We start from the raw sequence: 57,671 nt of genomic DNA on the forward strand, positions 1-57,671 counted from the left end.
GCAGCGTTTCGCTGCCGAGCTCCAACTCCTGAACCGCCATCCGTACTGCTCATACATCCAATACAGTTTTGCAAAACTGTACCGCATTGTCTCTGGCAGAGCCAGTCCGTTCGACGGATACAGACGAAAAAGGAGAATGCTATGGACAAGACGGCAGACGGTTGGATGAGCGGTTTTCTCGGGGTGCTGATCTTCAGCGGATCATTGCCAGCGACCCGCGTCGCAGTGATGGACTTTGATCCGGTGTTTCTGACGGTCGCGCGCGCGGCGATCGCCGGCCTGCTCGGCCTCTTGCTGCTTCTCATCTTCCGCCAGCCGCGACCGGCGAAGGCCGATCTCGTTTCGCTGGCAATCGTCGCCTTCGGCGTCGTGCTTGGCTTTCCGCTGCTAACCGCGCTGGCCTTGCAGCACGTCACCTCGGCGCATCTGATCGTCTTCGTCGGACTTCTGCCATTGGCAACCGCGATCTTCGGCGTGCTTCGTGCCGGCGAGCGGCCGCGCCCAGCCTTCTGGCTCTTTTCCTCGCTCGGCAGCGCCGCGGTCGTCGGTTTCGCGCTGGTGCAGGGCTTTGCCGCATCGCCCGTCGGCGACCTCCTGATGCTCGGCGCCATCATTGTCTGCGGCCTCGGCTATGCCGAAGGCGCCAGCCTTTCGCGCAAGCTTGGCGGCTGGCAGGTGATCTGCTGGGCGCTGGTCCTGTCCTTGCCGATCATGCTGGCGCTGACGCTCTTCACGCTGCCGGCCTCCTTCGCAGCCGTCACCAACGGCGCCTGGGCGGGCCTTGCCTATGTCTCGCTCTTCAGCATGCTCGTCGGCTTTGTCTTCTGGTATCGCGGCCTTGCGCTCGGCGGCGTCGCCGGCGTCGGACAGTTGCAGTTGCTGCAGCCCTTCTTCGGCCTGGCACTCGCTGCAACACTTCTCGGCGAGCCGGTCAGCTGGAGCATGCTGGCCGCGACCGGCGCGATCGTGCTCTGCGTTGCCGGCGCCAAGAAATTCGCGAAATAGGCGGCTTTTCACGGGGCGGCGCAGCCCAAGCCCTTCAGAGGCGGTCGAGCTTCAACCGCGCGCCGAGCAGATCGAGAAACCGGCGGATCTTTGCAGATGGGGTCCGCCCTTCCAACCACAGCGCATGGATCGGCACCGGGGCCGGCTCGAAGTCTTCAAGCACGGTTTCGACCTTGCCGGCGTCGATCAGATGTTTGATCTGCCAGAGCGGCGAAAAGCCAAGGCCGAGGCCCTGCTCCACCGCCGCATAGATCGCATTCATCGAGTTGGTGCGAAACCCGCCGCTCACCTTGACGGCGCGAGCCCGCCCGTCGATGGTGAACATCCAGGCGCCGGGTCGCTCGTCGCCCGTGCGCGTGACGCAACGATGCGCAGAGAGTTCCTGCGGATGAGACGGCCGGCCGAAGCTCGCAAAATAGGCGGGCGAGCCGAAGACGACGCGGCGAAGCGCGCCCAGGCGCTTGCCGGTCAGGCCAGAATCCTGCAGATCGCCGATCCGCAAGACCAGATCGAGTCCGCTCGCCGCCAGATCGACGAAGGCATCGGAGAGGTCGAGATCGACCTCGACTTCCGGATATTTCGCCATGTACTCGGCGATCACAGGCATCAGGAACCGCGGCGCAAACAGATTGGGCGCCCCAAGGCGCAGCACGCCTGACGGCTCGGAGCGCCGCTGTGCGGCCTCCTCGCGCGCGTCGTGTATCTCCTCCACCGCAGGCTTGATGCGCAGATAGAAGCTCTCGCCCGCCTCGCTCGGCATCGAGCGGCGGGTCGTGCGATGCACCAGCTCGACACCGACATCGGCTTCGAGCATGGCGAGCGACCGGCTGACCGTCTGTAACGGTCTGCCCAGGCGTTTCGCTGCGGCCGTCAGGCTCCCCTGCTCGACGATGGCCAGAAAGGCCTCCAGATCTTCGATGCGGCTCATTCGATAATCCCGTTTTGCTGGAGAATAAATCACATTTTGCGTCGATTGTCCGCATTGTTGTGCAGCACTAGCTTGAGATCGTCACATCACGACGGCTCGAAAGGCAGACCCCATGAACCAGCGCTCCAACCCGATCCTTGTCGTCGGTGCCACCGGCCGCTTCGCCGGCCTTGTCCTTCCCGAACTGGCACGGCGCGGCGCCAGGGTCCGTGCCCTCATCCGCGACGAAGCGCAGGGCACGATTGCGAAATCGCTCGGTGCATCGGAGATCGCGATCGGCGATCTGCGCCAGCGCACCAGCCTTGACCGGGCACTTGAGGGCGCTGACGGCGTCTTCCACATCGGCCCGGCCTTTGCACCGGACGAGGCGGCGATGGGCGTATCGATGGTCGAAGCCGCCGTTCGCGCCGGCGTCCGGAAGTTCGTTTTCTCCTCGGTCATCCAGCCAACCCATGTGCGGCTGAAGAACCATGCAGCAAAGATCCCGGTGGAGGACGCGCTCTATTCCTCGCCGCTCGAATACACCATTTTGCATCCGGCAAACTTCATGCAGAACCTGCGGTCGGCCTGGGCGAGCGTGCTTGCCACCGGCAGCTTCGCCGAGCCGTTTCCGACAGCAACGCGCATCGCCCGTGTCGACTACCGTGATGTCGCTGAAGTCGCGGCCATTGCCCTCACGGAGGACCGGCTCGCCCATGCGACGCTGGAACTTAGCGCCGAGGGCCGGCACAACCGCGAGGAAATCGCCCGAATGATGAGCGCCGCGCTCGGTCGGCCGATCGTTGCGGCAACCATCGGCTTTCACGAATGGGCAAAACCGATCGCCGCGAAATACACCGACCACCAGCTGGAGCTGCTGTCCAAGGTTCACGCCCACTATGCCGAAGTCGGACTTGGCGGAAACAGCCTGACGCTGCGCGCCGCTCTTCAGCGCGAACCGCGCAATCTCGAGAGTTTCATTAGCGAGCTGGCGCAGGCCTAACGGTCGGCGGCCGCACCTATTCCCTTCACCCCCGGAGTTCACCTCATGTCAAAAAAGCTTCCGCATCGATACCAGGCCATCGTCATGCCGCTTGTTCTTTCCGTCCTGATGTCGGGCATCGTCTCCTTCGTCTCGACGGCCATCGGCAACGGCATCCATCCCGATATTCTCGCACTATGGATCAAGGCCTGGGCTTTCTCCTGGCTGGTCGCCTTTCCGAGCCTGCTCGTGGTCCATCCGTTCGTGCGCCGCATCGTGGCGGCGACCGTCGAACAGCCGCGCAGCAACTGACCGATCTCGCGCTATTCACCCCGAGCCGACCTTTCGGGCGCAACCGATATTTTTAGGATATCTAAAAACGATTGACAGGAAATCGGGCCGCGCCCTAGCTTGAGGAGAGACGAGAAGGGGACAGACAGTGACGACGGACCATGCCAGCGGCGCTTCGACCGGCGAGGCAGAAACGCCGCCGCTCGGCGATCGCCTGCGCCAACGGCGAAAGGCCCTGAAGATGACGCTTCAAGAGGTCGCCGACGAGGCCGGTTTTTCCGTCGGCTTCATCTCGCAGATCGAGCGCGGCATCACCGTCCCGTCGCTGACCTCGCTGATCGCTGTCTGCCGGACCTTGAAAGTCGAGGCCGGCAGCTTCCTCAATCCGCCGAAGGTGGCGACGCCGTTTACCCGGCGCGAACACCGTCCGGTCTATGGGCTCGGCGGAGAAAGCGGCAAGGCCGTCTCCTATGAGCGGCTCTCCGCCTCCTTTCCCGGCAACGTGCTCAGAAGCACTATTATCCACGAGCCGCCCGGCCATCGCAGCGAGCCAATGTCGCATGAGGGAGAGGAAATCTTCTTCATCCTGAAGGGAGCGTTGACGCTGGAGGTGGACGGCGAAGCGATGGTTCTCGAAGCGGGCGATTCCGCTCATTTCCCGTCGCTGCGCACCCATACGATGTGGAACCACACCAGTGAGCCGACCACGATCCTGCACACCTGCACCATGGACGTCTTCGGCGACGGAGCGCCCTCAGGAAGCCCCACCGACAGCCTCGCCGTGACCCGGGCAGAGAACCGGCTCGAGGGGATCGCCGAAGGCAAGTGACGGGCGCCACAGCCAGCGCCGTCACGAGTTCTTAGAACATATCGCCCCATCGCTGGCCTTACGGCAGGAGCACCAAGGCGCCTGTCGTCTGGCGTCCTTCGAGCCGGCGATGCGCCTCGGCTGCCTCGGCCAATGGCAGACTCGCGTGCACGCGGATATTGACCGCGCCGCGCGCGACAACGTCGAAGAGATCCTTGCTCATCGCCAGCACGTCCTCGCGCCGCGATAGATGCGCCGGTAACAGCGGCCAGGTGGCATAAAGCGATCCCTTCTGCGCCAGCGTCGTGATGTCGAAGGGCGGGATCGGGCCGGAAGCGGCGCCGAAACTGACGAAATGACCGAAGGGGCGCAGGCTGTCGAGCGAACCTTCGAACGTCGCCTTGCCGATGCTGTCGTAGACGACGTCGGCCCCCTCGCCTTCGGTGATTTCGCGCACGCGCGTTGCAAAGTTCTCCTTGCCGTAGTCGATCACGTAGTCCGCACCATTGGCCCGCGCCAATTCGGCCTTCTCCGGCGAACCGACGGTGCCAATGACCTTTGCGCCAAGATGTTTCGCCCATTGCGTCAGGATCAGGCCGACACCGCCCGCGGCCGCATGAACGAGGAGGGTGTGGCCGGCCCCGACCCGGAAGGTGCGACGCAACAGATATTGCGCCGTCAGCCCTTTCAGCATCATCGCCGCACCCGTCTCGAAGTCGATATCCTCAGGCAGATGCACGAGGACACGGGCCGGCACATTGTGTTCCTCGGCATAGGCTCCGAGCGCCTCGGCATAGGCAACGCGGTCACCCGGCTTGAAGCCCTCGACATCGGGCCCGACAGAGACCACCTCTCCGGCTCCCTCCTTACCTGGGATGAATGGAAGCTGCGGCGGCGGGTAGGCTCCGCTGCGCAAATAGATGTCGACGAAGTTGACGCCGATCGCCCGGTTGCGCACGCGCACTTCCCCCGGGCCGGGTTCGCCGAGTTCGAAATTTTCGTAGGCGAGCACATCGGGGCCGCCGTGCTGATGCACCCGGATAGCTTTCATGGATCTGGTCCTCCGGTTGAGTTGGCTGGTCCTGGCCGCCTCCAGGCGGCGGCCGATGCCGATCTGCCTGATGCTGCCTCGCCTTCCTCGCTGATCACATCTGACAGATAGCCATGCATGAGTTACCCGTGTAGACTGATATCAATGACAACAGAGTTCAAACTTCATGATATCTGATCAGATCGGCGTCGACCTCCTTCGCAGCTTCGTCGCGGTCTGCCGGCAGGGCAGCCTGAACCGCGTCGCCACCCAGACCGGCCGTACGCAATCGGCGCTGAGCATGCAGATGCGCCGGCTCGAAGATCTGCTCGGCCGACAACTCTTCACCCGCACCGGTCGCGGCGTCGTGCCGACACCCGAAGGCGAATTGTTCCTCGGATATGCCACGCGCATGCTGGCGCTCGGCGACGAAGCGGCGGCGCGGCTGCGGCAGGCTGACCTGAGCGGTGGCGTGCGGGTCGGGCTGGCCGAGGAAGTGGCAACGACGGCGCTGCCCGAAGCGCTCGGTCGACTGCGGCGCGGCTACCAGGAGATCCGGCTCGATGTGGTGGTCGAGCAATGCGTGGCGCTTGGAAAGACCTGGCCCGAAGGCGACCTCGATATCATGGTCGTGCCAACCTCCGTGGTCGCCGCCGACGCCCTCACCACCTGGAATGTGGAGCTGCAATGGGTCTGCGCGACGGACTACGCCTTCGACGAGACCCGACCGATCGACCTTGTTGCCTTCGCCGCACCCTGCCTCTGGCGCCGACGCATGATCGAGACCTTGGCCGACCAGGGCCGGGAACACCGGATCACTTTTACCAGCCAGAGCATCACGGCGCTGCAGGCCGCGATCGAGAACGGGCTCGGCATTGGTTTGCTTCCGCCGGAAGCGATACGCGCGGGCACGATGCGGGCGCTGCCCGCCTCGTCAGCCGTACCGAAGCCGTTTGCCGTCCAGTATGGGCTTTTTGCCAGGGATCGGCGATCGGCCGTCGTCGATTGCGCGATCAGCGTGCTGCTCGAAGGCTTGCCGATCGCTTCAAGGACCTAACGTCCTTCGCGGCTGAGCGCGGCGCTCACCCGCCCCAGGTTGTCTCCAGCACGCGGATCCAGTTGCCGTGGCAGATCTTTGCGAGCGCCGCATCGTCATAGCCGCGGGTGCGCAGCAGGTCGACGAGCAGCGGCAGATCGGCCGCGCTGCGCATCGCAGCAGGGATGGCCGTACCGTCGAAGTCAGAGCCGAGCGCCACATGATCGATACCGATACGCTCGACGATATAGTCGATGTGGTCGACAAGGAGCGAGAGCGGCGTATCCGTGTTCCTGGTCCCGTCCGCGCGCAGGAAAAGGACGCCGAAGTTGATGCCGGCCAAACCGCCGGTGTCCCTGATCGCGTCGAGCTGACGGTCCGTCAGGTTGCGGCTATGCGGGCAGAGCGCGTGCACGTTGGAATGGGAGGCGACGAGCGGCGCCTGCGACAGCGCGGCGATGTCCCAGAAGCCCTGCTCGTTCATGTGCGAGAGATCAAGCATGATCTTCAGCTCGTTGCAGGCGCGCACGAGATCCTTGCCGGCCTCGCTGAGGCCTGGACCGATATCGGGTGAAGAGGGAAAGCGGAAGGGAACGCCATAGGCAAAGAGGTTCGGCCGGCTCCAGACGGGGCCGAGCGTGCGCAGACCCGCGGCGTGAAGCACATAGAGCGCGTCGAGATCGGCGCCGACCGCCTCGATACCCTCGATGTGCAGCACCGAGGCAAAGGCACCCTTGTCCATGGCGGCGCGGATATCGGCAGCACTGCGGCAAATCTTCAGCCGGCCCTCCGACTGGCGTTCGATCCGCATCAGCAGGCTCGTCATGCCGAGCGTGGCTTCGAGTGCGCTTTGTTGATCGGGCGTTGCAAACTCGCCGCTGCCATCCTTGGCAAGGCCGGGCGAGGCGACGTAGACGGCGCAGAGGCCGCCGGCAAGGCCACCCGCCGCGGCCTTGTCGAGATCGATATGCCCGGTATCGACGCCATCGAGGAAGCGGCGCTCGGCAGCGCCGCCCGGCGAACGCCAGAGCCGCGACAGCACGTCGTTATGTCCGTCAAAGACCGGGATTTTCGCTTGCGTCGCCAATTCTGGATCGCCTTCTCAACCTGTTGTCCTCAAGTGCGACTCATGGATAGTCGCCGACGGACCATAGACATTGGGTGCGGGAACCGCACCCTTTTTCCCCGCCGGCCTAACGCAATGCAGGCGGACCGGGCAAATGCAAACCGTGCATAGGCCCTGCCGGAATCGGAATTGGCGGCACGAGGTTCTGTCGTGCTTAGTCGGAGATACGCGTGGGAAACCACTGCGACCAGAATTGATGGGGTGGACGCCCCTCGACGGCATCGAATGTGCCAGCATGGTGGATGTTAACCGCCACAACAGAGGAGACGTCCGAAATGAACGTTACCATGATTGGATTGGATTTGGCCAAGAATGTCTTTCAGGTGCACGGAGCGGATGCCGCTGGCGCGGTCATTTTCCGCAAGCAGTTGCGGCGGGACAAGCTGCTCGCCTTTTTTGCCGTGCAGCCGGCGTGCATTGTCGCGATGGAAGCTTGCTCCAGCGCGCATTATTGGGCACGTGAGATCGGTAAACTCGGCCACACGGTTCGCCTGATTGCCCCTGCCTATGTAAAGCCTTTTGTAAAGCGCCAGAAGAACGATGCCGCCGATGCCGAGGCGATCTGCGAGGCCGCGCAGCGCCCGACGATGCGCTTTGTAACTGTTAAGAGTGAAGAGCAACAGGCAAGCGCGGCCGTGTTTCGGGCGCGCGATTTGCTGGTGCGGCAACGTACCCAGACGATCAATGCCTTGCGGGGCCACCTGGCGGAATACGGACTGATTGTTGCCCAGGGCCCGACCCACGTCACCAGACTTGTTTTGCACGTGGAGGATTCCAGGAGCAGGTTGCCGGAGGCCGCACGCACGGCCCTCGCCATTCTGGTTGATACTCTGAAGTCGCTCGCCCAACGCATCCAGAAACTGGATGTCGAAATCGCTCGGCGTGCGCGAGAAGACGAAGACGCACGGCGGTTGGTAAGCGTTCCCGGTGTCGGTCCAATTACGGCGACGGCTTTGATCGCCCTTGCCCCAGAAGCTGCGGGCTTCAAGCGAGGCCGCGACTTTGCAGCCTGGCTGGGTTTAACACCATTGCAGCGCTCCACCGGCGGCAAGCAAAAGCTCGGCGAGACATCGAAGATGGGAGAGCGAACACTACGCCGCCTGCTCATCATCGGTGCAAGCGCCGTGGTGCTGCAGGCGCGCCGGCGCGGCACTCCAGAAGGTTCGTGGCTCGGGCGCATGCTTGCCCGCAAGCCACCCATGCTTGTGACAGTCGCTCTCGCCAACAAGATGGCCCGCATCGTATGGGCGCTTATGGCAAAGGGCGGCGTCTATAAAGCTCCAGCTGCGGCGGCATAACCGCCCGGCCAGAGGTCGTCGAGTTGCAGGAAGGTCAGCGGAAGGTATGGCGCAACAGTCGATGAGACGGGGTCGGGAAAACCAGTATTCTCCAGAGTGCTTCGAGCACGCCGAATTGATTTGGAACCCGATCCGCGAACTCCCATACGGGCCAGCGACGGATGAACGGTCGCGCGAAAGGCCGGACAGATGTCAGCACCCGACTACGCGCGTAATACCGCCCGAAACTCTCTTGCATTCACCGGGGCGTCCACAGATGGAGAATGGACATGACGAAGCCGGCATCGCTGGATTGGCAAGCCGCCGAAGCGGCTGCGAGACGACTGACCGCACAATGGGTGGCAGACGAACCGGGCGGCGCGGTCATCGGCTTCGATGCATCCGGACCGCGCTTCTCGCATGCGGCCGGCGTCGAGAGCCTCGCGACATCCGCGCCGTTCACACTCGATAGCGTCGTGCGCTATGCGTCCCTCACCAAGCACGTCTTCTCAGCGATGGTGCTTGCCCATGCCGACCTTATCGGTCTCGACGATCCGCTCGGCCAGCATCTTCCGGAACTGCGGGCGCCACTTGCGGACGTGACGGTCGGGCAGGCGCTCGACATGAGTGGCGGCCTGCCGGATACCCGCGAATGCCTGTCGTTGCTCGGCCTTTCCGTCTACACGGAGACCAAGGCCGGACCGCTGCTGGAGTACCTCTCGCGCCTGGAGCGGCTGAACTTTGACGCCGGCACCGAGGTCTCATACTCCAACACCGGCTATCGCCTCATCGAAGCGGCTTTGGAGCACAAGGGCTTCCGCTTCGACGATTTCGTCCAACGGGAAATCGCGGCCCCGCTTGGCATCGCGCTGAAGGCGCCGGATGTCTGGAACGATCCGGTGAGCGACCTCGTTCCCGGCTACTGGCACTCGGGCGAAACCTGGCAGCTTTCTGCCGCTGGCCTGCACATTTCCGCATCGGGCAGTCTCACCGGCAGCGCCGGGGCGCTTGCCACCTGGCTGCAGGCGCTGCTCGGTGGCGAAGGCCGCTTCGCCGGTCTTCTGCAGAAGTTGCAGGCGCCCCGATATCTCGCCGACGGGCGACCAACAGGATACGGGCTCGGCCTGCGCAACTCGTCGCTCGGCGGCCGCGAATTCGTTGGCCATGGCGGTTCACATCCCGGCTACAAGACCTATTTCCTCCTCGATCCCGAAACGCGCGCCGGCTTCGTCGTGGTCTCCAACCGCGAGGACACCAACGGTTACAAGATCGCGCTCGAAAGCATGGCAGCGCTCACCGGCATTCCTCTGCCGACCCCGGCAGCCGATCTCGGCGACGGTCTCTACGTGACGGAGGCCGGTCCGTGGTGGGTCGAGGTCAAGGGCAGCACCTGTACCTATCTCGATGCGGATGAGACGCTCTATGACGACGGCGACGGCTGGGCCTCGTCGCGCTCGGCCTCATCCCCTCTCCGGCTGCGCCGCGACGGCGCCGCCCTTGTCGGCGAGGTCGGCCATGCGGCACGGTGCTTGCTTCCAGCGGCGACGCATGAGCCGCTGCCAGCGTCGCTCTCCGGGGTCTGGCGCTCAGGCGAAGGCGCGGAAATCACGGTCGAGAACGGCGCGGTCCTGATGGGCGTCGGCCCCGTACGTCAGACCATGAAGCTCACTCCCCTTGGCAATGGTCGCTTCCTGTTCACGCTGAGCGATGGGCCCTGGGTCAAGCGCATCTGTCTGCATCTCCTCGGGCCCGATCACCTCGAACTGGTGACAAGCCGAGCCCGGATGATCGAATATCGCCGCCGCGCCTGATTTTTCTTGATGACGCGCGGGCGCTGCCACAAAAGAAGTCCGGTCGCCGGCGAATGACGGACCGGACTTCAGGAGTGCATGCCCGTGGAAATCAAATGGCTTGAGGACTTTCTGGCGCTCGCCAGCACGCTGAACTTCTCAAAGGCGGCGGACGAGCGCCATGTCACCCAATCCGCGTTCAGCCGCCGCATCCGGCAGTTGGAGGCCTGGCTCGGCGCCACGCTCGTCGACCGCGCGACCTATCCTTCACGCCTGACGGAGGCGGGGTCGAAATTCGTGCCGGTGGCGCAGGAGACTCTGAAACAGCTCTACCAGGCAAGGCGCAATCTGCAGCAGGAGGAAGGCTCCGACGCCCGCACCATCAAGCTGACAGCGCTGCACACGCTCTCCTTCACCTTCTTTCCCGCATGGATGACACGGGTCAACGCCCGGAGCGGGCCGCTCTTCTCCCGACTTCGCCCCGATTCCGGCAGCATGGAGGAAAACCTCAACTCGCTTGTCGACGGCGAATGCGACTTCCTGCTGACCTACGCCCATACCCAGGTCCCGCACCTGCTCGACCCGCAGGCCTTCGAACATCGCGTGCTCGGCCACGAACGCATCATCCCCGTTTCGGCGGCGAATGAAGCGGGGGAGCCCCTGCACCGGCTGGAAGGCGGCACGAAGCCGTTCCCGCATCTGAGCTACGAAAAATCGTCGTTCTTCGGCCAGCTTCTGGATGATCTGATCGGGCGCGAGCTGCCGCCGGCGCAAAGGGTGCACGAAGGCAGCATGTCGGTGGGGCTGAAAGCCATGGCCGAATCCGGCTGGGGCATCGCCTGGGTGCCCGAAAGCCTGATGACGGATGAGCTGGCGAACGGCTCGCTGGTCAGGGCCGCCGATCCGCGCTGGGACGTCAGTGTCGAGATCCGGCTCTATCGCGCCAAGGAAAACCGCCGCCCGATCGTCGGCCGCGTCTGGCAGAGCCTGGAAGCTGTCGCCTAAGCGACAGCCCTGGCCCGCACGGGCGAGCTAGATCGCCGTCTGTCGTGCGCGCTCCAGATAGAGCTCGCGCAGGCGCTTGACCACCGGGCCAGGCTCACCGCTACCGACGGCCTTGCCGTCGATGCGGGTGATCGGCGCAACGAAGTTCGAAGCGCTGGTGAGGCACGCTTCGCGGGCGTTGAGCGCCTCTTCGAGCGTGAAGGGGCGTTCTTCCAGCGTCATTCCCTGTTCGGCGGCGAGCGCGAGAGCGGCGAGCCGGGTGCAGCCGGGCAGCGTCTTGTGGCTGTTGCCGCGCGTGACGATGCGGTTGTCTGCGGTGACGAGATAGGCGGTGGAGGAAGCACCTTCCGTCACGAACCCGTCCTCGATCATCCACGCCTCATCGCAGCCTTCAGCCTTGGCGATGCGCTTGGCGATCACCTGCGGCAGCAGGCACACACTCTTGATGTCGCGGCGCGCCCAGCGCTGGTCGGGCACGGTCTTGACCGACAGCCCCTTGGTGGTGGCAGTCACCAGCGTCTTTGCCTGGGTGAAGAGCACCAGCGTCGGCTTGATATCCTCGGAGAACAGAAAGTTCCGGTCCTCGGCGCCCCGGGTGAGCTGCAGATAGACCATCCCTTCGACAAGGTCGTTCTCTTCGATCAGCCGCTTTTCGATCGTGACGATCTCGTCGGTCGATACAGGCAAAGGCACATCGATTTCACGCGCGCAGCGCTCCAGGCGCGCCATATGCGATGCGCTGTCGATCAGCTTGCCCTCAAGCACGGCGGTGACCTCGTAGATGCCATCACCGAAGAGGAAGCCGCGATCGAAGATCGAGAGACGCGCCTCGTTCTCGGGCAAAAACTCGCCGTTGAGATAGACGGTGCGGATGGACGGCTGGGACATGTAGGCTCCGTAAAAATTGGTTTGGCAGAGGCGCATGGACCGCAACACCGAACGCGATCCAGGGGCACAAATCAGTGTTCGCTGAGCGCGCGAAGCCGTTCGAGCGAGATCGCCTCGACCGTGCTCGGCTTGCCGTTCGCGGCATTGAAACCATGCGTCGTGCGGGCCATGGTCAGCGAATTGAGGATGGCCTCCTCCGTCGCCTCGATGGCCGCTTCGAAGAGCGGCGATATTAGGTCGTTTGGAAGATCGGGATAGTCGGCAATCGCGGCCCGGCGCGCCTTGGTGCGACGAACGGCGGCAGCCGTCGAGAAGGCGAGCGCATAATCGCCGGAACCATTGCTGAGCGCGGCGCCGGTGCGGGCCAGGCCGCCGAAGGCGCGTTCGGCCAGACGCTTGAGGTTGCGGGAAGAGAGCGGCGCATCGGTCGCGATCACGATGACGATCGAACCGTCGCGGTCGTGTGCCGCCGGCGCCTCGTAGGCACGACCGCAGACGGTGAGCCGGCCGCCATAATTGGATTGGACGAGCACGCCGAGCGTAAAGACCTCGCCTGCCGCCTTCACAAGTCGCGAGCTCGTACCGATGCCGCCCTTCAGCCCGAAGGCCACCGTGCCGGTTCCGGCACCGACAGCCCCCTCCTCGACGGCACCGGTCTCCGCGGCGGCAAGGGCAGCGCCGATCTCGTCGATCGTCGGGCGACCGGCGCGGATGTCGTTGAGGCGGGAGTCGTTGGTCTCGCCGACGACCGCGTTCAGCGACACGACCTTCTCGTTGCCCGGCTGCGCCAGCGTCCAGCGATTGACGGCCTCGATGGCGCGTCCCGTCGCCAGCGTGTTGGTGAGAACGACGGGCGTTTCCAGCTCGCCGAGCTCCTCTACCTGGGTGGAGCCCGCAAACTTGCCGAAGCCGTTGAGCACGGCGAAGCCGGCCGGCACCTTGTCCTGAAACAGGTTGCCGTCATGAGGCAGTATGGCGGTCGCGCCGGTGCGGATGCAGTCGGCCTCGACAACGGTGGCATGGCCGACCGCGACACCCATCACATCAGTGATCGCATTGAGCGGTCCGGGTTCGTAAGCACCCGGGTGGAAACCGATGTCGCGAAGCCGTAAACGCTTGATATTTGTCATTTTTCGCCGTTTTCCTCACCCATCACCGCGGTCGCGAAGCAGTCATTTCGTCGCAGGCGACCCTACCTGTATCGGCGGCAAAACGGCATCGCAAAAATGGAATAGTTTCATGAGAAGCCTGCAACGCCGCCCTTCGCGGTCGGTCGTGGAGCTATGAGCCGAATGAGACTTTTCCGCATGGGCCCATGGGTCAGCGCGGCGACTGATAGTCGAGTGAAATAAAGCAGTTGCAACCATAAGAAACAGTTCATAAGTTCGCCTCGCCTTTGGCAAGGGAGCCTCCCATCCATGACGAAGCCGCTTGATGCAACCTCAGGCAGGTCTCAGCAGACGACGCCCGAAATGGCGACACGGCCGAGCCTCGGCATCTGGGCTTGCTCCGCGCTCGTCGTCGGCAACATCATCGGCTCCGGCTTCTATCTCTCTCCCGCCGCACTCGCGCCCTACGGCGCCGCAGCCCTCGTCGGCTGGGTCTGCATGGCGGTTGCCGCCATGTGCCTCGGCTTTGTGTTTGCGCGGCTCGCAGGCGTCAGGCCCGCGACCGGCGGCCCCTACGCCTACAGTCGCATGGCTTTCGGTCCGTTTGCCGGCTTTCTGGTCGCCTGGGCCTACTGGATCTCGATCTGGGCGTCGCTGCCGGCGATCGCCATGGCCTTCACCGGTTATCTCGGCGTGTTCTTCCCGAACCTTCAGCATATGCCGGGCGGCTTCACGGCGGTTTCGCTCGCCGCCATGTGGCTGGTTGCCGCCATCAACATGTTCGGCGTCAGGAGCGCCGGGCGTTTCCAGATCGTGACCGTCGGATTGAAACTCCTTCCCTTCATCGCGATTGCGCTTCTCGGCCTCTTCTGGATCGAGCCGCAGAACCTGACACCCATCAACCCGAGCGGGCTGTCCATGCTCGGTCTGATCTCCGCGACCGCACCGTTGACGATGTTCGCCTTTCTCGGCATCGAGTCTGCCACCGTTCCGGCCGGCGATGTCGATGATCCGAAACGCACGATCCCGCGGGCGACCGTGCTCGGCACGCTCTGCTGCGGCCTCATCTTCATCCTAGGCACGCTCGTGGTCATGGGCACGGTCCCGCGCGAAACGCTTGCGCGTTCCGCCGCTCCCTTCTCCGATGCGGCCTTCATGATGTGGGGCTGGTGGGGGAGCACGCTGGTTGCGGCCGCCGTCGTTCTTTCGTCGATCGGCGCGCTCAACGGCTGGACGCTGCTGATGGCTCAGGTGCCGATGGCAGCGGCCCGCGATGGGCTGTTCCCTCCAGTTTTCGGGCGCCTTTCCAGCCGTGGCGTGCCGCAGTGGGGTATCGTCCTGTCGATGCTACTTGCTTCGGCCCTTCTCGTTCTGCAGACCTCGGGCGTGTCGGGACTGATGGCCGTCTATAGGTTCGCCGTCGACCTTTCGACCACCGCAGCCATGGTGCCTTACGTCTTCTGCAGCCTCGTCGAGGGCGCGCTGTTCCTGGCACTCACACGTCCGCGCGACGAGGAATGGGGCGGCTTCCGCCTTGGCCCCTACAAGCCTTATGCCCTGGTCGCCTTCATCTTTTCGCTTTGGACGGTCTACGGCAGCGGACCTCAGGCGGGCCTCTGGTGCCTCCTGCTGCTGCTCGTGGCACTGCCCGTCTACCTGTCAGTCGAAAGGAAGGAGCCGTCCACTGGCTGACGTCAAAAAGAATACCCCCACCTGCACCTAGCACCGAACTAGAGAGAGGATTGGATATGAGCATGTTAAACAGGGGTCACCGCCGTCTCGGCATGAAAGCACTCGTTCTTGACGACGAGATCAGCGAGGAAAGTGCGGCCGGCCGCGCCGTGCGGTCGCTGATCGCGGAACTTGAACGCCGCCAGATCGAAGTGGTCACCGCGGAAAGCGCCGATGACGGCATAGCGGTCATCCGTTCCGACCCCGCGCTCCAGTGCGTCCTTGTCGACTGGGACCTCGGCCCCGACGGCCACGAGCAGTCCATCGAAGTCGTCGAGGCGCTGCGCAGGCGCAACGGCACCGTACCGCTGCTGCTGCTTGCCGATCGCAGCGTCGCCTCCACCGTTCCGGCCGAGATCATGGCCAAGGTCGACGACTTCGTCTGGATGCTCGAAGACACGATGGACTTTGTCGGCGGGCGCATCCAGGCGGCGATCGAGCGCTATCGCTCAACCGTGCTGCCGCCGATGTTCAAGGCGCTCGCGCAGTTTTCGCAGGTGCACGAATATTCCTGGCACACGCCCGGTCATACCGGTGGCACCGGCTTTCTCAAGTCCCCGCCCGGCCGCGCCTTCTTCGAGTTCTTCGGCGAGCCGCTGCTGCGCTCGGACCTCTCGATCTCGGTCGGCGAACTCGGGTCGCTGCTCGACCATTCCGGGCCGATCGGAGCCAGCGAGAAGTACGCCGCCCGCGTCTTCGGCTCGCACCGCAGCTATCACGTCACCAACGGCTCATCGACGTCGAACCGCGTCATCCTGATGGCGAGCGTCAGCCGCGACCAGATCGCGCTTTGCGACCGCAATTGCCACAAGTCCGCCGAACACGCGATGACCATGTCGGGCGCCGTGCCGACCTATCTGGTGCCGACCCGCAACCACTACGGCATTATCGGTCCGATTCCACCGGAGCGCCTGACGGCCGTCGCTATCCGCAAGGCGATCGACGACAATCCGCTCGCCGCCGACCTCGCCGACAGGGAACCGAAGCACGCCATCATCACCAATTCCACCTATGACGGGCTCTGCTACAACGTCACTCGCGTCGAGGAACTGCTCGGCGCCAGCGTCGACCGGCTGCATTTCGACGAAGCCTGGTACGGATACGCCCGCTTCAACCCGATCTATCGCGACCGGCACGCCATGCATGGCGACCCGAAAGCACATACGGCAAACAAGCCCACGGTCTTTGCCACCCAGTCGACCCATAAGCTGCTGGCGGCCCTTTCGCAGGCCTCCTTTATCCACGTGCGCGACGGCCGCAAGCCCATCCCGCACGGCATCTTCAACGAGACGTTCATGATGCACGCGTCGACCTCGCCGAACTACGCGATCATCGCTTCCAATGACGTGTCCGCAGCAATGATGGACGGGCCTGGCGGTGCCGCCCTCACCAACGAATCGATCGAGGAAGCCGTCGCCTTCCGCCTGATGATGTCGCGGCTCGCCAACGACGCGGCCGAGCGCGGCGACTGGTTCTTCGATTGCTGGCAACCGGATACGGTGCGCGACCCGAAAACCGGCCGCACAAGCCCCTTCCATGAAGCCTCGCCGGAATCCCTCGCGACCGATCCGTCCTGCTGGATGCTGAAGCCCGGGGCAGCGTGGCACGGCTTCGGCGAGATCGAGGACGGCTATTGCATGCTCGATCCGATCAAGGTCTCGATCGTCACACCGGGTGTTGCGCCCGGCGGCGGGCTGATGCCGGTGGGCATCCCCGCAAGCCTCGTCACCGCCTATCTCGATGCCCGCGGCATCGTTGTCGAGAAGACGACCGACTTCACCATCCTATTCCTCTTCTCGCTCGGCATCACCAAGGGCAAATGGGGCTCGCTCGTCAGCGCGCTTTGCGACTTCAAGCGCGACTACGACGCCAACCTCACGCTCGAAGTGGCCATCCCGTCGCTGATTGAGGACCACCCGGAACGTTACGCCGGCATGGGTCTCAAGGATCTCGCCGACACAATGTTCCAGGCGATGGACCAACTGAAGACCACCGCCTCCATGGCCGCCGGCTTCTCTGTCCTGCCACATCCGGACCTGAGCCCGGTGCGCGCCTACGAGCGGCTGGTGCGCGGCGAGGTGGAACAGGTGACGCTCGACCATCTGGCCGGCCGCACGGTCGCAACGGGCGTCGTGCCCTATCCGCCCGGCATCCCGCTGCTGATGCCGGGCGAAAACGCTGGGCCCGCCGATGGTCCGGTCCTCGGCTACCTCAAGGCGCTGGAGGCCTATGATCTCCGGTTCCCGGGCTTCACCCATGACACGCACGGGGTGGAGGTCGAGGACGGCCTCTATCGCGTCTATGTGTTGACCCGCTGACCCGGCTTCAGGAGCGAGAACAATGGCTGCTGTCGATACGGCCTCCAAAACCACATCCGCGGGCGTCGCGGAATCCGCCAAGATCGGCCTCGTGCCCGCGACCCTGATGGTCGCGGGCAACATGATGGGCTCCGGCGTCTTCATGCTGCCGGCAAACCTTGCCGCAGTCGGCTCCATCGCCGTCTTCGGATGGCTGATCACGATTGCCGGCGCGATCGCGCTGGCTTTGACCTTCGCCAAGCTGGCAGCGATCGACCCCGCTGCCGGCGGACCCTACGCCTATACGCGCAAGGCCTTCGGCGACTACATGGGCTACCAGACGAACCTCATCTACTGGCTCGCCAACGTCGTGGGTAACGTCGGTCTCGCGGTCGCCGGTCTCGGTTACCTCACCGCCTTCTTCCCGATGCTGCGCGATCCGCTCGTCTCGGCGCTGGCGCAGGTGGCGCTCATCTGGTTCTTCACCTACGCCAACATCCTCGGGCCGAACGTCGTCGGGCGGCTGCAATCCTTTACCACCTCCTTCGCCCTGGTGCCGATCCTCGGCATGGCGATCTTCGGCTGGTTCTGGTTCTCGCCGGCGACCTTCTCCGAGGGCTGGAACGTATCGGGCAAGGACAGCTGGGTGGCGATCATGGCGACGCTCAACTTCACGCTCTGGGCCTTCATCGGTGTCGAAAGCGCGTCGGTCTCGGCGGGCGTCGTGCGCGACCCGCAGCGCAACGTGCCGATCGCAACCGTCGGCGGCGTCATTCTCGCGGCCGTTGCCTATATCCTGTCGTCGACGGTGATCATGGGCATGATCCCGAACAAGGAGCTGATCGCGTCTTCGGCACCTTTCGCAGACGCCGCGCGGTTGGCGCTCGGCGATACAGCAGGTGCCGTCGTTGCGATCTGCGCCGCACTCGGCTGCCTGGGCTCGCTTGCAGGCTGGACGCTGCTCGTCGGTCAGACGGCAAAGGCCGCCGCCGATGACGGCCTCTTCGGCTCGATCTTCGCCAAGGTCAATTCCAAGGGCGTGCCTTCGGCCGGCCTTGCGATCGTTGCCGTGATCATGACTGTGCAGGTCTTCGCCACGATGTCGCCGACCGCCAGCGAGCAGTTCGGCAAGATCGCCTCGATCGCAGTGATCATGACGCTGCTGCCCTATATCTACTCGGCGATCTCCATCAAGGTGCTCGGCTATAAGAAGATGCCGGCAAGCACCTACAACTGGTACGTCATCATCGGCCTCGCGGCCGCGATCTATAGCCTCGTTGCGCTGATCGGTTCCGATGGCGAGCAGACGCGCTGGTCGCTGATCTTCGTGATCTCGACGATCGTCTTCTATTCGGCTGCGATCACCCGCAAGCGCGAGATCGACGAGAAGCACATCGACCCCGGCGGCCACGCCCCGACCTGGATCCGCTATGTCACCGTGACCGTGACGATTGTCGCCCTCGTCGCGCTGTTCTGGGTTTCGGTCGGCCGTCACCGCGCCGAAACGCTGCGCACCCGCTCGCCGGTTCCGCCTGTCGAAAGCACCGTCCAGCCCGCGGCCGGTTCGCCGGCGGCCGTGCTTCCGGCCGAGAGCCAGCCGGCGCAATAGCCAAAAGGAGGGGTGGTGGATGCAGCCACCGCCCCTTCTTGCATCGATGTCGTCGAGAACGCGCGACCTCGGCCGCGCGTGTTTCAGGTGCCCTCATCGCTGTCGCCGCGGCTTCTTCGACGAACCGCCTGTTGCCTGCCGCGATCCACCAACACAAATATCGGTTTCGGGCGACGAAATACGTCACCTGCCGTATTTTCCAAAGCAGCGTGCGCGACTAGCTTTCGCGCGCCCGCCTTGTGAATTTCCGTTTTTCTTCAATACCCTGCGCCACGGATGCGCCGCGATGCCGGGCATTGGGGAACTGCCTTGCAAAAGAACCGCCGAACCGCCGCTCACATCGCCACGCTCGTCGTGTCGACCGCGCTGTCATCCTCCGGGTTCGCACAGGATGCGGGCGACCCCGGCGATCCGGCAACGTGGCGTACACCAGAGTTCAACGCCCAGTGGGGACTGGCAACTATCCACGCTGAATATGCCTACATGCTGGGCTACGACGGCAGCGGCATCAAGGTCGGCGTGGTCGACAGCGGCCTCGACATTAGCCACCCGGAGTTTGGCGGACGCTATGCGGAGGGTATCACTTATGATCCGGAGAAGCCTTGGACGTTCGTAGGGGAGGGTCACGGCACAACGGTCGCCTCGGTCATCGCCGCCAATCGCGATGGGGTCGGCATGCACGGTGTTGCCCCGCGCGCGACCATCGTTCAGGCAGGGGCATCCGACATACCGGGCTACATCAACAATGCTGCCGCCAACTACGGAATCCATACACTCGTCGACCGCGGCGTGAAGATCATCAACAACAGTTATGGCGACGGCTTCATTACAGAAATGACGGCCGACCGGGCCGAAGCGACGCTCTCAAACAATCTGTCCGCCTATCGCTACGCGGTTTCGCGTGGTGCACTTCTCGTCTTCGCAGCGATGAACGACGGCGCGGCACAACCGTCCATCGATGCGGGTCTCCCCTATCTTTTCCCGGAGCTGGAACAGGGCTGGCTCGCCGTGGTGGCGACCGGTCCTACACACATGCCCGATTGGTCGAACAGGTGTGGCGTTGCAGTAAATTGGTGTCTTGCCGCACCTGGTGGAGACGACGCCACGCGCTGGGACCCGGAAAGAGGCGAATGGGTCTGGGCCAATCCTCAGGACAACATCATGGTCGCCGTCCCCGGTGGAGGATACAGCAGGGAAAACGGCACGTCCCTGGCTGCACCGTTCGTGGCCGGAACGGCCGCGCTGGTCGCGCAGGCATTCCCGTACATGACGATGGACCAGGTCCGCCAAGTCCTGTTGGGAACGGCCACCGACTATGGCGACCGGGGCGTCGATCCCGTGTTTGGCTATGGCATGGTCAACGCCGGGCGGGCAGTGCGAGGTCCGGGCAAGTTCGACTGGGGTGATTTCCACGCCGTGATCGAGGACGGCGAAAGCGCATGGTCCAATAACATCACCGGCGCGGGAGGGCTGATCAAATCGGGCGACGGCATATTGATCTTGGCCGGTGACAGCACATATCACGGCTCCACACGCGTCGATGGCGGCTTCCTGGCGATTGCCGGCAGCATTGCCTCCGAGACCTTTGCTGACGGAAACGGCATACTCTCCGGCAACGGTACCATCTACGGCAATGTCGACAACAACGGCGCCGTCAATCCGGGCTGGGGCCGCAGGGGCGGTACGCTGACCCTGGCCGGCAACTATCGCCAGTCGGGCGACGGCTGGTTCCTCGTCAATCTCGACGCACCCGATGGCACCAGCCGGCTCGACGTCACGGGCACGGCGGAGATCGCCGGCGCCGTTGATGTCAGGGTCAGACCCGAAAATTACAAGGGCGACGGCCGCCACACCATTCTCTCCGCGCTCGGCGGGGTGACCGGGCGCTTCGAAGATGACTGTGGATGCTATGCCTTCCTCGATCTCACCCTCGCCTACGACCCGAACACCGTCTATCTCGATGTCGCGCGCAATGCCGTGGCCTTCGCGGATCTGGCGACGAGCCGCAATGGTGCAGTTGCTGCCTCGGCAATCGAGCGGCTCGGCATCGGCGCGGAACTCCATGATCTCGCCGTCACTCTCGACGAGCACACCGCAACCGACCTCTTCGGGCAACTGCCGGGCGAGGTTCATAGCTCCACGGTGACGGGTCTCATCGAAAACAGCCAGCTCATCGGCAACCGGATGAACGACCGGTTGCGTGCGGCCTTTGAAACTGTCGGCGCCACGGCGCGGCCGATCGTTGGCACCGACGAGATCACCACGGCATCGATTTCTCCGGTAGAAGCCATGCGCGCGTGGGGCTCGGCGTTCGGGTCCTGGGGGGATACCGACGGCGACCGCAATGCAGCCGACTTGTCTCGATCCACCGGCGGGTTCGTTGCCGGTCTCGATGGTGAGATCGGCAGCGGCTGGCGGCTCGGCTTCCTCGGAGGCTACAGCCATTCCAGCTTCAAGGTCGACGACCGCCGCTCACAGGCCTCGAGCGACAACTATCATCTCGGGGTCTATGGCGGCGCGGTCCGGGGCGCTCTGTCGTTCCGGTCCGGTCTTGCCTACACCTTCAGCGAGATCGACAGCAGCCGGCAGCTCGTTTCGCCAGCGCTTGTCGACAGCCTGACCGCGGACTACCGCGCCGGCACCACGCAGGTGTTTGGCGAACTCGGATACGCCCTCACGGCCGGCGATATTGCTTTCGAGCCCTTCGCCAACCTCGCCTATGTCAACGTGCACACCAACGAGTTCAAAGAGAAGGGCGGTGCGGCAGCGCTCTCCGTTCATGGCGGCTCCAGCGACATGGCCTTCACCACAACGGGACTTCGCGCATCTGCCGATTTCGAGCTCGGGGCCGCAAAGGCGACGGCGCGCGGTATGATCGGCTGGCGGCATGCCTATGGCGACATCACCCCTGCGCTCGCCCAGGCATTCTCCGGCAGCGAGGCCTTCTCGGTCGCCGGTGCGCCCATCGCGCGCGACGGCGCCATCCTCGAGGCCGGTATCGATTCCGCGCTGACGCCAGCATCGACGCTCAGCGTTTCCTATCAGGGTCAGATCGCCTCGACGGCCCGGGAGCACGGGGTCCGAGCCGATCTCAATGTCAAGTTCTAAGGTTTCGCGCCCGAAAGCGGATCAGGATGCCAGTTGATCCGCTGACATCGTCAGGCTGCGCGAATGGCTTGGCGGCGCGCCCATGATCTTGCGGAAGGCGCGGCTGAAGGACGCCTCGGAATCGTAGCCCAGACGATTGGCGACATGGGCGACCCGTTTTCCTTCGCGCAGCCACTGATGCGCTTGGTGCATGCGCATGCGTGCCACGTAGCGGGCCGGTGTCTCGCCGACCGTATCGGCGAAGCGCTGGGCAAAACCGGAACGCGACGCCCCCATGAGCTTTGCCAGTTCCGGCACCGTCCAGTCCTTCGTCGGGTCGAGATGGATGGCGGCGAGCACCCGGCCCACCTCCGGATGGCGCACGGCGGCAAGCCAGCCGGTTGACGTGCCGCAACCGTGTTCCACCCAGGCGCGGATAATCGTGGCGGTCAGCACGTCGGCAAGGCGCGCCAGGATGCCGCCGGAGCCGACGCGCTGCATCGCCGCCTCGCGCGTCATGGTATCGAGCAGAGACGGGATCGACGGCTCGCTCGAAGCCAGATCGCTGGTGCGCATCACCGACGGCATCAGTTGCAAGAGCGGATGGAGCCGGTCGACATTGAACTGCATCACCGCGAAGAACAGGAGGTTCTGGCTGTCCGAGTTGGGGCACTGCACATCGACGATGCCGTCGCAAAGCTGCCGTTTCGGCAGGTCACGGATCGATATCGTCGGCAGGCCGGGCTTGCTCGCGAGCACATGCGCATCGCCCCGCGGCAACAACACGGCATCCCCGGGCGTCAACTCCATCCACGAACCATCTGGCGATTGCAGATGGGCGGAACCGGAGGCAAGAAAATGAAATCGTGCCGGTTCCTGTTCGGGATAGGAGGTCGCCCATGGCGCGCAGGGCTGGCAGCGCCCATATTCGACACCGTCGAGCCTGAGGCCGCGCAGGATCTCCGTCAGCGCATCGCTCATATTACATCTCACCTTTGGACAAACAGCACAGTGTTTTGGATTTTCTAGCATAGAAACTCCAGAGAACCATGCATATTTTCATCATCACATGCAATGGAGATGAAAGTCATGGATGGTATTGTCGCCAAGCCCACGGGACAGGCGGATGAACGGGACAAGCCCTTGTGGGCGGCTGTCGTTTCCCTGTCGCTCGGGGTCTTCGGCCTGGTCACGGCAGAGTTTCTGCCGGCAAGTCTGCTGACGCCGATGTCGGCGGATCTCGGCGTGACCGTCGGCGCCGCCGGCCAGTCGGTCACCACTACGGCCGTGGTCGCGGCCATCGCCGGCCCGGCGATCGTCGTCTATACCGGACGTTTCGACCGCCGCAACGTGCTCTTGTCCCTAACCGCGCTGCTCATCGTTTCCAGCCTGATCGCCGGTTTCGCGTCCAGCCTTTCGATGCTGCTCGTCGCCCGTTTCCTCCTCGGCATCGGCCTTGGCGGTTTCTGGGCGCTGTCTTTGGCGCTCGCCATGCGGCTCGTTCCCGGCCGGCTGATGCCGCGGGCGATGGCGATCGTGATGTCCGGCGTTTCAATCGCAACCGTCTGCGCGGCCCCGGTCGGCGCCTGGATCGGCGCGACGCTCGGCTGGCGCTACGCCTTCCTGCTTGCCGCCGCCGTCGGCATCGTCACCTTCATCGTCCAGGCGCTAACGGTTCCGCGCCTGCCTCCCATCGGCACAACCGGCCTCGACACGATCCTCAACGTCCTGAAGCGCCCGGCGATCCGGCTCGGCCTTGCGACCATCCTCTTGGTCGTCACCGGCCACTTTGCCGGCTTCACCTATGTCCGCCCGTTCCTTGAACAGGTGCCGCAGTTCGGCGTCGAGGCGATAACCGCGATCCTGCTCGCCTTCGGCATCGGCGGCTTCTTCGGCAACATTGCCGGCGGCTTCCTCGCCGAGCGCAGCACGCGGCTCTCGATGATGTCGGCGGCCGCCGGCGTCGCTGCCACCACGCTGGTCCTGGCACTGGCGGGCGCGCTGCCGGCCGTCGCCATCGTCGCCACGGCGGCCTGGGGCTTCGCCTTCGGCGCCCTGCCGGTCAGCGTCCAGTCGTTCCTGAGCCGTGCGGCCGGTGATGAGGCCGAAGGTGCTGGAGCGGCGACGCTCACCACTTTCCAGATCGCCATTTCCACCGGGGCGATCCTCGGCGGCCTCCTTGTCGAACTGCAGGGCCCGGCCGGCGTCTTCCTCTTTGCGGCGGTTGCCGCAATGCTCGGCACCTCACTGGTTTCGGTCTATCGCGAGCGGGCTCTTCAACCGGCGGAGTAACAACATCCGCGCCAGCTTGGTGCGAGAGTGGCAACTCGCACTCGCGCCTGCCGGGCTCGGAAGAGTCCGGCAGGCAAGAATCCTAGGTGCAGCGCGGCGATCCGTGACGTCTGGCAACAGGCGCTGCACGCAGTGGGGCGCTGTTGCGGAAGGGGGTTTGGTCAGGACAACGACATGCCCCCATCCGTGTCGGAAGGATCAATTCCCCGGAAGCCGCCGCTCCTTCCAGGCAGCTTTCGGCACTTCGCCACCGATGGCAATGCTGAAGGAGGTCACTTCGGTCGCATCTTCATTGACGACGCAATTGAAGTCGACGTCGTACCAGTTCGATTTGTTCTGGTAGGCCCCACCGCTGGCGTCCATACGGTTTTTGGCGATGAAGCCACCCCTCGGCCCGAAGGGCACCAGTCCTTCGGGCGGGGTATCCGGCCGCTGGCTGCGGATCTGTTCCAGCGCCTCGAGATTGCACAGTTGCAGGATCCGCCTCTTGACCGGCAGGTTGATCAGGGCCTGTTTAACCCGCGGATCGGCAATCGACTTTGCAGAATAAAGTTCTTTTGCTTTCGTCAATTTGCTTGGAACGGGCTTGAGTTCGACCTTTGCCGCAGCATCGGCCGGCTTTGCCTTTGCCGTCCCGTCTTCCGATTTGACCGTCTGCGGCTTGGCGTCCGGCGTTTCTTTTGCTTCAGGCTTGGCTTCGGCCACCGTCGCCGCTGCCTTTTCATCCGCCTTCTGTGTGGGGCTGTCAGTGGATCTCGCAGGCACGGCAAGCGTTGACGGGGGTTTCGGTTCCTTGACCGGTTCTTTTTTCTCGGTCGAGGACACCGTTGCCGGCTTATCCGCCGGCTTTGCCTTGTCATCCACGGCCTTTGCCGGCTCGGACGCCTCCGTCTTTTTCTCCGTCTCGCGCGCAGCCGGCGGAAGCTCTGCCTCCTTGTTGTCCTGCTTGGTCTTGGCCATGGCCGAGGTGAAGGATTGCGGCAGTTGCTGCGCCGGCTTGGGTTGCGGCTTCGGGTCTGCCTTCTGCTGGGGCTTGGGTTTGGGCTGCGGCTTTGGCTGTTCAGCCTTCTTCTCTTCGCCCTTTTTCGGCCCCGCCTTCTTCTGCTCTGCCTGTTTTTGCTCGGCCTTCTTCGGCTCCTTCGCCTCTGCTGGCGGCGGAACGAGCTCGACGTTGACGGTCTGCTCCTTCGGCGGCGTCGGCAGCTCGAAGGGCAGGTCGTACAAAAGAAAAAGGGCTACGACGAGGTGCAGGGCGACCGACACCGGCGCGCCCCATCCCATCCGTTCCCGCCAATTTCCCGCAAAAAGCTGCATCGCCAAGGAGATAAACCAATCGACGGGCGGAACCTAGGAGCTTCCGCCGATCTCAACAAGAGGCATAGGCCTGCATATGCAGCCGGAGGTTCGCGCTGCAGCTTGCGGGCCATCGATCGTGGGCGAATGAAATTGACGCCTTCGAGGGTCGCCGCCATCAACCGCTGGCTTCTTGTCAAAAACGTTCCCGGCAAAAACGAGGCGGCGAAATCTGTTTCGGGCCACGCGCCAATTTCGCACAAAAATACCTATTATATAATTTCTATAGATTTAATTTTTACTCACGCCCGAACGGCTTCGCCCGGTGGCGCAATGACATTCTTTTGGCTTTGGGGACCCTCATGCAGCGAACTTCCACTCACCGAAAACTTTTCACAAAAGCCTTTGCCGCGACGGCAGCGCTGGCGGCGGGCCTCATCGCCACCTCGGCGCTTGCCGGCGAAACGCTCGACAAGATCAAGGCGCGCGGCGTCATCAAGGTCGGCGTCGGCACCACGCCGGGCTTCTTCTCACCCGACAGCAACGGCCGCTGGCAGGGCTTCTTCGTCGATTTCGGCCGCGCCATCGCCATCACCGTCTTCAACGATGCCGAGAAGGTCGAGTTCACCAACTCGTCGCCGCAGCAGCGTCTGCCGGCGCTGCAATCGGGCGAGTTCGACATCCTGTTGTCCGGTGTCACCCAGACGGTGAGCCGCGCCTTCAAGCTCGGCTTCCATTTCGGCCCCGTCGTCTTCTACGACGGCCAGGGACTGCTGGTGCGCAAGGACCTTGGCGTAGCCAAGGGCGAGGAACTCGACGGCGCGACGATCGGCGTCCAGAGCGGCACGACCGGCGAACTCAACATCGCCGACTTCTTCCGCAAGACCGGCAAGGCTTTCACGCCGGTCACGATCGAGGAAACCGGCGAGTTCCTGAAGGCGCTCGACTCAGGCCGCGTCGACGCCCTGACCCAGGACGCGACCGACCTTGCGGCCAAGCGCACCCAGCTTTCCAAGCCCGACGATTACGTGCTACTGCCCGAGCGCCTGTCGAAGGAGCCCTTGGCGCCGGCGATCCGCGCCGGTGACGACCAGTGGCTCGAAATCGTCAACTGGACGGTCTACGCGACGATCCAGGCCGAAGAGTTCGGCATCACCAAGGAGAACGTCGACACGTTCCTTGCGAGCGAGGATCCGGCGATCAAGCGCTTCCTCGGCGTCGATCCGTCGCTCGGCGAAGCGATCGGTCTTGATCCGAAATTCGCCTACAACATCGTCAAGACCGTCGGCAACTACGGCGAGATCTTCGAGCGCAACGTCGGCAAGGGCACGCCGCTCAACTTCGAGCGCGGCTACAACCAGCCCTGGACGGCCGGCGGCCTGCTCTATTCGCCGCCGTTCCGTTGAGCCTATTCATGGTCCTTCCCATGACACGCCAACTCCAACCGGGCCCTTCGGGGCCCGGACCCGTCTCGCGCCTCCTGTCCTGGATCGGGCCGCTGCCTTTGCAGCAAGGCCTGCTCTTTATCGGCGTGCTGCTGCTCTTTGCCTTTCTCGGCCAGAACACCGCCGAGAGCATGCACCGCATGGGACTGACGCCGGGCTTTGCCTTCCTCTCCCATCAGGCCAATTTCGAGATCGGGGAAAGCGTTCTTCCTTACGCGGCCGGCGACAGCTACGCCCGGGCGCTTGCCGCCGGCATCGCCAATACCGTCAAGGTCGCGCTCGTCGGATGTCTGCTTGCAACCGTGCTCGGTGTCGCACTCGGCATCTTCAGGCTGTCCGGCAATCTGCTGCTAGCGACCTTCGCCCATGGCTATGTCGAGCTCCTGCGCAACACGCCTTTGTTGCTGCAACTGTTCCTGTGGAGTGCGATCATCCGCGCGCTTCCGCCGCCGCGCGGCGCCTATACGTTTCTGGGCAGCGTCTATCTCAGCAATCGCGGCGTCTTTCTGCCCTCGCTTTCGGTCGACGGTCTGCCGGCCTCCGTATGGCTGCCCGCGGTGCTCCTGACCGTCTTCGCGGCACTCGTCATTTCCAGGCGCCTGCTGGCGGGCGCGACGTTCTATCTGCCGAAAACCGCCGGCACCGTACTCGGCGCATTGGCAATCTTCTATTTCGCTCTCGTATCCCTCGGCTTCAGCGCATCGGTCGAAGTGCCTGCCAAGGGCGGCTTCAACATTCGCGGCGGCCTATCGCTGACCCCGGAATTCGCCGCGCTGCTGATCGGCCTCGTCGTCAATGCCTCCGCTTCGATTTCCGAGATCGTGCGCAGCGGCATCCAGTCGGTGGCATCGGGTCAATGGGAAGCCGCTCGCGCACTCGGGCTGAAGCCCGCGCAGATCATGCGCCTCGTCGTACTGCCGCAGGCGCTTCGGGTGATCACGCCGCTGATGATTTCGAGCTTTCTCGATCTGACCAAGAATTCGAGCCTCGCGGTCGCAATTGGTTACCCCGATCTCGTCAGCGTCGCCAACACGACGGCCAACACCACTGGTCAGGCTCTCGAAGCGATCATCATCATCGGCGCCGTCTACCTGACGATCAGTCTTGCGGTTTCGGCCCTCATGAACCTCTACAACCGGCGCGTCGTTCTGCGCGGAGAAGGAAAACGATGAGCCAGATCGAACTTGCGCCGCCGGTCGCGCCCGACTGGCACCGCTGGCGTGAAGGCCTCTTCAACGGTTGGGCCAATGGCCTCGTCACGCTGGCGACGCTCGCCGCAATCCTCTGGATTGCACTTCCCTTTGTCCGCTGGGCCGTCATCGATGCCGTCTGGACCGGCACCGCGGCCGATTGCGCCACGGAAACGGCGGGCGCCTGCTGGGCGTTTGTCGGCGCCAAGTTTCGTTTCATGCTCTTCGCCTTCTTCCCGCCGCCGCTGCAATGGCGCCCGGCGCTGGTGATCGCCCTCATTGCTGCGCTCCTGACCATCTCCGCCATTCCCCGTTTCTGGAGCTTCCGCCTGGTGCCGGTCTGGTTGCTGGCGCTCGTCGGCATCTGGCTGCTGATGGCGGGGACGTCGGGCTTGGAGCCGGTCTCGACCAATCATTGGGGCGGGCTGCCGATCACGCTCACAGTCTCGATCGCCGGCCTTGCCTTCGCCTTTCCGATCGCGCTGCTGCTGGCGCTTGCCCGCCAGTCGGACATGGGGCTCGTGCGCTCCTTGGCCATTGCCTTCATCGAAGTGCTGCGCGGTGTGCCGATGATCGCCGTGCTCTATGTCGCCATGCTGATCGTGCCGATGGCGCTACCGAGCGGCGCGGCCATCGACAAGCTGCTTCGGGCGCAGATCGGCGTCACCCTGTTCTTCTCGGCCTACCTCGCCGAGATCATCCGCGCCGGATTGCAGGTGATCCCGGCGGGTCAGAGGGAGGCGGCGCTGTCGCTTGGCCTCAGCCGGATCCAGATGCTCCGGCTGGTGGTGCTGCCGCAGGCGCTGCGAGCTGTCATCCCGGCCATCGTCAACCTGTCGATCGGCATCGTGCTCAACACCTCGCTGCTTGCGGTCATCGGCATCTACGATCTGCTCAATGCCGCCAAGACCTCGGCCACCGATCCCGCCTGGCTCGGCTTTTACAGCGAGGCCTACATCTTCGCGGCGCTGGTCTATTTCGCCATCTGCTTTTCCGGTTCGCGCTACAGCCTGTGGCTGGAGAAGAAGCTCAACGGCGCCCATCGCCGATAGCGGCATCTGACGGGGGTTGCGTGCCACGCGCCGCCGGGCCAAGAGTGCGCCGAAGCGAAATCTGTGACCGGGCAAAGCGCATGGGACAAAAGAACATCGCCGTCATTGGCGGCGGACCGAGCGGCTTGATGGCCGCCGAGGTGCTGTCCGAGCGCGGCCACGCGGTCACCGTCTATGACAGCATGCCGACGGTCGCGCGCAAATTTCTGCTGGCCGGCAAGTCGGGCCTGAACATCACCCATTCGGAGCCCTATGTGGCCTTTGCGGAGCGCTTCGGTAATGCCTCGCCGCGATTGCGTGCGGCGCTGGACGCCTTCACGCCCGATGACATCAGGCAATGGGCGGCAGACCTCGGAACCAGGACCTTCGTCGGCTCCTCGGGCCGTGTCTTCCCGGAGGTGATGAAGGCGTCGCCGCTCCTGCGCGCCTGGCTCAAGTCGCTGGAAAGCCGAGGCGTTCGCATCCTGACGCGGCACCACTGGACTGGCTTTGAAGGCAAAGCACCCGCGTTCGATACCCCGGACGGCAAGACGCTTGTCAGCGCAGATGCGACTCTGCTCGCGCTCGGTGGCGCCAGCTATCCGCGTCTCGGGTCGGATGCCGCCTGGGTTTCCTGGCTGGAGCAGAGGGACGTGTCTGTCGCCAAATTCCAGCCCGCCAATTGCGGCTTCGACGTCGACTGGAGCGAGACCTTCCGCGATCGCTTCGCCGGCGCCGCGCTGAAGGGCGTCACCGCAACGTCGGAATCCGGCACCGTCCCGGGCGAATTCGTCGTCAGCAGGACCGGCATCGAAGGCAGTCTCGTCTATGCGCACACCAGCGCGCTTCGGGATCGACTGTCCGGCGGGGAACCGGCCGACCTGGTGGTCGACCTCACCCCGGGACGTACCGTCGGGAAATTGGCAAAAGACCTTGGCCGCCTCGACACCAAGACCAGCTTTTCCAACCGCCTGCGCAAGGGGGCCGGGCTCGAAGGGGTGAAAGCGGCGCTGCTGCGTGAGGTTTCGCCTGATGCCGCGCGCTTGCCGCCTCCAGAACTTGCGGCCTTGATCAAGGCGTTGCCAATCCCGCTCATCCGCCCACGCCCGATCGCCGAGGCCATCTCCTCCGCCGGCGGCATCGCCTGGTCCGCGATCGATGACGAATACATGTTAAGAGCGCTGCCCGGCACCTTCGTCGCCGGCGAAATGATCGATTGGGAAGCGCCGACCGGGGGCTATCTGCTGACCGCCTGCTTTGCCACAGGGCGTGCGGCGGCTCGCGGGCTCGATCGTTGGCTTAACCGGCCAGCATAAAAAATCGCCGCGCCTTTGGCAGGCGCGGCGATGGTTCAGGTGGCGTCAAAGCCTTACTGGTCGTTCAGCACCAACCCCTTGGTCAGCTCCAGCGCCTGGCGCTCGAAGAGACCGCGGTAGATGCCACCGTCGAGGCGGATCAGCGCGTCGTGCGTGCCCTCCTCGGCAATCCGGCCGTGGTCGAAGACCAGCAGCCGGTCGAGCGCCCGCACCGTCGAGAGCCGGTGCGCGATGACGAGCGTCGTGCGCCCAAGCATCAGCCGCTCCATCGCCTGCTGGATCAGCACTTCCGATTCCGAATCGAGGCTCGATGTCGCCTCGTCGAGGATCAGGATCGGTGCGTCCGCGAGGAACGCGCGGGCAATTGCGATGCGCTGGCGCTCGCCGCCCGAGAGCTTGACCCCGCGTTCGCCCACCAGCGTGCCGTAGCCTTTCGGCAGAGCCGTGATGAAGTCGTGGGCGCTCGCAAGCCTTGCCGCCTTCTCGATCTCGCTCTGCGTGGCGTCCGGCCGTGCATAGGCGATGTTCTCCGACAGAGAGCGATGGAACAGGATCGGCTCCTGCTGGACGATCGCGATCTGCTGGCGCAACGACGTCTGCGTCACCGATGCGATGTCCTGACCATCGATCCGGATCTCGCCGGCCTTCAGGTCATGCAGACGCTGGATCAGCTTGACGAAGGTCGTCTTGCCCGAACCTGAGTGCCCGACAAGACCGACGCGTTCGCCCTCCCGGATCGTCACCGAGAAGCGGTCGTAGAGCGGCTTGCGGTGCGCACCGTAGTGGAACGTCACATCCTTGAACTCGATGCGGCCGTCGGTGATGCGGATCGGCTTGGCATCCGCCTTGTCGTCGATGCCGAGCGACTGGCCATGGATGTCGACAAGCTCTTCCATGTCGTTGATCGAGCGCTGCAGGTTGCGGATGTGCTGCCCGACTTCACGCAGGTAACCCTGCAGGATGAAGAACGAGGTAAGCACGAAGGTGATGTCGCCGGCCGTCGCCTGGCCTTTCGACCAGAGGAACAGCGCAAAGCCGATCACCGCCGCGCGCAGGATGAGCAGCATGGCGCCCTGCGACGTGCCGTTGGTCGTGCCGCGGATCCAGGTGCGGCGCGTACGGTCACGCCATTTGGCGAGCACCTTGGCAAGGCGTGCGTCCTCGCGGCTTTCGCCGCCAAAACCCTTGACGACGATGTTGCAGCTCACGGCATCGGCGAGCGCCCCGCCGAGCTTGGTGTCCCACCGGTTGGCAAGGCTTGCCATCGGCGCGACGTAACCGAGCGACAGCACGATCGTCATCAGGATGAAGACGATCGACCCGATACCGATGATGACGCCCATCATCGGCCAGTAGAACGACATCAGGATTGTCGATCCGACCAGCATCACGACGGACGGAAACAGGGCGACGAGCAAGGTGTCGTTCAAGAGATCGAGCGCCCACATGCCGCGGGTCACCTTGCGAACCGTCGATCCGGCAAAGCTGTTGGCATGCCAGTCGGTCGAGAAGCGCTGGATGCGGTAGAAGGCAGCCGACGCGATGTCGGTCATCATCTTGAGGGTCAGATCGGTGACCCCCAGGAAGGTGAGGTGCCTGAGAATGATCGCGCCGAGCGACAGCGCCATCAGCATCCAGAAGGCGGCAAGCGCCGCATCCCAGGCAAGCTGATCGGTCGCCACACCGGAAACGACGGCATCGACGAGCCGGCCCGAATAGAGCGGCGTCAGGACGTCAGCGAGCGTCGACAAGAGAACCATGCCGAGAATGACGCTGATGCGCAGCGGCTGCGCTTTCCAGTGAGACCAGGTGAATCCAAGAACGCTGCGGAACGCACCGCCGCGCAGGTCAATACGAGTAAAAGCCATAACAATCGCCCGATGCGCGACGCATCGGCCTCAAACAAGATCAGAATGGAATATGCCGTTAAAAGGAACCCAGCTTCCGATGCGGCATCATTGGAGTGACCGAATCCTCCGGAGAGGAAGGGCCAAGGTCAGCGAAACGAAATCCGACCTGGAAACGACGAAAAGGCGAAAATGCCCTTCCCGGCCCAGTTCAAGACTGCACGCCGCCCCGTAGGGAGAAAGAAAAAGCTGGCATCTTTTGAAACCTCCCTGATTGGTTGCCGGAAGACGACCTATAGGCGAATCGCGCGCAACCGCCAAGTGCAGAAATCTTGCCATGGCGCCAATCGTCGCGGCTGCGACCTGTTTGCAACAGTCTCCGACATGCCTCCCGGGGTTTACGGCGGTGGGCTCTTCGTAGCAGAGTACGCCGCGATCGCCGACCGTGCATGCACGAAACGGCGGCATCTTGGGGAGGGTCCGCGGCAACCGGCACCGGCAATGACCGGACGGCGATGCGCGGTGGGAGTGAATTGACAAGGTTCCGGTTCGATATCGTCGCGGCACTGCTGCCGCTGATCACCCTTGGCTTCATGGCGTTTGCAGGGCCCGCGCGTGCTGTCGAGAAGCAGGAACTCGTGGTGGTCACCTCCTACCCGCCCTCCTTCTTCGAGCCCTTTCGCGCCGCTTTCGAACGCGCCAATGCCGACATGCGCGTGACGATCGTGCAGCGCAACACCGCGAGCGCCAGCCGCTTCGTCATTGAGAAGGCGGACGTGCCGGCCGACATCTTCTGGGCCTCGGCGGCCGATGCCTTTGAGCTCTTGAAACGCAACGGAAGCCTGCGCCCGATCGCGCCACGCAACACCGGCGCACCGGATCATGTCTTCGGTTATCCCGTGAACGACCCACAGGGCTACTATCTGGGCTTCGCACTGTCGGGCTACGGCTTCGTCTACAATCCCGCCCATCTCGCCCGGAGCAAACTGCCCGTGCCGGAGGACTGGCAGGATCTGCTGAACCCCGTCTATTCCGGCCAGATCGGCATCACCACGCCCTCCCGCTCGGGCACGACGCACCTGATCGTCGAAGCCTTGCTGCAAACCTACGGCTGGGAGAAAGGCTGGGCGATGCTGTCGCAGCTCGGCGGCAATCTCTCAACGGTTACCGCCCGCAGCTTCGGGGTTGCTTCGGGCGTGGCGCAGCGGCGCTTCAGCATCGGCATCACCATCGATTTCCTCGCCACCTCGCCGGATTTCGCCGGCGCCGGCAATGTCTTCGTCCTGCCGCCCGACACCGTGTTCGTGCCGGCAAGCATCGGCATTCTGTCCCGGGCGCGCAACGTGCCGGGAGCCGAACGCTTCGTCGATTTCGTGCTTTCGGAGGCTGGCCAGAAACTGCTGCTGTCGCCGGCAATCGCCCGTATTCCCGTCAATCCGGCGCTCAACAGCGGCCTGCTGCCGCAGGAAGACGGCGAGCGCCTGCTGAAATCCGGCGGCTTCGACGCCGCCCTGTCGGCGCGCAGATATGGCCTCGTCAATCTGATTTTCGACGACTATATCGTGCGCCGCCGGGCAACCCTTGCCCGCCTGTGGAAGAGGGCCGCGGATCTGGAGGCGATGAACATCGAAGACGCGCAACGGCTGAGCATGCTGGCTCGGGCGCGGCGGCTGTTGGGTCAGCCTCCGCTTTCGGCAAGCGAAGTCGCCAACGTTGCTGAGGCCCTGCAAGGCGAATGGCCCCGCGGCGTCGCCCGCTCCCCTGCCCACGCAGAACTCGCGAGCCGCCTGCGCGCACTGATCGAACAGAACCTCAACGAGGCGGAGCAGCTGCTGTCCTCGGCGGCGCGATCTGGCGGTCCCGTCAATCTCCATCCGTGGCGGCAGTGACGATGGCGGTTCTCGAAACGACCGCACGGCAGCCGCGCTGGCGCTTCGGCATCGGCGCCCGCCTCGTGCTGGCCTTTGTCGCGATCGTCGGGCTCGCTGTCGGCGCCTGCCTGGTCGGTTGGCTTTCCTACGAGCGGCTGTCGGGCGAACTGTCGCGCATGGCGGATGAGCAGATGCCGCAGCTCGCCTTCGCGTCGCGACTCTCCAAGGCCGGGGCCGACATCGGCTCCGTGACGTCGGTACTTGCCGGCGCCGAAAGCCGCGCCGAGTACAACGAGATCCGCGCCGTCTACGCGACGCGCCTCCAGACCCTTCGCGCCCTGCTCGAAGAAAACACGGCGCAGTCGAGCACGGCGGCGCTGCTGCCGCTCGCCGAGGCCATCGGCACCAATCTGAAAAAGATCGACCTTGCCGCGGGCAAGCGCTTCACGCTGCGCGAGGCGATGCGGTCGGACATCGACGAGTTGCGCTGGGTCCAGGCCGATCTTCTGGAAGAAGCCGATCCGTTGGTCGACGACATCCGCTTCAACATCGAAGCGGAGACCCGCAAGGGTCAGGGTGCGGCCGCACTCGCCGAACAGCACAAGAGCGAAGCGCTGCTGACCGTCGTCTCCCAGGCGAACCTTGCGACAGGCCTGATCGGTCGGCTGGTCAACGCCACGACCGAAGAGGAAATGCAGGAGACCAACGCCTTTCTCGGCGACAGCGCCGACGAACTGGCAAACCGCATCCGCTCGCTCGACAGCTGGCCCGACAGCATCACCGTTCGGCAGCTTGCCGGGCGCATTCTCGACCAGTCCAACGCCTCGACGGGCATACCCAATCGCAAGCGCTCGGAAATGCTGCAGGCCAGCACACTTGCCGAACTTGCCGGCGAAAACGGCCGGCTCGTCGAGGAGCTTGGCCGCAAGATCGAAACGGAAGTGATCGCGATCGAGGCAAGCGCCGGGGACGCCGCCCGGCGCGCGGCTGCGGCAATCGAGACCGGGCGAAGCCTGCTGGTCGCGATCGCCATTCTCTCGGTGCTCGTCGCAAGCGCGATTGGCTATTTCTACGTCCACCGCAACCTCATTGCCCGTATCCGCCTGCTGGCGACGGCCGCCGGCGCGATCAGCGGGGGCCGGCACTCCACGGCGATCCCGCCGCCCGAGGCCGACGAACTCGGCGACCTCTCACGTGCGCTCACCCTCTTTCGCCAGACCCGCGACGAGCTGATCCAGTCGGCAAAGCTTGCGGCCCTCGGCCAGATGGCGGCCGGCATCGGCCACGAACTCAATCAGCCTCTAGCCGCCCTTCGGGCCCATATTCACAGCGCCGCCACTCTAATCGGCCGCGGCAAGGGCGAGCAGGCCGTCAACAACCTCGACAAGATGAAGGGGCTGACGGGACGCATGGCAGACCAGATCAGCCATATCCGCCGCTTTGCCCGGCGGCCGGACGCGCAGCTGCGGCCGGTCGATCTCACCGCGGCGGTGCGGGACGCCCTCAGCCTGCTCGAACACCGTTTCGAGGAGGAGAACGTCGCCCTCGATCTTTCGTTGCCGCAGGACAGTTCGGCAATGGTCATGGCCGAACCGGTCCGGCTCGAGCAAGTCGCCGTCAATCTCGTCGGCAACGCGCTCGACGCCGTCGCTGGCCAGCCACTTCGGCGCGTGAGCGTCAGCGTTGAAGTCACCGGCGGCGTCGCCCGGCTGATCGTCGGCGATACCGGGCACGGCATCGCCGCGGAAAACCTGCCAGCCGTGTTCGATCCCTTCTTCACCACCAAGCCGGTAGGCTCGGGGCTCGGTCTCGGCCTGTCAATCTCCTACAACATCGTCAAGGATTTTGGCGGCGACATCACGATCCTCGACACCGGCCCGGCCGGCACACGATTCCTCGTATCCCTGAAAGGCCCGGAATGAGACCGGAAGCGGACATCATCCTGATAGACGACGACGCCAGCGTGCTTGAGGCCTGCTGCCAGGTGTTGGAACTGGAGGATTTCACAGTCTCCCCGCACGGTTCCGTCGTCTCGGCGCTCGCCGGCCTTCGCGCTGACAGCGAGACCGTGATCGTCTCGGATGTGCGCATGCCCGATCATGACGGCTTCGACCTGGTCGCCGCCGTGCGCAAGATCGATCCCGATATCCCGATCGTGCTGATGTCCGGACATGGCGATATCCCGATGGCGCTGCGTGCAATGCGCGAAGGCGCCTGGGATTTCCTGGAGAAGCCAGCCGATCCGGTGCACCTGATCGAAACCGTGCGCCGGGCACGCGATCACCGTCGCCTGCTGCTGGAAAATCGGCGGCTGCGCCTCTCCGTCGACAAGGACGGCTGGGAGACGCGCCTGATCGGCCATTCGGCGCCGATGGTGGCGCTGCGCGAAAAGCTGCAGCGCATCGCTGCCGCCAGCGCCGACGTGCTGGTCATCGGCGATACCGGCACCGGCAAGGAAGTGACGGCAAGGGCGCTGCACGATTTCAGCGGCCGCAAGGGCCGTTTCGTCGCCGTCAACTGCGGCGCCATTCCCGAGACGATGCTCGAATCCGAGCTTTTCGGCCATGAGGCCGGCGCCTTTACCGGCGCGCGCGAAAAGCGCATTGGCAAGATCGAATATGCCGATGGCGGCACGCTGTTTCTCGACGAGATCGAGTCCATGCCGATCGCAGCCCAGGTGCGGCTGCTACGCGTCCTGCAGGAGCGCGTCATCGAACGGCTCGGATCGAACGTCGAACTGCCAGTCAACATCTGTGTGGTGGCGGCAACGAAAGCCGACCTGCACGATGCCGCGCGGCGGGGAGAATTCCGCGAAGACCTCGCCTACCGCCTCGACATCGCCCGGGTCGAACTGCCGCCGCTCGCGCGCCGCAAGGGCGATGTCGGCCTCCTGTTCCAGCACTTCCTCAGCCTTGCCGCAAAGCGCCAGGGGCGCACTGCGCCGCCGGTCGGCGTCGATCTGCTGGCCGATCTCAACGCCCGGCCCTGGCCCGGCAACGTGCGTGAACTGCGCAATGTCGCGGAACGCTTCGTGCTCGGGCTCGAAGAGCGCCCGGACAGCGAAGCCACGACCGCAGGCGGCGAGACGCTGGAAGCGCAGATGGACCGGCTGGAGCGGACCATCATCATCAACAGTCTCGCCAGACATGAGGGCCGCGTGGGTGCGACCGCCGATGCGCTCGGCATTTCCCGCAAGACGCTCTATCTGAAGATGCGCAAGTTCGACATCGACGCCCGGGCCGATGGCGACGAGGGGTAATGTTACCCTTTTGACCCCGCCTCGCCCGCCCCGATGTTACCTTTCTTACCCATCCCGACGTGAAACTGGCTGGTTTTGCCGGGTTTTTCGATCTGGCACGGGCCTTGCTCTCAATAGGACAGCCGCCAAGCACTGGCGGTCTATTGGGAGGAGATACCTATGTTGAAAACCATCGCAGCAGCGATGCTGATGTCGGCTGCCTTTATCGTGACGGCCCACGCCCAGGACGGTGGCAAGGTGACGATCGTCACTTCGTTCTCCAAGGACGTGACCGATCCGTTCAAGGCGGGCTTCGAGGCCGCCAATCCCGGCTTTACCCTTGACGTCCAGAACAAGAGCACCAGCTCGGGCGTGAAATACATCGACGAGACCAAGGTCAACAACCAGGTCGACCTGTTCTGGGCGTCGGCGCCTGACGCCTTCGACAGCCTGAAGAGCAAGGAACTCCTGGCCAAGTTCACCCCGTCGGTGACGGGCCTGCCCGAAAAAGTCGGCTCCTATCCGGTCAACGATCCGGACGGCTTCTATTTCGGCTTTGCCGCGTCGGGCTACGGCATCATGTCGAACGACCGCTACCTGGAAGCCAACAACCTGCCGAAGCCGGCCGAATGGGGCGACCTCGCCAAGCCGGAATACTTTGACCACGTCGCCATCGCCGCCCCGTCGCGCTCCGGCACCACCCACCTGACGATCGAGACGATCCTGCAGGGCGAAGGCTGGGACAAGGGCTGGGGCACGCTCAAGGGCATCGGCGGCAACCTGCAGCAGGTGACCGAGCGCTCCTTTGGCGTTCCGGACGCGGTCAACTCCGGCCAGACCGGCATCGGCATCGTCATCGACTTCTTCGCCTTCTCGGCTCAGGCAAGCGGCTTCCCGGTGAGCTTCGCCTATCCGTCGGTCACGACAGTCGTGCCGGCCAATATCGGCATCGTCGCCAATGCCCCGAACCAGGCCGGCGCCGAGGCCTTCGTCAACTACATCCTGTCGGAGAAGGGCCAGGAAGTCCTGCTCGAGCCGGCGATCCGTCGCCTGCCGATCAACCCGGCGCTCTACGCCAAGGCGCCCGAAGGCTTCCCGAACCCCTTCAAGGATCCGCGCTTCCAGTCGATGATCACCTTTGACAGCGACGTCTCGAAGAAGCGCACGGATGTCGTCGACACGCTGTTCGACCAGCTCATCTCCTTCCAGCTCGAAAACCTGAAGGGCGCCACCCAGGCGATCCATGCGGCCGAAAAGGCGCTCGCTGCCAACGAACAGCCGGCGGCCCGCGCGCTTCTTGACGAAGCCAAGGCCCTGGCTGCCGCCATGCCGATCACGGCGGAGGAGGCAGCCAGCAAAGAAACGCGCGACGCCTTTACCGGCGGCGAAGAGAAGACCGCACGCCAGGCGGAACTGGAGCAGAAGTGGGCCGCGTTCGCGACGGAGAAATATGCCGCCGCCAAGGCCAAGGCTGAAGAAGCCCTGAACCTCGTCGACTAACGTGCGACAGCGACCGCCTGCCCGACTGGCGGGCGGTCATGCTCCCAAAACATCATAGCTTCGCCGACCTTGGCGCGCCTTGCGCGCGCCCGGTTGGCCGAACTCACTCCGGAGTCTGCCCCATGGCGCTCGTCGCTTCCGCTCCCATCAGGCCCGCCGCGGCCAAACCAGGCCAGATCCTGGCAGTCTCGGTGATCGCCCTGTTCCTGGCGATCTTCCTGGTCATCCCCGCCGGCACGGTCATCTACACCGCCTTCACCGAGAAGGGCACCGGTGCGCTGACCATCGTCAACTTCATCGACTTCTTCAACACCGACCTCTTCCGCCGGTCCTTCTTCAATTCGGTCTATGTGTCCGGCATGTCGGTCGTCTGGGCGAGTGCCATTGCGCTGCCGCTCGCGGTGCTCACGACCCGCTTCGACTTCCGCGGCTCGCTCATCATCCAGACGCTCGGCTTCGTGCCCCTGATCATGCCGCCCTTCGTCGGCGCGGTGGCGATGCAGCTTCTCTTCGGCCGCAACGGCACGGTGAACCTGCTTCTCAACGACTGGTTCGGCATCCGCATCCCCTTCATGGAGGGGCTGAACGGCGTCATCTTCGTGCAGTCGCTGCACTATTTCCCCTTCATCCTGATCAACCTGTCGACCAGCCTGCGCAATATCGACCGGTCGATGGAGGAAGCTGCCCAGAACCTCGGCTCCTCCGGCTTCCGGCTCTTCCGTCGCATCGTCTTTCCGCTTGCCATGCCCGGCTATCTCGCCGGCGCGTCGCTCGTCTTCGTCAAGGTCTTCGACGATCTGGCGACACCGCTGCTCCTCAACGTCAAGGACATGCTGGCGCCGCAGGCCTATCTCCGCGTCACCTCGGTCGGCCTCACCGACCCGATGGGCTACGTCATCTCGGTCATCCTCATCGCGGTCTCGATCTTCGCCATGTGGCTTTCGGCGGTCGCCATGCGCGGCAAGGACTATTCGACCGTGCAGCGAGGCGGCGGCGGCCTTTCCAGGCGCAAGCTCAGCCGCGGCGAAAGCGTCATCGCCTATGGCGTCGTTGCTCTGATCCTTCTCCTGGTGCTCTCGCCACACATCGGCCTGCTGCTGCTGTCCTTCGCAACCGTCTGGTCGTTCAGCCCGCTGCCGGACGCCTATACCGTTGCGCATTACGGCCGCGTCTTCGGCGAAAGCTCGCTCTACATCAAGAACACGCTGATCTACGCCAGCCTTGCCGGCCTGATCGACGTGGTGATCGGCGGCGCCATCGCCTATCTGGTGCTGCGCACCAAGGTCGTCGGCCGTCGCTGGCTCGACTGGGCGGCCACTGCAGCGCTCGCGATCCCCGGCGTCGTGCTCGGCATCGGCTATCTCCGGACCTTCTACGGCATCACGCTGCCCGACGGCACACCGCTTGCAACGCTCTGGGTCATGGTGGTTTTGGCGCTTGCCATCCGCCGCCTGCCTTATGCGCTGAGGGCCTGCTACGCCGCCCTGCAACAGGTGTCGGAATCGCTCGAAGAAGCCGCCGAAAACCTCGGCGCGACCAAGCAGCGGACCATCCGCCGCATCGTCTTGCCGCTGATGACCGGCGGCCTGCTTGCCGGTTTCGTCACCAGCTTCTCGACGGCCGCCGTCGAGCTCTCGGCGACGCTGATGCTGATCCAGAGCAATTCGGACGCGCCGATCGCCTACGGGCTCTACGTCTTCATGCAATCGCCGGCCGGTCGCGGTCCGGGTGCGGCCCTCGGCGTCATCGCCGTGATCATGGTCGCGCTCTGCACGCTCCTGTCCCACTACGTCATCGAGCGCCGCCAGAAGGCGCTCGGGACGGCAAAATAATTCGGGAGGAAACAATGACAGTGAACATCAACAGCGCCGCACTCGCCGCCGGCCCCGCCAAGGCGATCAGCATCAGTGACGTCAATCTCTACTACGGCGCGCTGCACGTCCTGAAGAACATCAATCTCGAAATACAGCCGGGGGAATTCTTCGCCTTTCTCGGCCCGTCCGGCTGCGGCAAGACCACGCTTTTGCGGCTGATCGCCGGCTTCAACAACGCCCGTCAGGGCAAGGTCGTGATCGGCGGACAGGACGTGCTCGACATGCCCGCATGGAAGCGCGACATCGGCATGGTCTTCCAGTCCTACGCGCTCTGGCCGCACATGACGGTCGCCGCCAATGTCGCCTTCGGCCTCGAAGAACGGCGCCTGGCACGCGCCGAGGTCGACCGTCGGGTCAAGGCGGCGCTGGACCTCGTCGGCCTCAAGCACCTCGCTGATCGCCGGCCGTCGCAACTTTCCGGCGGCCAGCAGCAGCGCGTGGCGCTCGCCCGCACCATCGCGATCGAACCGAAGGTGTTGTTGCTCGACGAGCCGCTGTCCAACCTCGACGCCAAGATGCGTGTCGAAGTCAGGCGCGAACTGCGCGAGTTGCAGCAGCGGCTGCAGCTGACGACGATCTTCGTCACCCACGACCAGGAAGAGGCCAACACCGTCTGCGACCGGATCGCCGTCTTCAACGAGGGCAGCATCCAGCAGGTGGGAACGCCGATGGGGCTCTACGAGAAGCCGGCCAACCTCTTCGTCGCCAACTTCCTCGGCACGGCCAACATTCTCGACGGCAAGGTGGCCGGCAGCGGCGCTGCCAGAAGCTTCGAGGTCGTGGGCGGCGGCTCCATCCCGATCCCTGCGGGGACCGAGGTCCCCGCAGGCGCCAAGCTCGTCTTCCGGCCGCAATATGCGACGATTGGCAGCCTCGAGCCCGGCGCCGTCGCGCTCGAGGGCATCATCGCGCATCGCGAGTTCCTGGGCGCGACCGTGCGCTATGGTGTCAGGATTGGGGCGGCGACGGTGCTGATCGACGCGCCGTTCCATTCCGGCGACGCGCTTCTCGAACCCGGCGCGACGACGACGCTCGGCCTCAAGCCGTCGTCGGCGCAATGGCTCGCCCACTAGAGCATACGACGCGCGTCCGCCGGTCTCGCCGGCGGGCGCCAGCTTCCCCATTTCAAGCAGCGCCAGATCGCTGACACCCGAGTTCCGCATGAAAAGAGATCTTCCAAGCCTCATCCTCATCCGCCACGGCGAAACCCAATGGAACGTCGCCGGCCGCCTGCAGGGCCGCAAGGACACGCCGCTGACCGCCAACGGCGTGCGCCAGGCACTCGCCGTCGGCCTGCGCCTTGCCGAACGGATCGCCGACGAGGAAAAGAACCTGACCTTCTGGGTGAGCCCGCTCGGCCGCGCCCGCCAGACCGCATCGATCCTCGCCGACACCTGGTCGATCCCCTTCGATCGTTTTGCCGAGGCGGCTGCCCTTGCCGAACGCTCCTATGGCGCCTGGGAGGGGCTGGCCCATGACGAGATCGAGCGCGATCTTGCCGATCAGTACGATGCGCACAGCGCCGACCCGTTCGACTATTCGATGCCGGGCGGCGAAAGCCGGACTGCGCTTTCAGCGCGCCTTCAGGCCTGGCTCGACACGCTCGACCGCGGCCGCCGCCATGTCGTCGTCACCCATAGCGGTTGCCTCAGGGCCCTGCGCGGCATCTACACCGCCGCCTCGCGCGACGAGATTCTTGCCTATCGCGAGCCGCAGACCGCCTCGTTCCTTCTGACCGCGGGTCGCGAGACCATGCTCGACGTGCCCCTCAACATCCTGCGCGCCCTTGGCTGCGATGGCGCAGGAAGGACCGTCTGGATCTGATCGACAAGGCCGCCGCAACCAACCACAAGAAACGCCGCGCATGGAAACCATGCGCGGCGTTCGATGTTCAGAGCGATGTGTTGCCGCCTCAGAAACTCACCTTCAGCTTGGCGTTGACGCCGTGGTCGGAAACGCCTGAGGCGATCTGGCCGGTGTAGTTGACGCCGAAGGTCGCGGCCGGAGCGATCTTGAAGTCGATGCCCGCTTCGACGAGTGCCGCATCCCGGGCAATCGGCGCACCGCCGACGGTAAAGCCCTGGCCGCCCGCAAAGGCAAGCGTGGAGGTCGGCACGACATCGCCGAAGGCATGGCGCCAGCCGACGGTGCCGCTCAGAACCGCCGCCGTTTCGCCGAAGGAAACGTCGGTCAAGGTGCGCACGCCAATCGTCGTGAAGGTCGTGTCGGTGTTGTTCGAGCGGCCGGAGAGTACCGAGGCGCCACCCTTTTCACGGAAACCGTCCGTGTCGAGTTTGAGATAGGCGAGATTGGCGAAGCCTTCGAAATCGAAGCGACCGGCACTCGCGGCATAGCTCGCCTCGCCGAAGATCTGGGCGGTGCGGGCGTCATAGGCCGCCGACAGGCTGTCGTCGAAACCGCCGAAGGACACGCTGCGCGTCGTTTCGATGCGATGCCAGCTGTAGGTCGCACCCGCCGTCAGCGACAGCGCGCCAAGCCCGGTCCCGGCATAGGCACCGATGTGGTAGTTGTCGCTGTCCCCGGAGGAATGACGGTCGACCACATCGAAGGACGAGCGGCTGTAGCCGCCGAAGAGACCGGCGCGCCAGTTGTCGCCGACGAGGCCATCGGCGCCCATGAGAAAGCCGCCGACGTTACGCTGGAAGCCCGCCGCATTGCCGTTGCCATCCGTATCGCCCCAGATGCCGAAGGCCTGGCTCCAGAAGGCGAAGCGGTCCGTATCGGCCGCAACGCTTTCAATGCCGCCTTCGCCATAGGCGAGCACTGGCGTCGCCTTGGTGCTGTCATCGCCGAAAGCCGCGCAGATGCGGTTGGTGGCTGCAGCGTTCAGGAGCAGGCCGTCCTGCAGCAGCATACCCTTGGTCGAGGCATGGATTTCACCCGAGAGCTGGTCGAAGGCAAAACGCGCCTGCGCGCGGTCGAGGTTGGTGAGCGCCGAATAGGCTGCATTGGAGAAGCCGAGGCTTTCAGCGGCGATCGCCGTTGCCCGCTGGTTGGCGGTTTCCGTGACATCCGCGAAGCGGATGTCGTTGCGGCTGAGTGTCAGCGTCACGTTGTTGGCGTCGTAGCCGAGCGTCGGATCGAGGAAGACGAGGCTCGATGCGACGTCGGCAAAGGTACCGGTCACGCCGCCGGCCGCCGTCAGGATCGTGTAGTTGGTCTGCGGCGCATAGCTGCCATTGGCTGCGAGCGCCAGGACAGAGCCGCCGTTGAGCGTCGCCTTGCCTGACGCGACGATCTTGTCGCTCTCGCCCTTGTCGTTGGCCTCGACCTCATAGGTCGAGCCCGCTGCAAAATTGATATCTCCGGCAACGTTGAGCGTGCCGATCGAATTGCCGGGGGCAATCACGCCGCCGTCGGCAATCGTGATGCTGCCGAACGTCCCGATGCCGCCGATGGCGCCGTCCTTTTCGATGGTGAGCCCTGAAGACGAGGCGATCGACCCTTGCACCGAAAGCAGGCCGGACTTGACCACGGTCGCGCCGGTATAGGTGTTCTGGCCGTTAAGCACGAGCGCGCCGGGGCCGAGCTTGGTGAGACCGCCGCTGCCGCTGATCGCCTTGTTGACGGCAACCACGTTGGCGGCGTCCGCCACGTCGAGCGCGCCACCGGCACCTTCGAGAACGATATCGCGGTTGATCTGATGCATGTCGCGACCGGCGATCCTGAGGGCCCCGCCATCGAGCCTCAGCTTCGCTGCTGCGCTGCCAAGCGCAGCGTCCTCTTTGACCACAACGGTACCTCCGTCGGTCACCAGCGTTTCGCCGATGAACGAATGATCGTCGATGCAATAGTCGCGGATCGCCTGCTGGAAGCGCGGATCGCTGCTCTTGCAATCAAGCAGCGTCTTCTTCTCCTGGTCGGTCAGACCGGCCAGAATTGGCAGGCCGTTCTCGTCGGCGATCTGGCCGAGATAGACGTCGTTGCGCATGTTGTTGCGGCTAAGGTTGAAGACCTTGCCCTTCTCGGCGAAGGTCGATGCCTCATCGCCCCAGACGATCCGGGTCCTGGCCGTCGCTGTCGCCGGATCCGTGTAGTTCTGCAGAACCGGGCCGACCCAGCGCACCGTGTGGGCGACCGGCTCGTGGTCCGAAAGCGGCGTCTTCGATCCATCCGGATTGGTCACGTAGCTGACGTCGGTGATGACGCCCGAATAGGGATCCTTCGGATCGTCGGCGAGCGTCCACCACTTGCCGAAGGGACGCGACGCCAGGAAGTGATCGATCTTGACCCGGTGCCAGCTTGCCCAGGTGTTGGTGGCGTCTTCGCCGTGCGACGGCCAGGTGACACTGCCGTCGTTCAAGCCGTGCGGCGAGAACTGCTCGCGCTCGTTCGGAAGCTGCAAGATCTGGAACTGCTTCTTTAGGATGTTCATCGTCTGCGGCAGGTTGCCGGCAACCGGGTACATCTCGTCGGCAAAGAGGCCAGAGGGAACCGTCGAGCCGTTGATCGCCGAAGCACTCTTGCCCTTCCACTCGGCGATATAGGCATCTAGCTTCTGCTGATCCTTGGCATAGTCGCGCAAGAGGCTCAGATAGAAGCTGTTGCTCGGGCTCTTGACGTAGGTCTTCAGCAGCAATTCCTGCTGGCTGATCGAATGCAGGCCGCGTTCCGAGACATCGCCGGCATTGAAATCACCGGTGAGGATGATCGGCCGCGTCTCGGACTTCGCCCATTGATTGATGCCCTTGGCCTCGCTGATGCGGGTCGTCGGCGGGTCGTAATAGTTGAGGTGAGTGGTGCCGACGACCACCTGCGGCTTGCTGACGGTCGGATCGACCACCGTGTAGGTCACGATGTCGCCGAGTGTGCTGGCGCCGAAGGTGCCGGGGAGACGCGAGAACACGCCGGTATCGCTGTCCTGGCGCGTCGCGTAGGTGCCAAGGCCCGCATTCTTCAGGACGCCGGGAATGTCGCGTGCGTAGGTGCTGTTGGCGCGGAACTCCTGGAAGGTCAGGATGTCGTAGTTCCCCTTGACGAAGAAGTCCGACATCACGCTCGGGTTGGCCTTGAAGCGGTCCAGCCAGGTGTTGAGCGTCAGGATCTTCATGCTGTCGTCGGCGGCGCGCGCCTCGGCCGCCGAGAGCGTCAGGCTCGTTCCGCACAGAAGGATCGCCGTCGCCAGGCGCAACGGTTGCGCAAGGCGCGCAAAAGCCCGCACCCCGCGGAGGTGGTGTCCACGTTGTCTCATATCTTGCTCCAATGTCGCGATGCGAACACGCTCCGTCACAAGACCTTCATGGCGATGGTATTGATGTGCGGAAGAGTTCACTGAAATGTACGATTACGGACATTAAGCGAGTCAAATGTCAGTTTTACAACATTTCATGGGGCGCCATAAAATTTCGCGCGGCCCATAGGTGCTGCGCTGATTTCCTTGGAGATCGGCGTCGGCCCTATGGTAGCAAAGCGTGCTGAGGGGCAATCAGGATGAGGGTGATGGACGATCGGGATATTTCGGATGGGGACAAGAAGACGCGCCGGCAGGCGCAGCTTCTCAGCCACCTCGAGAAGAACCACTATATCTCGATCGAGGAGATCACCGGCCTGTTCGGCGTCACCACCCAGACGGCACGGCGCGATATCATGGCGCTCGAACAGGAGGGCAAGGTGCGGCGCCTGCACGGCGGCGCGACCATTGCGACCCCGGTTGATCCCAACATCTACCGCCAGCGGCGCATCGACAACGCGGAGGTGAAGGAACGCATCGGGCAACTGACCGCCGAGCTTGTTGCCGACGGCGCTGCCGTCTTCCTCGACACCGGCACGACCTGCGAAGCGGTGGCGCGCGGACTGCTCAAGCGCCGCGATCTTCGTGTCGTCACCTACAGTCTGCGCGTCGCAACCACGCTCAGCGAAAGCAGCAGCTTTGCCGTCGCGGTGCCCGGCGGCTTCGTGCGGCAAGTGGATGCCGGCGTGTTTCGCGAGGAGACCGCCGACTATATCCGCAAGTTCAAATTCGACGTCGCCGTCATCTCGGTCAGCGGCATCGATCAGGACGGCGATATCGGCGACGACGACCATGCCGAAGTCGCCGCCGTCTCGGCCGCGATGCGCCAGGCCGAGCGGGTGATCCTCGCCGTCGACAGCAGCAAGTTTGGCCGGCGTGCGCTGGTGCGCCTGGCTTCGCTTGCCGATATCGATGCGCTGGTAACCAATGAATTGCCGGAGGAGCGTCTCGTCTCCCTACTGCGCGAACACGGCGTCAGCATTCATTGCTAGTGTAAGGGCCGAAGCGATGGAAGCCCGCGACGATCTCTTGCCAGGGGCTTGAAACCTTTGGTGCGGCACCACACATAGGCATCAGGAAATTGCCCGTGGAGCCTGACGGACATGATCAACCGAAGGCTCCGGGCGTAGTTCGCGCGCAAACGCTGACCACGGATGTACTGGCAGTGTGACGCAGCGAGCGGGAAAAGGTCGGCATTGCCGGCCTTTTTTGTTTTGAACGCCGGCAAAGGCTCATATGGCCGGCCCTACCAGCGAACCGCCCAGCGGCCGCCCAACGCCCCAAGCACCGTCAGCATGAGGACCGCGATCGTGTACCAGGTCGCGACGAAAAGCGGTGAATCGTCCGGGCAGTGGGCCGCGTAGAAGGTCGCGGCGATGCCGCCGGCCGCGAGCCCTGCCAGGGCGCCGGCAAAGCCGGGGCGCGCCGGCGCACCATGGCGCAGTGCGAGAAGGAACAGCGCCAAGGGCGCAAGGCCGATCAGTGGAATGAAGGTCATGCAGACGAGATAGTTGGTTCCGACGAGTTTCGTCGTCCAGGTATCGGATGGCACAGCAAGAAGCTCGAGCAACACCCCGCCGGCAACGAGCGCCGGCGCGACGGCAAGGTAGGGCACGAGCTTGCGCGGATCCGCATCGGGCCATGCGGCAACGCGCATGGCCGCAAAAGCGACCGCAGCGAGCGCGATCGTCACCACGAATTTGAACAGGAAACGCACGGTCTCGGCGGCAGCGGCGATATCCGGCCGCGGCCCGAGCAGGATCGAGAACGCGACGCCGGCAAGAACGAGCGCGCCGATGGCGACGCCCGACCATACGGTGTTCATCGGCAGGCCGGGTCGCCGATTGTCCGCTGCGAGAGCCTTGATAAGGTCGTTCGTGTCCATCTCAGTTTCGTCCAAATCGGCGGGCGATTGCAGCAAGGCCGCGGTGAAGCGCGACCCGAACCGCCGTTTCATTCATGTCCAGTTTCTGTGCCGTCTCGGCCACCGTGGAACCCTCGATCGAAATCGCGTTGACCACTGAGCGCTGTCCTGGGGCCAGCCCCTCCAGCGCCCGGCCGATTTCCCAATCCCTGGCCTTCTCCGTCTCCACGCTTGCCAGCGTGTCTTCAAGCCCCTCAATGCCGACCGTCGGGCGGCGAGCCTGACGACGCACGGCATCGACGTATTTGTGCCTGGCAATGGCATGCAGCCATGGGATGACAGGCGCATCCTCCCGCCAGGTGTGGCGCTTGACGTGCGCTGCCAGCAGCGCCTCTTGCACAACGTCCTCGGCATCGACGCCTCCGCCGATGGTCCAGCGCCGGGCCCAGCCACGGATCGCCTGTGCTGCGTCCCGCAGGAAGTCGGCATAGGCCTTTTCGTCGCCGGCCACAGCCGCGCGGAGAAGTCTTGCGAGATGTTCGTCGTCCGCGCCGCTCACCCGCGCCTTTCCTCCCCATTCGCCGATTCCCGGCGTTTGTTACACGGCTATCTCAAATTCGCGGCCGCTGTCTGCTCAGACCGACCTCGCGAGCCCATCACGAAAGCGTGTTGCCAACGTTATGTAACGCCCGGTGTCGCCGCGGCGAAAGAGCCGATGTGCGCCTCAGACAGGACGCACGGGAACAGTTCAACACGGAGATAATATGATGTCCATGAAGTCCACGATCAGCAGCGCAATGCTGGCAAGCGCGGTCGCCGCCGCCCTGTCGTCGCTCGCGGTTGCGAGCCCACTGACTGAAGCGCAGGTCAAGTCCGCCATGGATGCCGGCAAGGAGAAATGCTTCGGCGTCGCGCTCAAGGGCCAGAACGATTGCGCCGCCGGCCCGGGCACGACGTGCCAGGCAACATCCACCGTCGACTATCAGGGCAATGCCTGGAAATTCGTCGACGGCGGCACCTGCACGACGATGAAGCTGCCCGACGGCCGCATGGGTTCGCCCGAGGCGCTTTCGCGCGACATGCCGTCCTGATCGATCGCAATTCAGGAACGGGACGCGGGGCGATCGCGTCCCGTTCCGCCTCGGTTTTCAAGGGGTAGCGGTCCAGGGACGTTCCCACCCGCCATCCAGGGTCTCAGGATTATGACGGGATTGGCAATGCGCACATCAACGGACAACGGCAGCAGACTTGCCCCGGTAGGCCCTCGCCTGCCGAAACACGAAATCACCGGGCTCGCCGGAACGAGCTTCAAGCATCAGCACCTCCAGGCGATCCTTGCCGATGATGCCTGCGGCGGCTTCTTCGAAATTCATGCGGAGAACTACATGGGTGCCGGCGGACCGCCGCATGCGGCGCTCGCCCGCATTCGCCAGGATTTTCCGGTGTCTCTGCATGGTGTCTGCATGTCGATCGGCGGCCCACAGCCACTCGACAAGGCGCACCTTGGGCGGTTCAAGGCACTGGTCGACCGCTATGAACCGGCCCTCGTCTCCGAGCATCTCGCCTGGTCGACCCACGAGACCACCTTCTACAACGATCTCTTGCCGCTGCCCTACACCGAGGCCACCGTTGCCCGCGTATCGGATCATATCGACGAGGTCCAGGACGCGATCGGCCGCCGGCTGCTGCTCGAAAACCCGTCGACCTACGTCACCTTCCAGGATTCGACGATGAGCGAGACGGCGTTCGTCCGCGAACTGGTGAAGCGCACCGGCTGCAGCCTGTTGCTCGACATCAACAATGTCTTCGTTTCCGCCACCAACCAGAACTATTCGGCGCTCGCCTATCTCAGCGACTTTCCACTTGAACATGTCGGAGAAATTCACCTTGCCGGGCATGCGGAGCAGCAAGACGACGAAGGCGACCTGCTCCTGATCGACAGCCATGACGGGCCGGTTGCCGACGCCGTCTGGAAACTCTACGACATCGTCATCGCCCGCGTCGGCGCCATCCCGACGCTGATCGAGTGGGACAGCGCCATTCCGGACTGGCCGGTCTTGAAACGCGAGGCCACGGCGGCGCAGACGATCCTCGATGCCTACGGGCAGCGGATATCGCGGGAGAAGATCCGTGTCCGCGCCTGACGGGTTGCTCCCCATGCCTCTCAACCGCATCGGCAATTATGCCGCCGGTTTCGTGCCGCCGCTGCTCGCACCTGACCGGCCGACGCCGGCTCTGGTCGCCGGCCCGAACGGCAAGGCGGCGGTGAAGCGCTTCAACGTCTACCGCAACAACGTCACCGTCAGCCTGATCGAAGCGCTGGCGGCGACCTTCCCGGCGACTGAGCGCATTACCGGCGAGGCCTTCTTTCGCGCCATGGCCCGCTTTCACGTGCGCGAAACACCGCCAGTCTCGCCGCTGCTCTTCGAATATGGCCGCGACTTTCCGGGTTTCATTGCCCGCTACGAGTATGCCCAATCCATGCCATGGCTTGCCGATGTAGCAAGGATCGAACGGGCCTGGCTCGACGCCTATCACGCCGCCGACGCCCCGGCGCTTCCGCCTTCTGCACTTTCCCTGATTGCGCCCGAGCAGCTCGGCGGCGTCGTCTTCGATCCGCATCCGGCGACCAGGCTTGTCCGTTCCGATTATCCGGCCGTCACGATCTTTGCCGTCAATCGCGAGAGCGGGCCGGTGGGGCGTGTCGAAACGGCTGATGCGGAGAGCGCGCTGATCACCCGCCCCGACCTGGAGGTCATCGTTCGCCGTCTCGCGCCCGGCGCCGATCTTCTGCTTTCGCGGCTGCTGGCAGGCATCCCCCTCGCCGCGGCTGCCGCGGATGCTGCCACGCAATGCCCCACGCTTGATCTCGCAGCCGCAATCGCCACCGCGCTCGAAGCGGGGGCCTTTACGGCAACTCATCACGGAGGATGAAACCATGATGTCCGCATCCAGATTTTCGCAAAACGGCCATACAGCCGATCTGTCGCAATGGACCCAGCGGGCGAACCGAGCCGTCGGCGCGCTCGCGCCGCTCTGGCTCTCCCAGCTTGTCCTGCGCTTCGGCCTTGCCGTTCCCTTCTTTCGGTCAGGCATGAGCAAGTGGGACGGGTTCCTGCAATTGAACGACGTGGCGGTCCTGCTGTTCAGCTCGGAATTCCGGCTGCATCTACCCGGCGGCCCCTATCCCTATCCGGCGCCCGCCTTGACGGCCTTTGCCGCCGGTTCGGCGGAAATCATTCTTCCCATATTGCTTGTCTTCGGCCTGGGAACGCGTTTTGCCGCCCTCGGGCTGCTGGTCATGACGATTGTTGTGCAGCTGACCGTACCGGACGGCTGGCCGATCCACATCACCTGGGCTGCCATGGCGCTCGCGCTGATGGCCTCCGGTCCCGGCAGGCTGTCGCTCGACCACGCATTGTGCGCCTGGCGCAAGGGCGAGCGATAGGCCGCGCGCGATCCCGGCGCCTGCTTTGACCGCAGGCAGCGCCCTTCAATTCGGGCGCAGCCGAACCGGGGTATCGACGATCAGCTTGGTCCAGTCGTCAATGAACCGGGAGCGCTGCAGCCGGTCCTGCGCGGCAAGCAAGGCCGGGCCGATCCGGATCGGCCGGCCGATCCCGGACTCCACCAGTTTTTCGGGTCCGTCGACCTCGGCCGGCAGTGCGCCGCTCCGCGAGAAGAAAAACGCTTTCTCCCGTGCCACGTCCTGTCCTCGTTCGGACAGCAGATAATCGAGGAAGCGACCGGCGAGCTCGGGGTGCTTGGCGCCCGTCGGAACCAGGGCGCCGCGGCTGAGGATCAGCGTGTAGTCGTGCGGCAGCACGATCCTGAGCTTGCCGTTACGTCGCGCCGCGGCATAGGCGTAGGAGCCGAGGATGTTGTAGCCGATATAGACGTTGCCGCTGTCGAGTTCAGACAACACCGCATTGTTGCAGCAGCGCAGCACGGCTTCGGCGCGGCTGAGGCTTTCGAGCAGGCGGCCGTAGGTCGTCGAGGCCTGCTGGGCATCGAGGAAGGCGAGCAGATAGCCGATGCCGGACTGGCGCAGGTCGTAGGTGCCGATACGGCCGCGATAATAGTCCGGCTTGAAGCGCAGCAGGTCGGTGAGCTCGCCATGGGTGTGCGGCACATCCTCCGGCGGCACGAAATCCTTGTGGTAGACCATGACGGAGGGCTCGAAGGTAAAGCCGAAGACCTCGTCACGCCAGTTCGCCCAGGCCGGCACGTCGCGGGTTTCCGGCGAGACATGCGCGAGCGCACAGCCGTCGTTTGCAAGCTTCACCAACTGATCGACGGATGAAGACAGCAGGAGATCACCGAAAGGCTGCTTCAATCGGCAGGCGATGTCGGCGTCCCGATAGAGATCGTTGGTCACGTAGTCCGTATAATCGATGGCGACATCGCGCGCCGTCTCCTGAAAATCGCGGATCAGCGGCTCCATCGCCTCGATGTCGGTCGCGCCGTTGATGACAAGCCGGCCGCGCTCGGCGTCGAGCGCCGGAAAGAACGCCCGCGTGCCCTCGACCGCGCCGGCCGGGCTGGCAAAGCCAAGGACCGCAACAAGTGCGATCGGTCGAAGTTGCCGCCACATCCTCATGTTCCCTCCCGATAAAGGGGAATATCGAGAATGACGGTGAAGTCGCGCGCGCCTTTCTCCAGAAACCGAACTGTGCCGCGATGCGCCAGCGCCACCTCCGCCGCGATTGCAAAGCCGAGCCCCATGCTTCCCTCTTCCGTCTTGGAACTGACGAACCGCGTCGTGACCGCCGCCCATTCTGCTGGCGGAATGCCGGGACCGTCGTCGGCGACCTCCACCAGGGCCCGGTCATCCTCGCGCCTCACGCGCACGGCCAGCCGTTGCTCGACACCATGCTGCAGCGCGTTGTCGATGATATTGGCTATCGCCTCACGCAAGCTCACCGCATCGCCGCGCACGAAGACCGGCTCGGCACTGTCCTCGAAGGAAACGACGACGTCCGGGTCGACTGTAATCGGCACCGTCGAGCGGAAAGCCTTCCGGGCGATATCGCCAAGGTCGACGGGCTTGAAGCGCACGGAATCGGACCGGTGGATGACCATGGCATGGCTGAGCAACTGGTTGGTGAGGCGCGCCAGCTGGCTGACGCGGTCCCGCACGCGCCCGAGATGCCGCTTGCGGTTGACGTCGAGGTCGTCGTCTTCGAGCATGTCGACCTGTGCCGAAAGGGCTGTCAGCGGCGTGCGTATCTGATGCGCCGCATCGGCGATGAAGCGCTGAAGCAAGGTGACGCGCTCGTCGAGGCGGCCCATGAAGTGATTGATCGACCCGACGAAAGGCTTGAGCTCCCTGGGCATTTCGGCCTCGACGGGGGTCAGATCCTGCGGATCGCGGGCACGCAGCGTCGCGGCAAGGGCATCGACGGGCAGCAGTGAATAGCGGATGGCAAGCACGGTGCCGGCAAGCGCAAGCAGGCTCATGATGCCGACGAGGATCATGGCGCGGGTCGTCAATTCCCCGGCAAGCCCGCGCCGCGCTTCGGTCGTCTGCGCCATGACCACATAGGCCCAGCCGGAGAAGGACGGATCCGAAAGCGCCCGCGAGACCACGGCCACGCGGACCGGCACGTTGCGATATTCCGTCGTCAGGAACACCGGGCCGGCCCGCGCCGCGGTGACGTTTATGCCGATGTCGAGATCGTCGTAGCCGGTCAAGGTTCGGCCGTCGGGGCCAACCACGCGATAGAAAATGCGGTCGCGCTCGGCAAGGCCAAGCAACTCGAAGGCCGACGACGGAAGCGTTACACCCAGATTGCCCGCATCCACAGTCATGTTCGCGGTGATCTGGATCGCCGCCCCGAGGAGCAGCCGGTCATAGGCATCGTCGGCGGCCGCGCGGGCATAGTACCAGGCGGCGGCGGAAAGCAGCGTCGCACCACCACAAAGCACCAGCGCCACGCGCAGCACGAGCCGCCAGAAGAGCGAGGTTTCACGCCGCTTCATCGGCCACCAGTTGATAGCCGAGACCGCGGATGGTGACGATGCGCACCGACGAGCCCTCGATCTTCTTGCGCAGCCTTCCGACATAGAGTTCGACGGCGTTGGGGTTGACGTTTTCGTCGAAACCGAAGAGCTGATCGAGCAGTTCGTCCTTGCTGAAAACCCGGCCCGGCCGGGCGGCCAGCACTTCGAGAAGCGTTATCTCGCGCCGCTTGAGCTGGACCTCGCGGTTGCCGACCCGCACGGAGCGGCTGTTGCGGTCGAGCACCAGATCGCCGCACTCGATGAGGTTGGTCGGGTCGCCCTGGCGGCGGCGCAGGAGCACGCGCGTGCGCGCTTCGAGCTCGCGGAAATCGAACGGCTTGACGAGATAGTCGTCGGCGCCAAGGTCCAGCGCGCCGACCCGGTCCTCGATTTCAGAACGCGCCGTCAGCACCAGCACCGGCGTCGTCTTTTTCCGGGCGCGCAGATGGCGCAGGATCTCAAACCCGTCGAGCCCCGGCAACATGACGTCGAGGATCACGAGATCATAGTCGGTAAATTCGAGTATGTCGGCGGCGGCTTGACCGTCCGTCTGCCAATCGACGGTGTGCCCGACCTTTTCCAGTCGCCGGCTGATTGCCTCCCCGACATCCCTCGTGTCCTCCACCAGAAAGATGCGCATGGGCAAGCAGTGACACGGAAGATTTCACCGATCAACCCGGCGGATTTGACCGCTTTCGTGACAGCGTGGTGACAGGTTCGCGGAGGAAAGAGGACTGCCTGATCGCCACAACGGGAGATGCGGCCAGGGTCTGGAGGACAATCATCGCCGAGGCATTTTCAGGCGGCCGCCACGCGGTCCGTCGATGCGGGTCGATGCCGTCCGGATCCTGGATGTCACGGTGGAGGCAGGCGCGCGATAGCGCCTTTGAAAGAAGAACTCATGGATGGGAGAGAGACCATGACCCGAACCTTTGTGAAGACCCTTCTGGCGGCCGGCTTTTTCGCCGCCGTGGCATCGCCCGCCGGTGCGGAGCCGTCGAAGCCTGAGTGCCTGGCCGGCGCCAAGCCCGGCGGTGGCTTCGACCTTACCTGCCGGCTTGCCGCCAACGCGCTGCTCGAAGCCAAGATCATCGGCAAGCCGATGGCCGTTACCTATATGGAAGGCGGCGTCGGTGCCGTTGCCTACAACCATGTCATCGGCAAGCGCGGCGCCGACGGCAACCTGATCACCGCTGCTTCCTCCGGCTCGGCGCTCCTGATCGCCCAGGGCAAGTTCGGGCAATATGACGAAAACGCCGTGCGCTGGCTCGGCGCGCTCGGCGCCGACTACGGCGTGCTCGTGGTCGCCGCGGATTCCCCCTACAAGAGCCTCGGCGAGCTGATCGCCGCCTACAAGGCAAGCCCGACCGACTTCTCAGTCGCCGGCGGCGGCGCTGTTGGCTCGCAGGACTGGATGAAGGGCTCGCTCTTGGCAAAAGCTGCGGGACAGGAGCCGAAGCAGATGCGCTACGTCGCGCTTGAAGGCGGCGGCGCGGTACTGACGGCGCTCGAAGGCGGCCACGTCAAGGTCGGTGCCGGCGATGCGGCGGAAATGTCCAAGCACCATGCGGCCGGCAAGGTCCGCGTGCTCGCGGTCATGGCGCCCGATCGCCTGCCGGGCGAACTCGCCGAAGTGCCGACCGCCAGGGAACAGGGCGTCGACATCGAATGGCCGGTCTGGCGCGGCTACTACGTCGGCAAGGACGTCTCCGACGCCGACTACAAATGGTGGGCCGATGCCTTCACCAAGCTCGCCGCAACGCCGGAATTCGTGAAGGAGCGCGAGGCGCGCGGCCTCTACGAATACACCCAGGTGGGCGACGCCTTCGACCAGCAGGTCAAGGCGGACGTGGCACGCTTCAAGATCATCGCCAAGGAAGCCGGCATGTAAGCCGGACGGTGGAGCGGGACAGTCTCCCGCTCCGCTTGTTTGCCACCACTTTACGGGCTCCCTGCCGATCGTCTCATCCGGCCGGATTGAAGACCCGTTCCCTGGCGTAAACATCTGGAACAGAACCATGTCAGACACCACTTCCTCATCCTCCCGCATCGGCAGGGTCGGCGGGCTCTTGATGCTCGCGCTGGCGATTGCCTATGGCATCGGCGGCAGCCAGATCGAATATGCCTTCGCCTCGGACCCGCTCGGTCCACGCGTCGTGCCGGTGCTGCTCGCCATCACCCTCGCGGTGCTTTGCCTCTTCTACCTGAAAAGCCCCGGAACGACCGAAGCCTTTCCGCAGGGGCGGCTTCTCGTGAAGATCATTGCAGTACCGCTCCTGCTTCTTGCATCGGCACTGCTTCTGGAGCCCGCCGGCTTCGCCGCCTCGATCTTCCTGCTGACCTTCGGCGTCGGCTGGATCTTCGGCGCGCCGCTGCGTCTCGCGCTGATTGGCGGCGTCGGGCAAGCCGCCCTCTGGTGGTTCGTCTTTTCCTACCTGCTCGACGTCTATCTGCCCGCCGGCCGGCTGTTTGGCTGATCCGCCGGCTATGGAGTGATCTCAATGAATCTCGATTATCTCTGGAACGGTTTTACCGTCGCCCTCACCCTGCAGAACCTGCTCATCGGTCTTGCAGGCTGCTTCATCGGCACCCTGGTCGGCGCCCTGCCGGCGATCGGGCCGATCAACGGCATCGCGCTGCTGATCCCGATCGCCTATACGATGGGCCTGCCGGCCGAAAGCACGATGATCCTGCTCGCCGCCGTCTATTGCGGGTCCGAATATGGCGGCCGCATTTCCTCGATCCTTCTGAACGTGCCGGGCGATGCCGGCGCGGTCATGACGGCGCTCGACGGCAACCCGATGGCCCGCCAGGGCCGCGCCGGCGAAGCGTTGATGCTCTCCGGCCTCTCCTCCTTCGTCGGCGGGGTCTTCGGCGCCGTCGGGCTGGCGCTGTTCGCGCCGCTGCTTGCGGGCCTCGCCATCGGCTTCGGCCCGGCCGAATACTTCGTGCTGATGGTGTTCGCCTTCGCGACCCTCGGTTCCATGGTCGGTAGCCAGCCGGTAAAGACGCTGATCGGCTGCACGCTCGGCCTGATGCTTGCGACTGTCGGGCTCGACGCCACCTCCGGCGCCTATCGCTTCACCTTCAACGAGCCGGAACTCGGCGACGGCATCGAATTCGTCGTGCTGGTCATCGGTCTCTTCTCGGTATCCGAGGCGCTGCTGATCCTCGAACACCAGGCAAGCGGCGTCACGGTAATCCGCGAACTCGGCCGCATGACCGCCCGCCTCGACGATATCCGCAAATCGATCGGTGCGACGCTGCGTGGTTCGGTCATCGGCTTCATCGTTGGCGTGTTGCCGGGCACCGGCGCATCGGTTTCGAGCGCCGTTTCCTACACCACGGAGAAGCGCATCTCCGACAGCGAAGGCACCTTCGGCAAGGGCGACGTACGAGGTCTCACTGCCCCTGAGGCTGCCAACAACGCCACCGCCTGCGGCGCCTTCGTACCGATGCTGACGCTCGGCGTGCCCGGCTCCGGCACGACCGCCGTCATGCTCGGCGCATTGATGCTCTACAACATCCAGCCGGGTCCGATGCTGATTACCGAGCGGCCGGAAGTGGTCGGCGGTCTCGTCGCATCGCTCTTCATCGGCAACGTACTCTTGCTTCTCCTCAACCTGCCGCTCGTCAACATCTTCGCCCGCGTCTTGACGGCACCGAACTGGCTGCTGG

General features: G+C 64.4%; 47 protein-coding genes (2 of these 47 only partly in view). 32 read left to right on the forward strand and 15 right to left on the reverse strand.

All coding sequences use genetic code 11. The annotated features are described in order from the left end of the window. On the reverse strand, positions 1–40 hold the start of the coding sequence (locus ASD01_RS11045) for an aminotransferase-like domain-containing protein (protein WP_060643959.1). 1,376 nt of this gene lie to the left of the window's left edge; the window shows 40 of its 1,416 coding nt (coding positions 1–40); its start codon is at positions 38–40; its stop codon lies off the left edge, out of view. Positions 41–141: 101 nt separating this feature from the next. On the opposite strand from ASD01_RS11045, the gene ASD01_RS11050 reads away from it, so the two are divergent. Further along, positions 142–1,005 carry a DMT family transporter gene (locus ASD01_RS11050; protein WP_060606261.1) on the forward strand — a complete coding sequence of 288 codons (864 nt, stop codon included), beginning with the start codon at positions 142–144 and terminating at the stop codon, positions 1,003–1,005. A gap of 34 nt (positions 1,006–1,039) precedes the next feature. Here ASD01_RS11050 and ASD01_RS11055 read toward each other — a convergent pair whose 3' ends face one another. Next, entirely contained in the window at positions 1,040–1,933 is an 894-nt protein-coding gene (locus tag ASD01_RS11055) for a LysR family transcriptional regulator (RefSeq protein WP_060643960.1), read from the reverse strand. A gap of 112 nt (positions 1,934–2,045) precedes the next feature. On the opposite strand from ASD01_RS11055, the gene ASD01_RS11060 reads away from it, so the two are divergent. From ASD01_RS11060 to ASD01_RS11070, 3 genes are all read left to right on the forward strand, one after another. Next, entirely contained in the window at positions 2,046–2,915 is an 870-nt protein-coding gene (locus tag ASD01_RS11060; protein WP_060643961.1) for an NmrA family NAD(P)-binding protein, read from the forward strand. A gap of 45 nt (positions 2,916–2,960) precedes the next feature. After that, entirely contained in the window at positions 2,961–3,206 is a 246-nt protein-coding gene (locus tag ASD01_RS11065; RefSeq protein ID WP_060643962.1) for a DUF2798 domain-containing protein, read from the forward strand. A gap of 127 nt (positions 3,207–3,333) precedes the next feature. Next, entirely contained in the window at positions 3,334–4,014 is a 681-nt protein-coding gene (locus tag ASD01_RS11070; RefSeq protein WP_063891316.1) for a helix-turn-helix domain-containing protein, read from the forward strand. Positions 4,015–4,072: 58 nt separating this feature from the next. Here the strand turns inward: ASD01_RS11070 and ASD01_RS11075 are convergent, their stop codons facing one another. Then, positions 4,073–5,044, reverse strand: a complete 972-nt coding sequence (locus ASD01_RS11075; protein WP_060643963.1) for a quinone oxidoreductase family protein — start codon at positions 5,042–5,044, stop codon at positions 4,073–4,075. A gap of 166 nt (positions 5,045–5,210) precedes the next feature. Between ASD01_RS11075 and ASD01_RS11080 the strand changes: the two genes are divergently transcribed. After that, positions 5,211–6,080, forward strand: a complete 870-nt coding sequence (locus ASD01_RS11080; RefSeq protein ID WP_060643964.1) for a LysR substrate-binding domain-containing protein — start codon at positions 5,211–5,213, stop codon at positions 6,078–6,080. Between the two features lie 25 nt (positions 6,081–6,105). Here the strand turns inward: ASD01_RS11080 and ASD01_RS11085 are convergent, their stop codons facing one another. Further along, positions 6,106–7,146, reverse strand: coding sequence for a dipeptidase (locus tag ASD01_RS11085; RefSeq protein ID WP_060643965.1), 1,041 nt, complete (start codon positions 7,144–7,146; stop codon positions 6,106–6,108). Positions 7,147–7,460: 314 nt separating this feature from the next. On the opposite strand from ASD01_RS11085, the gene ASD01_RS11090 reads away from it, so the two are divergent. From ASD01_RS11090 to ASD01_RS11100, 3 genes are all read left to right on the forward strand, one after another. Further along, on the forward strand, positions 7,461–8,483 hold the full coding sequence (locus ASD01_RS11090; RefSeq protein WP_060585763.1) for an IS110 family RNA-guided transposase: 1,023 nt from the start codon (positions 7,461–7,463) through the stop codon (positions 8,481–8,483). A 269-nt stretch (positions 8,484–8,752) separates the two neighbouring features. Continuing rightward, positions 8,753–10,273 (forward strand): serine hydrolase domain-containing protein, encoded by a 1,521-nt coding sequence (locus ASD01_RS11095; protein WP_060644003.1) that lies wholly within the window; start codon positions 8,753–8,755, stop codon positions 10,271–10,273. Positions 10,274–10,357: 84 nt separating this feature from the next. Continuing rightward, positions 10,358–11,257: a LysR substrate-binding domain-containing protein gene (locus ASD01_RS11100; RefSeq protein ID WP_034790308.1), complete on the forward strand. Its 900-nt coding sequence runs from the start codon at positions 10,358–10,360 to the stop codon at positions 11,255–11,257. A gap of 27 nt (positions 11,258–11,284) precedes the next feature. On the opposite strand, the gene ASD01_RS11105 is transcribed toward ASD01_RS11100, so the two are convergent. Next, positions 11,285–12,145: a D-amino-acid transaminase gene (locus tag ASD01_RS11105; RefSeq protein WP_060644004.1), complete on the reverse strand. Its 861-nt coding sequence runs from the start codon at positions 12,143–12,145 to the stop codon at positions 11,285–11,287. Between the two features lie 71 nt (positions 12,146–12,216). Continuing rightward, entirely contained in the window at positions 12,217–13,275 is a 1,059-nt protein-coding gene (locus ASD01_RS11110) for a P1 family peptidase (RefSeq protein ID WP_060643966.1), read from the reverse strand. Between the two features lie 288 nt (positions 13,276–13,563). On the opposite strand from ASD01_RS11110, the gene ASD01_RS11115 reads away from it, so the two are divergent. The 4 genes from ASD01_RS11115 to ASD01_RS11130 all read left to right on the forward strand — a co-directional run bounded on the left by ASD01_RS11115 (position 13,564) and on the right by ASD01_RS11130 (position 21,999). Then, positions 13,564–14,946, forward strand: a complete 1,383-nt coding sequence (locus ASD01_RS11115; RefSeq protein ID WP_082584613.1) for an amino acid permease — start codon at positions 13,564–13,566, stop codon at positions 14,944–14,946. Between the two features lie 62 nt (positions 14,947–15,008). Continuing rightward, on the forward strand, positions 15,009–17,303 hold the full coding sequence (locus tag ASD01_RS11120) for an Orn/Lys/Arg family decarboxylase (RefSeq protein ID WP_200954150.1): 2,295 nt from the start codon (positions 15,009–15,011) through the stop codon (positions 17,301–17,303). Positions 17,304–17,325: 22 nt separating this feature from the next. Beyond that, a complete protein-coding gene (gene adiC / locus ASD01_RS11125) occupies positions 17,326–18,891 on the forward strand; it encodes an arginine/agmatine antiporter (RefSeq protein WP_060643968.1) in 1,566 nt (521 codons plus the stop codon). 309 nt (positions 18,892–19,200) lie between these two features. Further along, positions 19,201–21,999 carry an autotransporter domain-containing protein gene (locus tag ASD01_RS11130; RefSeq protein WP_162250980.1) on the forward strand — a complete coding sequence of 933 codons (2,799 nt, stop codon included), beginning with the start codon at positions 19,201–19,203 and terminating at the stop codon, positions 21,997–21,999. 21 nt (positions 22,000–22,020) lie between these two features. On the opposite strand, the gene ASD01_RS11135 is transcribed toward ASD01_RS11130, so the two are convergent. Continuing rightward, a complete protein-coding gene (locus ASD01_RS11135) occupies positions 22,021–22,959 on the reverse strand; it encodes an AraC family transcriptional regulator (RefSeq protein ID WP_060643970.1) in 939 nt (312 codons plus the stop codon). Between the two features lie 108 nt (positions 22,960–23,067). On the opposite strand from ASD01_RS11135, the gene ASD01_RS11140 reads away from it, so the two are divergent. Next, positions 23,068–24,270, forward strand: a complete 1,203-nt coding sequence (locus ASD01_RS11140; protein ID WP_051659184.1) for an MFS transporter — start codon at positions 23,068–23,070, stop codon at positions 24,268–24,270. A 198-nt stretch (positions 24,271–24,468) separates the two neighbouring features. Here the strand turns inward: ASD01_RS11140 and ASD01_RS11145 are convergent, their stop codons facing one another. Continuing rightward, positions 24,469–25,533 (reverse strand): DUF930 domain-containing protein, encoded by a 1,065-nt coding sequence (locus ASD01_RS11145; RefSeq protein WP_210173929.1) that lies wholly within the window; start codon positions 25,531–25,533, stop codon positions 24,469–24,471. A 392-nt stretch (positions 25,534–25,925) separates the two neighbouring features. On the opposite strand from ASD01_RS11145, the gene ASD01_RS11150 reads away from it, so the two are divergent. From ASD01_RS11150 to ASD01_RS11165, 4 genes are all read left to right on the forward strand, one after another. After that, positions 25,926–26,969 carry an amino acid ABC transporter substrate-binding protein gene (locus tag ASD01_RS11150; RefSeq protein ID WP_034790164.1) on the forward strand — a complete coding sequence of 348 codons (1,044 nt, stop codon included), beginning with the start codon at positions 25,926–25,928 and terminating at the stop codon, positions 26,967–26,969. Positions 26,970–26,989: 20 nt separating this feature from the next. Then, positions 26,990–28,180 (forward strand): amino acid ABC transporter permease, encoded by a 1,191-nt coding sequence (locus tag ASD01_RS11155; RefSeq protein ID WP_060644006.1) that lies wholly within the window; start codon positions 26,990–26,992, stop codon positions 28,178–28,180. After that, complete coding sequence (locus ASD01_RS11160) at positions 28,177–29,250, forward strand: amino acid ABC transporter permease (RefSeq protein ID WP_060643972.1); 1,074 nt, start codon at positions 28,177–28,179, stop codon at positions 29,248–29,250. Before ASD01_RS11155 ends, ASD01_RS11160 begins: the two co-directional genes overlap by 4 nt. A gap of 80 nt (positions 29,251–29,330) precedes the next feature. Then, positions 29,331–30,545 (forward strand): TIGR03862 family flavoprotein, encoded by a 1,215-nt coding sequence (locus ASD01_RS11165; protein WP_060643973.1) that lies wholly within the window; start codon positions 29,331–29,333, stop codon positions 30,543–30,545. 53 nt (positions 30,546–30,598) lie between these two features. On the opposite strand, the gene ASD01_RS11170 is transcribed toward ASD01_RS11165, so the two are convergent. Next, on the reverse strand, positions 30,599–32,413 hold the full coding sequence (locus tag ASD01_RS11170; protein WP_060519951.1) for an ABC transporter ATP-binding protein: 1,815 nt from the start codon (positions 32,411–32,413) through the stop codon (positions 30,599–30,601). A 512-nt stretch (positions 32,414–32,925) separates the two neighbouring features. Here ASD01_RS11170 and ASD01_RS11175 point away from each other — a divergent pair. The 7 genes from ASD01_RS11175 (at position 32,926) to ASD01_RS11205 (ending at position 42,699) form a co-directional block, all read left to right on the forward strand. Next, positions 32,926–34,281 carry an ABC transporter substrate-binding protein gene (locus ASD01_RS11175; protein WP_162250982.1) on the forward strand — a complete coding sequence of 452 codons (1,356 nt, stop codon included), beginning with the start codon at positions 32,926–32,928 and terminating at the stop codon, positions 34,279–34,281. Between the two features lie 2 nt (positions 34,282–34,283). Continuing rightward, the gene (locus tag ASD01_RS11180; RefSeq protein ID WP_060643975.1) at positions 34,284–36,185 is read left to right on the forward strand and encodes an ATP-binding protein; all 1,902 of its coding nucleotides are present in this window, start codon (positions 34,284–34,286) and stop codon (positions 36,183–36,185) included. Continuing rightward, positions 36,182–37,522, forward strand: a complete 1,341-nt coding sequence (locus ASD01_RS11185; RefSeq protein ID WP_060643976.1) for a sigma-54-dependent transcriptional regulator — start codon at positions 36,182–36,184, stop codon at positions 37,520–37,522. The genes ASD01_RS11180 and ASD01_RS11185 overlap by 4 nt, the downstream gene beginning before the upstream one ends. 159 nt (positions 37,523–37,681) lie before the next feature. After that, on the forward strand, positions 37,682–39,001 hold the full coding sequence (locus ASD01_RS11190; RefSeq protein ID WP_060643977.1) for an ABC transporter substrate-binding protein: 1,320 nt from the start codon (positions 37,682–37,684) through the stop codon (positions 38,999–39,001). 122 nt (positions 39,002–39,123) lie between these two features. Continuing rightward, positions 39,124–40,833: an ABC transporter permease gene (locus ASD01_RS11195; protein WP_082584614.1), complete on the forward strand. Its 1,710-nt coding sequence runs from the start codon at positions 39,124–39,126 to the stop codon at positions 40,831–40,833. 14 nt (positions 40,834–40,847) lie between these two features. Continuing rightward, a complete protein-coding gene (locus ASD01_RS11200; protein WP_060643978.1) occupies positions 40,848–41,948 on the forward strand; it encodes an ABC transporter ATP-binding protein in 1,101 nt (366 codons plus the stop codon). An 88-nt stretch (positions 41,949–42,036) separates the two neighbouring features. Further along, a complete protein-coding gene (locus ASD01_RS11205; protein WP_060529145.1) occupies positions 42,037–42,699 on the forward strand; it encodes a histidine phosphatase family protein in 663 nt (220 codons plus the stop codon). 88 nt (positions 42,700–42,787) lie between these two features. On the opposite strand, the gene ASD01_RS11210 is transcribed toward ASD01_RS11205, so the two are convergent. Continuing rightward, complete coding sequence (locus tag ASD01_RS11210; protein ID WP_082584615.1) at positions 42,788–46,087, reverse strand: autotransporter domain-containing protein; 3,300 nt, start codon at positions 46,085–46,087, stop codon at positions 42,788–42,790. A 248-nt stretch (positions 46,088–46,335) separates the two neighbouring features. On the opposite strand from ASD01_RS11210, the gene ASD01_RS11215 reads away from it, so the two are divergent. Continuing rightward, complete coding sequence (locus ASD01_RS11215; protein WP_371813659.1) at positions 46,336–47,118, forward strand: DeoR/GlpR family DNA-binding transcription regulator; 783 nt, start codon at positions 46,336–46,338, stop codon at positions 47,116–47,118. A 254-nt stretch (positions 47,119–47,372) separates the two neighbouring features. Here ASD01_RS11215 and ASD01_RS11220 read toward each other — a convergent pair whose 3' ends face one another. Together ASD01_RS11220 and ASD01_RS11225 are read right to left on the reverse strand one after the other, a co-directional pair. Further along, positions 47,373–48,011: an NrsF family protein gene (locus ASD01_RS11220; RefSeq protein ID WP_060643979.1), complete on the reverse strand. Its 639-nt coding sequence runs from the start codon at positions 48,009–48,011 to the stop codon at positions 47,373–47,375. A 1-nt stretch (position 48,012) separates the two neighbouring features. Beyond that, positions 48,013–48,549, reverse strand: a complete 537-nt coding sequence (locus tag ASD01_RS11225; RefSeq protein ID WP_060643980.1) for a sigma-70 family RNA polymerase sigma factor — start codon at positions 48,547–48,549, stop codon at positions 48,013–48,015. A 208-nt stretch (positions 48,550–48,757) separates the two neighbouring features. On the opposite strand from ASD01_RS11225, the gene ASD01_RS11230 reads away from it, so the two are divergent. From ASD01_RS11230 to ASD01_RS11245, 4 genes are all read left to right on the forward strand, one after another. Beyond that, complete coding sequence (locus ASD01_RS11230) at positions 48,758–49,081, forward strand: BufA1 family periplasmic bufferin-type metallophore (RefSeq protein ID WP_034790329.1); 324 nt, start codon at positions 48,758–48,760, stop codon at positions 49,079–49,081. Between the two features lie 126 nt (positions 49,082–49,207). Then, the gene (gene bufB, locus ASD01_RS11235; RefSeq protein WP_060643981.1) at positions 49,208–50,134 is read left to right on the forward strand and encodes an MNIO family bufferin maturase; all 927 of its coding nucleotides are present in this window, start codon (positions 49,208–49,210) and stop codon (positions 50,132–50,134) included. Positions 50,135–50,147: 13 nt separating this feature from the next. After that, entirely contained in the window at positions 50,148–50,924 is a 777-nt protein-coding gene (locus ASD01_RS11240) for an HvfC/BufC N-terminal domain-containing protein (protein ID WP_060643982.1), read from the forward strand. 4 nt (positions 50,925–50,928) lie between these two features. Further along, positions 50,929–51,438: a DoxX family protein gene (locus ASD01_RS11245; RefSeq protein ID WP_060643983.1), complete on the forward strand. Its 510-nt coding sequence runs from the start codon at positions 50,929–50,931 to the stop codon at positions 51,436–51,438. A 45-nt stretch (positions 51,439–51,483) separates the two neighbouring features. Here the strand turns inward: ASD01_RS11245 and ASD01_RS11250 are convergent, their stop codons facing one another. The 3 genes from ASD01_RS11250 to ASD01_RS11260 are packed head-to-tail and all read right to left on the reverse strand — an operon-like array spanning position 51,484 to position 54,633. Next, entirely contained in the window at positions 51,484–52,584 is a 1,101-nt protein-coding gene (locus tag ASD01_RS11250; RefSeq protein ID WP_156623642.1) for an ABC transporter substrate-binding protein, read from the reverse strand. A 2-nt stretch (positions 52,585–52,586) separates the two neighbouring features. Further along, on the reverse strand, positions 52,587–53,972 hold the full coding sequence (locus ASD01_RS11255) for a sensor histidine kinase (RefSeq protein WP_060643985.1): 1,386 nt from the start codon (positions 53,970–53,972) through the stop codon (positions 52,587–52,589). Then, positions 53,959–54,633: a response regulator transcription factor gene (locus tag ASD01_RS11260; protein ID WP_060643986.1), complete on the reverse strand. Its 675-nt coding sequence runs from the start codon at positions 54,631–54,633 to the stop codon at positions 53,959–53,961. The genes ASD01_RS11255 and ASD01_RS11260 overlap by 14 nt, the downstream gene beginning before the upstream one ends. 279 nt (positions 54,634–54,912) lie before the next feature. Here ASD01_RS11260 and ASD01_RS11265 point away from each other — a divergent pair, with 279 nt between their 5' ends. The 3 genes from ASD01_RS11265 to ASD01_RS11275 form a co-directional block, all read left to right on the forward strand. Next, entirely contained in the window at positions 54,913–55,884 is a 972-nt protein-coding gene (locus tag ASD01_RS11265) for a Bug family tripartite tricarboxylate transporter substrate binding protein (protein ID WP_060643987.1), read from the forward strand. 127 nt (positions 55,885–56,011) lie between these two features. Further along, positions 56,012–56,470 carry a tripartite tricarboxylate transporter TctB family protein gene (locus ASD01_RS11270; RefSeq protein WP_034790226.1) on the forward strand — a complete coding sequence of 153 codons (459 nt, stop codon included), beginning with the start codon at positions 56,012–56,014 and terminating at the stop codon, positions 56,468–56,470. A 24-nt stretch (positions 56,471–56,494) separates the two neighbouring features. Further along, positions 56,495–57,671, forward strand: partial view of a tripartite tricarboxylate transporter permease gene (locus tag ASD01_RS11275; protein WP_060643988.1) — the 5' portion only. 332 nt of this gene lie beyond the right edge of the window; 1,177 of the gene's 1,509 nt are visible here — the first part of the coding sequence; its start codon is at positions 56,495–56,497; its stop codon lies beyond the right edge, outside the window.

Source organism: Ensifer sp. Root423, from assembly GCF_001426275.1.
Classification (GTDB): Bacteria; Pseudomonadota; Alphaproteobacteria; order Rhizobiales; family Rhizobiaceae; genus Ensifer; species Ensifer adhaerens.

Bases quoted from the DNA above. Each gene is read 5' to 3' on its own strand.
- ASD01_RS11120 (WP_200954150.1), top strand. From the start codon at position 15,009: ATGTTAAACAGGGGTCACCGCCGTCTCGGCATGAAAGCACTCGTTCTT.
- ASD01_RS11240 (WP_060643982.1), top strand. From the start codon at position 50,148: ATGCCTCTCAACCGCATCGGCAATTATGCCGCCGGTTTCGTGCCGCCG.
- ASD01_RS11155 (WP_060644006.1), top strand. From the start codon at position 26,990: ATGACACGCCAACTCCAACCGGGCCCTTCGGGGCCCGGACCCGTCTCG.
- ASD01_RS11065 (WP_060643962.1), top strand. From the start codon at position 2,961: ATGTCAAAAAAGCTTCCGCATCGATACCAGGCCATCGTCATGCCGCTT.
- ASD01_RS11170 (WP_060519951.1), bottom strand. From the start codon at position 32,413: ATGGCTTTTACTCGTATTGACCTGCGCGGCGGTGCGTTCCGCAGCGTT.
- ASD01_RS11185 (WP_060643976.1), top strand. From the start codon at position 36,182: ATGAGACCGGAAGCGGACATCATCCTGATAGACGACGACGCCAGCGTG.
- ASD01_RS11190 (WP_060643977.1), top strand. From the start codon at position 37,682: ATGTTGAAAACCATCGCAGCAGCGATGCTGATGTCGGCTGCCTTTATC.
- ASD01_RS11245 (WP_060643983.1), top strand. From the start codon at position 50,929: ATGATGTCCGCATCCAGATTTTCGCAAAACGGCCATACAGCCGATCTG.
- ASD01_RS11115 (WP_082584613.1), top strand. From the start codon at position 13,564: ATGACGAAGCCGCTTGATGCAACCTCAGGCAGGTCTCAGCAGACGACG.
- ASD01_RS11160 (WP_060643972.1), top strand. From the start codon at position 28,177: ATGAGCCAGATCGAACTTGCGCCGCCGGTCGCGCCCGACTGGCACCGC.
- adiC (WP_060643968.1), top strand. From the start codon at position 17,326: ATGGCTGCTGTCGATACGGCCTCCAAAACCACATCCGCGGGCGTCGCG.
- ASD01_RS11075 (WP_060643963.1), bottom strand. From the start codon at position 5,044: ATGAAAGCTATCCGGGTGCATCAGCACGGCGGCCCCGATGTGCTCGCC.
- ASD01_RS11140 (WP_051659184.1), top strand. From the start codon at position 23,068: ATGGATGGTATTGTCGCCAAGCCCACGGGACAGGCGGATGAACGGGAC.
- ASD01_RS11090 (WP_060585763.1), top strand. From the start codon at position 7,461: ATGAACGTTACCATGATTGGATTGGATTTGGCCAAGAATGTCTTTCAG.
- ASD01_RS11200 (WP_060643978.1), top strand. From the start codon at position 40,848: ATGACAGTGAACATCAACAGCGCCGCACTCGCCGCCGGCCCCGCCAAG.
- ASD01_RS11180 (WP_060643975.1), top strand. From the start codon at position 34,284: ATGGCGGTTCTCGAAACGACCGCACGGCAGCCGCGCTGGCGCTTCGGC.
- ASD01_RS11230 (WP_034790329.1), top strand. From the start codon at position 48,758: ATGTCCATGAAGTCCACGATCAGCAGCGCAATGCTGGCAAGCGCGGTC.
- ASD01_RS11250 (WP_156623642.1), bottom strand. From the start codon at position 52,584: ATGTGGCGGCAACTTCGACCGATCGCACTTGTTGCGGTCCTTGGCTTT.
- ASD01_RS11050 (WP_060606261.1), top strand. From the start codon at position 142: ATGGACAAGACGGCAGACGGTTGGATGAGCGGTTTTCTCGGGGTGCTG.
- ASD01_RS11080 (WP_060643964.1), top strand. From the start codon at position 5,211: ATGATATCTGATCAGATCGGCGTCGACCTCCTTCGCAGCTTCGTCGCG.
- bufB (WP_060643981.1), top strand. From the start codon at position 49,208: ATGCGCACATCAACGGACAACGGCAGCAGACTTGCCCCGGTAGGCCCT.
- ASD01_RS11105 (WP_060644004.1), bottom strand. From the start codon at position 12,145: ATGTCCCAGCCGTCCATCCGCACCGTCTATCTCAACGGCGAGTTTTTG.
- ASD01_RS11060 (WP_060643961.1), top strand. From the start codon at position 2,046: ATGAACCAGCGCTCCAACCCGATCCTTGTCGTCGGTGCCACCGGCCGC.
- ASD01_RS11165 (WP_060643973.1), top strand. From the start codon at position 29,331: ATGGGACAAAAGAACATCGCCGTCATTGGCGGCGGACCGAGCGGCTTG.
- ASD01_RS11260 (WP_060643986.1), bottom strand. From the start codon at position 54,633: ATGCGCATCTTTCTGGTGGAGGACACGAGGGATGTCGGGGAGGCAATC.
- ASD01_RS11095 (WP_060644003.1), top strand. From the start codon at position 8,753: ATGACGAAGCCGGCATCGCTGGATTGGCAAGCCGCCGAAGCGGCTGCG.
- ASD01_RS11135 (WP_060643970.1), bottom strand. From the start codon at position 22,959: ATGAGCGATGCGCTGACGGAGATCCTGCGCGGCCTCAGGCTCGACGGT.
- ASD01_RS11055 (WP_060643960.1), bottom strand. From the start codon at position 1,933: ATGAGCCGCATCGAAGATCTGGAGGCCTTTCTGGCCATCGTCGAGCAG.
- ASD01_RS11150 (WP_034790164.1), top strand. From the start codon at position 25,926: ATGCAGCGAACTTCCACTCACCGAAAACTTTTCACAAAAGCCTTTGCC.
- ASD01_RS11205 (WP_060529145.1), top strand. From the start codon at position 42,037: ATGAAAAGAGATCTTCCAAGCCTCATCCTCATCCGCCACGGCGAAACC.
- ASD01_RS11220 (WP_060643979.1), bottom strand. From the start codon at position 48,011: ATGGACACGAACGACCTTATCAAGGCTCTCGCAGCGGACAATCGGCGA.
- ASD01_RS11215 (WP_371813659.1), top strand. From the start codon at position 46,336: ATGGACGATCGGGATATTTCGGATGGGGACAAGAAGACGCGCCGGCAG.
- ASD01_RS11110 (WP_060643966.1), bottom strand. From the start codon at position 13,275: ATGACAAATATCAAGCGTTTACGGCTTCGCGACATCGGTTTCCACCCG.
- ASD01_RS11265 (WP_060643987.1), top strand. From the start codon at position 54,913: ATGACCCGAACCTTTGTGAAGACCCTTCTGGCGGCCGGCTTTTTCGCC.
- ASD01_RS11195 (WP_082584614.1), top strand. From the start codon at position 39,124: ATGGCGCTCGTCGCTTCCGCTCCCATCAGGCCCGCCGCGGCCAAACCA.
- ASD01_RS11255 (WP_060643985.1), bottom strand. From the start codon at position 53,972: ATGAAGCGGCGTGAAACCTCGCTCTTCTGGCGGCTCGTGCTGCGCGTG.
- ASD01_RS11210 (WP_082584615.1), bottom strand. From the start codon at position 46,087: ATGAGACAACGTGGACACCACCTCCGCGGGGTGCGGGCTTTTGCGCGC.
- ASD01_RS11270 (WP_034790226.1), top strand. From the start codon at position 56,012: ATGTCAGACACCACTTCCTCATCCTCCCGCATCGGCAGGGTCGGCGGG.